Source organism: Paraburkholderia sp. BR10923 (assembly GCF_040948765.1).
In the GTDB taxonomy this organism is placed as follows: Bacteria; Pseudomonadota; Gammaproteobacteria; order Burkholderiales; family Burkholderiaceae; genus Paraburkholderia; species Paraburkholderia youngii.
The window spans coordinates 1-55,837 of record NZ_JBFPKO010000012.1 but is presented as its reverse complement, the minus strand read 5'-3'; the positions used below and the strand labels follow the sequence as shown (position 1 = coordinate 55,837).

The 55,837-nt window shown below is 59.5% G+C and carries 56 protein-coding genes and 3 pseudogenes (1 of these 59 cut by a window edge); 31 read left to right on the top strand and 28 right to left on the bottom strand.

Annotation, left to right across the window (positions count from 1 at the left end; all coding sequences use genetic code 11):
- The 3 genes from AB3X94_RS22430 to AB3X94_RS22420 form a co-directional block, all read left to right on the top strand.
- A protein-coding gene (locus AB3X94_RS22430) for an ABC transporter substrate-binding protein (RefSeq protein WP_176111648.1) crosses the window boundary here: on the top strand, positions 1-449 show its 3' portion. Its footprint begins 334 nt before the window's first position; only the last 449 of its 783 coding nucleotides appear in the window; its start codon lies off the left edge, out of view; the stop codon is at positions 447-449.
- Between the two features lie 163 nt (positions 450-612).
- Positions 613-939, top strand: coding sequence for a DUF190 domain-containing protein (locus AB3X94_RS22425; RefSeq protein ID WP_176111649.1), 327 nt, complete (start codon positions 613-615; stop codon positions 937-939).
- Between the two features lie 144 nt (positions 940-1,083).
- Entirely contained in the window at positions 1,084-1,368 is a 285-nt protein-coding gene (locus tag AB3X94_RS22420) for a hypothetical protein (protein WP_176111650.1), read from the top strand.
- A 29-nt stretch (positions 1,369-1,397) separates the two neighbouring features.
- On the opposite strand, the gene AB3X94_RS22415 is transcribed toward AB3X94_RS22420, so the two are convergent.
- The 8 genes from AB3X94_RS22415 to AB3X94_RS22380 form a co-directional block, all read right to left on the bottom strand.
- The gene (locus tag AB3X94_RS22415; protein ID WP_368612755.1) at positions 1,398-1,646 is read right to left on the bottom strand and encodes a hypothetical protein; all 249 of its coding nucleotides are present in this window, start codon (positions 1,644-1,646) and stop codon (positions 1,398-1,400) included.
- A gap of 157 nt (positions 1,647-1,803) precedes the next feature.
- Positions 1,804-2,232: a VOC family protein gene (locus AB3X94_RS22410; RefSeq protein ID WP_176111652.1), complete on the bottom strand. Its 429-nt coding sequence runs from the start codon at positions 2,230-2,232 to the stop codon at positions 1,804-1,806.
- Between the two features lie 118 nt (positions 2,233-2,350).
- Entirely contained in the window at positions 2,351-2,830 is a 480-nt protein-coding gene (locus tag AB3X94_RS22405) for an SRPBCC family protein (protein ID WP_152852848.1), read from the bottom strand.
- Positions 2,823-3,158: a helix-turn-helix transcriptional regulator gene (locus AB3X94_RS22400; protein WP_176111653.1), complete on the bottom strand. Its 336-nt coding sequence runs from the start codon at positions 3,156-3,158 to the stop codon at positions 2,823-2,825. Before AB3X94_RS22400 ends, AB3X94_RS22405 begins: the two co-directional genes overlap by 8 nt.
- 220 nt (positions 3,159-3,378) lie before the next feature.
- Positions 3,379-5,208 (bottom strand): reverse transcriptase domain-containing protein, encoded by a 1,830-nt coding sequence (locus tag AB3X94_RS22395; RefSeq protein ID WP_368612754.1) that lies wholly within the window; start codon positions 5,206-5,208, stop codon positions 3,379-3,381.
- Positions 5,209-5,511: 303 nt separating this feature from the next.
- Positions 5,512-7,506 (bottom strand): hypothetical protein, encoded by a 1,995-nt coding sequence (locus AB3X94_RS22390; protein ID WP_368612753.1) that lies wholly within the window; start codon positions 7,504-7,506, stop codon positions 5,512-5,514.
- On the bottom strand, positions 7,445-9,421 hold the full coding sequence (locus AB3X94_RS22385; RefSeq protein ID WP_368612752.1) for a hypothetical protein: 1,977 nt from the start codon (positions 9,419-9,421) through the stop codon (positions 7,445-7,447). The genes AB3X94_RS22390 and AB3X94_RS22385 overlap by 62 nt, the downstream gene beginning before the upstream one ends.
- Positions 9,411-10,022, bottom strand: a complete 612-nt coding sequence (locus AB3X94_RS22380; RefSeq protein WP_368612751.1) for a hypothetical protein — start codon at positions 10,020-10,022, stop codon at positions 9,411-9,413. The genes AB3X94_RS22385 and AB3X94_RS22380 overlap by 11 nt, the downstream gene beginning before the upstream one ends.
- Before the next feature lie 597 nt (positions 10,023-10,619).
- Here AB3X94_RS22380 and AB3X94_RS22375 point away from each other — a divergent pair.
- Positions 10,620-10,817 carry a hypothetical protein gene (locus AB3X94_RS22375; RefSeq protein WP_368612750.1) on the top strand — a complete coding sequence of 66 codons (198 nt, stop codon included), beginning with the start codon at positions 10,620-10,622 and terminating at the stop codon, positions 10,815-10,817.
- A 241-nt stretch (positions 10,818-11,058) separates the two neighbouring features.
- Here AB3X94_RS22375 and AB3X94_RS22370 read toward each other — a convergent pair whose 3' ends face one another.
- Positions 11,059-13,683 (bottom strand): AAA family ATPase, encoded by a 2,625-nt coding sequence (locus tag AB3X94_RS22370; protein WP_368612749.1) that lies wholly within the window; start codon positions 13,681-13,683, stop codon positions 11,059-11,061.
- Between the two features lie 255 nt (positions 13,684-13,938).
- On the opposite strand from AB3X94_RS22370, the pseudogene AB3X94_RS22365 reads away from it, so the two are divergent.
- From AB3X94_RS22365 to AB3X94_RS22355, 3 genes and pseudogenes are all read left to right on the top strand, one after another.
- Positions 13,939-14,177, top strand: a pseudogene (locus AB3X94_RS22365) (SDR family oxidoreductase); the annotation flags it as partial.
- 478 nt (positions 14,178-14,655) lie between these two features.
- The gene (locus AB3X94_RS22360; RefSeq protein WP_368612748.1) at positions 14,656-15,171 is read left to right on the top strand and encodes an antitoxin Xre/MbcA/ParS toxin-binding domain-containing protein; all 516 of its coding nucleotides are present in this window, start codon (positions 14,656-14,658) and stop codon (positions 15,169-15,171) included.
- Between the two features lie 557 nt (positions 15,172-15,728).
- Positions 15,729-16,181, top strand: a complete 453-nt coding sequence (locus AB3X94_RS22355; protein ID WP_176379888.1) for a MarR family winged helix-turn-helix transcriptional regulator — start codon at positions 15,729-15,731, stop codon at positions 16,179-16,181.
- Between the two features lie 269 nt (positions 16,182-16,450).
- On the opposite strand, the gene AB3X94_RS22350 is transcribed toward AB3X94_RS22355, so the two are convergent.
- From AB3X94_RS22350 to AB3X94_RS22325, 6 genes and pseudogenes are all read right to left on the bottom strand, one after another.
- Entirely contained in the window at positions 16,451-16,843 is a 393-nt protein-coding gene (locus AB3X94_RS22350; protein WP_368612747.1) for a VOC family protein, read from the bottom strand.
- 260 nt (positions 16,844-17,103) lie between these two features.
- Positions 17,104-17,457, bottom strand: a pseudogene (locus AB3X94_RS22345) (MarR family winged helix-turn-helix transcriptional regulator); the annotation flags it as partial.
- 393 nt (positions 17,458-17,850) lie between these two features.
- The gene (msrA, locus tag AB3X94_RS22340; protein ID WP_368612746.1) at positions 17,851-18,351 is read right to left on the bottom strand and encodes a peptide-methionine (S)-S-oxide reductase MsrA; all 501 of its coding nucleotides are present in this window, start codon (positions 18,349-18,351) and stop codon (positions 17,851-17,853) included.
- 113 nt (positions 18,352-18,464) lie between these two features.
- Complete coding sequence (locus tag AB3X94_RS22335; protein WP_368612820.1) at positions 18,465-18,848, bottom strand: BON domain-containing protein; 384 nt, start codon at positions 18,846-18,848, stop codon at positions 18,465-18,467.
- A 423-nt stretch (positions 18,849-19,271) separates the two neighbouring features.
- Positions 19,272-20,210 (bottom strand): annotated as a pseudogene (locus tag AB3X94_RS22330) (alkene reductase); the annotation flags it as partial.
- Positions 20,211-20,384: 174 nt separating this feature from the next.
- Positions 20,385-21,089, bottom strand: coding sequence for an SDR family oxidoreductase (locus AB3X94_RS22325; protein ID WP_368612745.1), 705 nt, complete (start codon positions 21,087-21,089; stop codon positions 20,385-20,387).
- A 681-nt stretch (positions 21,090-21,770) separates the two neighbouring features.
- On the opposite strand from AB3X94_RS22325, the gene AB3X94_RS22320 reads away from it, so the two are divergent.
- From AB3X94_RS22320 to AB3X94_RS22300, 5 genes are all read left to right on the top strand, one after another.
- Positions 21,771-22,217 carry an Ohr family peroxiredoxin gene (locus tag AB3X94_RS22320; protein ID WP_368612744.1) on the top strand — a complete coding sequence of 149 codons (447 nt, stop codon included), beginning with the start codon at positions 21,771-21,773 and terminating at the stop codon, positions 22,215-22,217.
- Positions 22,218-22,288: 71 nt separating this feature from the next.
- Complete coding sequence (locus AB3X94_RS22315; protein WP_176107860.1) at positions 22,289-22,735, top strand: Ohr family peroxiredoxin; 447 nt, start codon at positions 22,289-22,291, stop codon at positions 22,733-22,735.
- Between the two features lie 65 nt (positions 22,736-22,800).
- On the top strand, positions 22,801-23,073 hold the full coding sequence (locus tag AB3X94_RS22310) for a hypothetical protein (RefSeq protein ID WP_176107861.1): 273 nt from the start codon (positions 22,801-22,803) through the stop codon (positions 23,071-23,073).
- A gap of 104 nt (positions 23,074-23,177) precedes the next feature.
- Positions 23,178-23,570, top strand: coding sequence for a VOC family protein (locus AB3X94_RS22305; RefSeq protein WP_368612743.1), 393 nt, complete (start codon positions 23,178-23,180; stop codon positions 23,568-23,570).
- Between the two features lie 197 nt (positions 23,571-23,767).
- Entirely contained in the window at positions 23,768-24,226 is a 459-nt protein-coding gene (locus tag AB3X94_RS22300; RefSeq protein WP_368612742.1) for a MarR family winged helix-turn-helix transcriptional regulator, read from the top strand.
- Positions 24,227-24,603: 377 nt separating this feature from the next.
- Here the strand turns inward: AB3X94_RS22300 and AB3X94_RS22295 are convergent, their stop codons facing one another.
- From AB3X94_RS22295 to AB3X94_RS22280, 4 genes are all read right to left on the bottom strand, one after another.
- Positions 24,604-25,311 (bottom strand): hypothetical protein, encoded by a 708-nt coding sequence (locus tag AB3X94_RS22295; protein WP_368612741.1) that lies wholly within the window; start codon positions 25,309-25,311, stop codon positions 24,604-24,606.
- A gap of 392 nt (positions 25,312-25,703) precedes the next feature.
- Entirely contained in the window at positions 25,704-26,210 is a 507-nt protein-coding gene (locus AB3X94_RS22290) for a winged helix-turn-helix transcriptional regulator (protein ID WP_368612740.1), read from the bottom strand.
- Between the two features lie 145 nt (positions 26,211-26,355).
- Positions 26,356-27,933 (bottom strand): aldehyde dehydrogenase (NADP(+)), encoded by a 1,578-nt coding sequence (locus AB3X94_RS22285; RefSeq protein WP_368612739.1) that lies wholly within the window; start codon positions 27,931-27,933, stop codon positions 26,356-26,358.
- 15 nt (positions 27,934-27,948) lie between these two features.
- Positions 27,949-28,572: an isochorismatase family cysteine hydrolase gene (locus AB3X94_RS22280; protein WP_368612738.1), complete on the bottom strand. Its 624-nt coding sequence runs from the start codon at positions 28,570-28,572 to the stop codon at positions 27,949-27,951.
- A gap of 124 nt (positions 28,573-28,696) precedes the next feature.
- Between AB3X94_RS22280 and AB3X94_RS22275 the strand changes: the two genes are divergently transcribed.
- From AB3X94_RS22275 to AB3X94_RS22230, 10 genes are all read left to right on the top strand, one after another.
- Complete coding sequence (locus AB3X94_RS22275; RefSeq protein WP_368612737.1) at positions 28,697-29,029, top strand: hypothetical protein; 333 nt, start codon at positions 28,697-28,699, stop codon at positions 29,027-29,029.
- 35 nt (positions 29,030-29,064) lie between these two features.
- Positions 29,065-29,511, top strand: a complete 447-nt coding sequence (locus AB3X94_RS22270) for an Ohr family peroxiredoxin (protein WP_368612736.1) — start codon at positions 29,065-29,067, stop codon at positions 29,509-29,511.
- Between the two features lie 71 nt (positions 29,512-29,582).
- On the top strand, positions 29,583-30,029 hold the full coding sequence (locus AB3X94_RS22265; RefSeq protein ID WP_368612735.1) for an OsmC family protein: 447 nt from the start codon (positions 29,583-29,585) through the stop codon (positions 30,027-30,029).
- 487 nt (positions 30,030-30,516) lie between these two features.
- Positions 30,517-31,194: a VOC family protein gene (locus tag AB3X94_RS22260; protein WP_368586463.1), complete on the top strand. Its 678-nt coding sequence runs from the start codon at positions 30,517-30,519 to the stop codon at positions 31,192-31,194.
- A 119-nt stretch (positions 31,195-31,313) separates the two neighbouring features.
- Positions 31,314-32,693 (top strand): FAD-containing oxidoreductase, encoded by a 1,380-nt coding sequence (locus tag AB3X94_RS22255; RefSeq protein ID WP_368612734.1) that lies wholly within the window; start codon positions 31,314-31,316, stop codon positions 32,691-32,693.
- 103 nt (positions 32,694-32,796) lie between these two features.
- A complete protein-coding gene (locus tag AB3X94_RS22250; RefSeq protein WP_368612733.1) occupies positions 32,797-33,654 on the top strand; it encodes an enoyl-CoA hydratase/isomerase family protein in 858 nt (285 codons plus the stop codon).
- A gap of 112 nt (positions 33,655-33,766) precedes the next feature.
- Positions 33,767-34,528: an alpha/beta hydrolase family protein gene (locus tag AB3X94_RS22245; RefSeq protein WP_368612732.1), complete on the top strand. Its 762-nt coding sequence runs from the start codon at positions 33,767-33,769 to the stop codon at positions 34,526-34,528.
- A gap of 203 nt (positions 34,529-34,731) precedes the next feature.
- Positions 34,732-34,938, top strand: a complete 207-nt coding sequence (locus AB3X94_RS22240; protein ID WP_368612731.1) for a BON domain-containing protein — start codon at positions 34,732-34,734, stop codon at positions 34,936-34,938.
- Positions 34,939-34,947: 9 nt separating this feature from the next.
- The gene (locus tag AB3X94_RS22235; RefSeq protein WP_368586468.1) at positions 34,948-35,088 is read left to right on the top strand and encodes a hypothetical protein; all 141 of its coding nucleotides are present in this window, start codon (positions 34,948-34,950) and stop codon (positions 35,086-35,088) included.
- A 15-nt stretch (positions 35,089-35,103) separates the two neighbouring features.
- Positions 35,104-35,376: a hypothetical protein gene (locus tag AB3X94_RS22230; RefSeq protein ID WP_368586469.1), complete on the top strand. Its 273-nt coding sequence runs from the start codon at positions 35,104-35,106 to the stop codon at positions 35,374-35,376.
- 104 nt (positions 35,377-35,480) lie between these two features.
- On the opposite strand, the gene AB3X94_RS22225 is transcribed toward AB3X94_RS22230, so the two are convergent.
- On the bottom strand, positions 35,481-35,906 hold the full coding sequence (locus AB3X94_RS22225; protein ID WP_368612730.1) for a hypothetical protein: 426 nt from the start codon (positions 35,904-35,906) through the stop codon (positions 35,481-35,483).
- Positions 35,907-35,971: 65 nt separating this feature from the next.
- Here AB3X94_RS22225 and phoU point away from each other — a divergent pair, with 65 nt between their 5' ends.
- The 3 genes from phoU (at position 35,972) to AB3X94_RS22210 (ending at position 39,019) form a co-directional block, all read left to right on the top strand.
- Complete coding sequence (phoU, locus tag AB3X94_RS22220) at positions 35,972-36,679, top strand: phosphate signaling complex protein PhoU (protein WP_368612729.1); 708 nt, start codon at positions 35,972-35,974, stop codon at positions 36,677-36,679.
- A 647-nt stretch (positions 36,680-37,326) separates the two neighbouring features.
- Positions 37,327-37,776 carry an NUDIX hydrolase gene (locus tag AB3X94_RS22215; RefSeq protein WP_368612728.1) on the top strand — a complete coding sequence of 150 codons (450 nt, stop codon included), beginning with the start codon at positions 37,327-37,329 and terminating at the stop codon, positions 37,774-37,776.
- Positions 37,777-38,326: 550 nt separating this feature from the next.
- Positions 38,327-39,019 (top strand): alpha/beta family hydrolase, encoded by a 693-nt coding sequence (locus tag AB3X94_RS22210; RefSeq protein WP_368612727.1) that lies wholly within the window; start codon positions 38,327-38,329, stop codon positions 39,017-39,019.
- A 522-nt stretch (positions 39,020-39,541) separates the two neighbouring features.
- On the opposite strand, the gene AB3X94_RS22205 is transcribed toward AB3X94_RS22210, so the two are convergent.
- Positions 39,542-40,231: a TetR/AcrR family transcriptional regulator gene (locus tag AB3X94_RS22205; protein WP_368612726.1), complete on the bottom strand. Its 690-nt coding sequence runs from the start codon at positions 40,229-40,231 to the stop codon at positions 39,542-39,544.
- Positions 40,232-40,437: 206 nt separating this feature from the next.
- Between AB3X94_RS22205 and AB3X94_RS22200 the strand changes: the two genes are divergently transcribed.
- The 5 genes from AB3X94_RS22200 to AB3X94_RS22180 all read left to right on the top strand — a co-directional run bounded on the left by AB3X94_RS22200 (position 40,438) and on the right by AB3X94_RS22180 (position 45,860).
- Positions 40,438-41,766 (top strand): NAD(P)/FAD-dependent oxidoreductase, encoded by a 1,329-nt coding sequence (locus tag AB3X94_RS22200; protein WP_368612725.1) that lies wholly within the window; start codon positions 40,438-40,440, stop codon positions 41,764-41,766.
- Positions 41,767-41,830: 64 nt separating this feature from the next.
- Positions 41,831-42,160, top strand: coding sequence for a hypothetical protein (locus AB3X94_RS22195; RefSeq protein WP_368612724.1), 330 nt, complete (start codon positions 41,831-41,833; stop codon positions 42,158-42,160).
- Between the two features lie 22 nt (positions 42,161-42,182).
- Positions 42,183-43,616 carry an amino acid permease gene (locus AB3X94_RS22190; protein ID WP_368612723.1) on the top strand — a complete coding sequence of 478 codons (1,434 nt, stop codon included), beginning with the start codon at positions 42,183-42,185 and terminating at the stop codon, positions 43,614-43,616.
- Positions 43,609-44,688, top strand: coding sequence for a 4-hydroxyphenylpyruvate dioxygenase (gene hppD / locus AB3X94_RS22185; protein ID WP_368612722.1), 1,080 nt, complete (start codon positions 43,609-43,611; stop codon positions 44,686-44,688). The genes AB3X94_RS22190 and hppD overlap by 8 nt, the downstream gene beginning before the upstream one ends.
- 11 nt (positions 44,689-44,699) lie before the next feature.
- Entirely contained in the window at positions 44,700-45,860 is a 1,161-nt protein-coding gene (locus AB3X94_RS22180) for a branched-chain amino acid ABC transporter substrate-binding protein (protein ID WP_368612721.1), read from the top strand.
- Positions 45,861-46,466: 606 nt separating this feature from the next.
- On the opposite strand, the gene AB3X94_RS22175 is transcribed toward AB3X94_RS22180, so the two are convergent.
- The 4 genes from AB3X94_RS22175 to AB3X94_RS22160 form a co-directional block, all read right to left on the bottom strand.
- On the bottom strand, positions 46,467-46,808 hold the full coding sequence (locus AB3X94_RS22175; protein WP_368586476.1) for a hypothetical protein: 342 nt from the start codon (positions 46,806-46,808) through the stop codon (positions 46,467-46,469).
- Positions 46,809-46,861: 53 nt separating this feature from the next.
- Complete coding sequence (locus tag AB3X94_RS22170; protein ID WP_368612720.1) at positions 46,862-47,365, bottom strand: hypothetical protein; 504 nt, start codon at positions 47,363-47,365, stop codon at positions 46,862-46,864.
- Between the two features lie 445 nt (positions 47,366-47,810).
- A complete protein-coding gene (locus AB3X94_RS22165; RefSeq protein ID WP_368612719.1) occupies positions 47,811-48,212 on the bottom strand; it encodes a hypothetical protein in 402 nt (133 codons plus the stop codon).
- A gap of 142 nt (positions 48,213-48,354) precedes the next feature.
- Positions 48,355-49,140: an antitoxin Xre/MbcA/ParS toxin-binding domain-containing protein gene (locus AB3X94_RS22160; RefSeq protein ID WP_368612718.1), complete on the bottom strand. Its 786-nt coding sequence runs from the start codon at positions 49,138-49,140 to the stop codon at positions 48,355-48,357.
- A gap of 80 nt (positions 49,141-49,220) precedes the next feature.
- Here AB3X94_RS22160 and AB3X94_RS22155 point away from each other — a divergent pair, with 80 nt between their 5' ends.
- A complete protein-coding gene (locus AB3X94_RS22155) occupies positions 49,221-49,460 on the top strand; it encodes a helix-turn-helix domain-containing protein (RefSeq protein ID WP_368586480.1) in 240 nt (79 codons plus the stop codon).
- A 112-nt stretch (positions 49,461-49,572) separates the two neighbouring features.
- Here the strand turns inward: AB3X94_RS22155 and AB3X94_RS22150 are convergent, their stop codons facing one another.
- From AB3X94_RS22150 to AB3X94_RS22140, 3 genes are all read right to left on the bottom strand, one after another.
- A complete protein-coding gene (locus AB3X94_RS22150) occupies positions 49,573-51,327 on the bottom strand; it encodes a phage integrase family protein (RefSeq protein ID WP_368612717.1) in 1,755 nt (584 codons plus the stop codon).
- A gap of 632 nt (positions 51,328-51,959) precedes the next feature.
- Complete coding sequence (locus tag AB3X94_RS22145; RefSeq protein WP_368612716.1) at positions 51,960-53,255, bottom strand: McrC family protein; 1,296 nt, start codon at positions 53,253-53,255, stop codon at positions 51,960-51,962.
- Complete coding sequence (locus AB3X94_RS22140) at positions 53,252-55,321, bottom strand: AAA family ATPase (protein WP_368612715.1); 2,070 nt, start codon at positions 55,319-55,321, stop codon at positions 53,252-53,254. Before AB3X94_RS22140 ends, AB3X94_RS22145 begins: the two co-directional genes overlap by 4 nt.
- Positions 55,322-55,837 lie beyond the last annotated feature (516 nt).

The following is a 55,837-nucleotide window of genomic DNA, read 5'->3' as shown; positions in this document are numbered from 1 at the left end:
TTCCGACGCGTCTCGTCGCGAAGAAGGGCTCGCCGATCGAGCCGACGCCGCAAGCGCTGAAGGGCAAGCGCATCGGCGTCGAGCAGGGCTCGATTCAGGAAACCTACGCGAAGACGTATTGGGAGCCGGCCGGCGCGGTGATCGTGCCGTATCAGGATCAGGATCTGGTGTATTCGGATCTGCTTGCCGGCCGTATCGACGCGTCATTGCAGAACGCGGTGCAAGCCGATATCGGCTTTTTGCGCACCTCGCGCGGCAAGGACTTCGGATTTGCCGGCAATCCGCTCTACGACGCGAAAACGCTCGGCAGCGGCACGGCGATCGGTTTGCGTAAAGAAGATACCGATCTGCAGGAAAAGATCGACAAAGCCATTGCCGATATCCGCGCCGACGGCACTTACGACCGCATTGCGAAAAAGTATTTCGATTTCGACGTGTACGGTCAGTGAGCCGGGACCGCGCGGCACGTGGCCAGCTTCGACCTGGCACTCGCGCGGCCCGACATCTAAACTGTGGTCATGACCTTCCTGAGCCGTGATGTGGCGAGCCGGTATGCCGAATCGGCTGCAACCGGCGCTTCCCCGGCCCGACCCGCATTGGGGAGGCACTGACATGCAAGGCTTTCAGATCACGTTCTTCACCCAGCAGGGGCGCAGCCATCATGGCAAGCCGCTTGCCGACTGGCTCGTGCGTCTCGCGAGCGAACTCGGCCTGCGCGGCGCGACCGTGATTCCAGCTTGCGAAGGCATCGGCCATCATCACCGCATTCACTCCGCGCACTTCTTCGAGCTTGCCGATCAACCGTTGTCCGTCGTGATGGCGGTGACGAGCGACGAAGCCGATCGGCTGTTCGATCGTCTGAGCGCTGAGGGTTTACATCTGTTCTACGTGAAAACGACGGCCGAGTTCGGCGTCGTCGGAGAAGACGACGGGGCCTGAAGGCCCCGCTCTCGATGGCAAGTCCCAAACCTCGTTTTCTCGACCTGGTCCGTGTACGCGCGCGGGTATCCAGCCGCACAGGGCTGCGATGGGCATGTCGAATGCTTCGCTACTGGAGCCGAGTCATCCCAGGGAGAGCGAATCATGCGAGAAGTTGCGACAAACATGCTGATCGCGCTATCGGCCATTGCGTTGATGGCGGGCGCATCCGGCTGCAAGCGGTCGGCCGAGAACGGCCGCATCTCGACGGGCCAGATGAGCAGCGGCGTGATGAGCAATTCGGCGAGCCCGCGTGGCACACCCGGCGATAGCGACGCGGCGAAGCGTGCGAACGACGAGGCGGGCGCGGCAGCGAGCGCATCGCCCGCCGCGAGCCACGCCGCGGCGGTCCACAGCACGCCGGCGAGCGGGGCGTCCGCGACGCAGTAGGCGTCGCTCAGGCCCGGCGCATGGCAGAACTATTCGTCCAACGGATCGGGGGCGCCCAATGCGGAGTCGATCGCGCGTTGGGCATTGTCGACGGCCTCGCCGATCGCGGGCTTGCCGCGCAGCGCGGAGCGCGCATGCCGCGGAGCGGTCCAGGCTTCGAGGTCGCGAGCGTCGGTACCAGTGCGATCGATTCGCGTGGTGATCGACGAACCGCCGGCCGGGTCGTCCTCGACGAGCACGGTGATGGTGAAGCCGCGGTGGAGATGAACTTCCTGCATCGACGGTTCTCCTGGCTGGTTCGCTTTCGGGGTAGCATGCGCCGTTCCGCGCGCTCGGGGGCTCCTGCTCTTATCTATTTCGTCCCGGTTTCGCCCGAATGGAACGGGACGCGGAACCGCGCGCAGCAGGTGACTCAACGAAGGCCCGCTCCAAAGGCTATGCCGCGGGCTCCTCGTGCCGCACGTTGACCATCCACGGCACGCCGAAGCGGTCGATCAACGTACCGAAGCCGCTGGTCCAGAAGGTCTGCTGAAACGGCATCGTGACCTGTCCGCCATCCGCCAGCGCGTTGAAATATTTCTCGCCGGACGCCTGGTCGTCGGCGGTGACCGACAGGCTGAAGCCCGCATGCACGGTATCGCCGCCGCGGCAATCGCCATCCGACATCAGCACGTGCGTGTTACCGATGACGAGCGTCGCGTGCATGATCTTGTCGGCGTGTTCGGGCGCGACCGGGCGAGCGGGATCGGGCGGCGCGTCTTTCGCTCGCAGCTTCAGCAACTCCTGCGCGCCGAGCGCCGAACGATAGAACGCAATGGCTTCCTCACAACGGCCATTGAAGTACAGATAGGGTTGGATTTCCATGCTGGTTTCCTGAGACGGGCGAGGGTAGGCAGACGATTCTATCAGCGCGATTTCGCGGACGGACGGCTATCGAGCCTGCGATCAAGCGATGCCTGCCGCGCTTCAGCGTGCCCCCGCTTCATGCCTTCCCGGCATGACTGCCGCCATTGGCTGGATAAGCCTCCTGCAACGCGATCGAGCCGGTTTCCAGCAGCGATTTGAGGTTGGACATGATCTTCGGCCAGCCGCCCGACACCGCCTCGATGAACTTCGACTGATCGCGCTCGATCGTATGCGTGAGCGTCAGCTTGACCGCCGTTCCGCTCGGTTCGAGCTCCATCGTGCAGCGCGAATCGCCTTCGGCCTGCAGCTCGGGCCGTTTTTGATGCCGCCAGCGAATCACGAGGCGCCGCGGCGGCACAGCCTCGATGATCTCGCCCGCGTCGAAAGTCTCCCCCGCGCTCGACACGAGTTTCCACGACGAGCCCGCCGTCCATTCGCTATCGCAGTGCATGCCGAACCAGTACTGCTTGATGAACTCCGCGTCGGTGAGCGCCGACCACAACTGTTCGGGCGTGGTGCGGATATAGGTCACGTAGACGAATGTCGATCTAGTCATTGCCTTTCTCCAGGCGTCGTTTCAGGGAAGAGAGCGCCTTCAGGCGCGGTTTTTCGAACTTGGCAATCCAGCGCTCGTAGATCTGCTGAAGCGGCACTGGATTGAGGAAGTGCAATTTCTCGCGCCCGCTGCGCACCGTCACGACGAGGTTCGCCGCTTCCAGCAGGCCCAGATGCTGCGTCACGCCTTGCCGTGTCATGTCGAGGTGCTCGCACAGGTCGTTCAGGGTCTGGCCGTCGTGCGCATGCAGCACGTCCAGCAGCTTGCGCCGGCTCGGATCGGCGAGGGCTTTGAATAGCAGGTCCGTGTCGTCGGGGAGCTCGGCCATGAACGGCTATAGGCAAGTGATCTGTTGCATTTACTATAGGCAACAGATTGCTTGCATGTCAAGGAGAGTGAGGAAGCCTCGTAGGTCTCATATTGGGAAACATCAAAGTGTGCGGGAAGGCAAAAATTGCGTTTCCGAGACAACAAAGTGTGCGGGAACCGCGAAATTTGGCGTGCGGTGCACAATTTTTCCCTAGCAGGCGAACTCGCAAGTGCGCTTGCTATCGTCCTGGCGTATCTACCGCTGCGCGGTCAGCATCACGACCATCACCTCCGCTCTTAGCCACGTCATGGACTAACATTTGTGCCTCAATGACAGACTTCAAGCGTTCAAAGAACGGCCGAAAACCAGAAAGGTCGGGGTTAGCGAAAGGCTCGGTTTGCTCGCTGACATATAGCGCGAACTGCTTTTTAGAAAGGGCGATGCTTTCGCCTCTTTTCTCGCCAGATGTCACCACAACGTCGGTGTCCACAATTAGCGTGGTTTTGATATAGCGGTTTAGAAAGTCTTCGTTCTTGTGGAAACCATCGGGCTTGAATTCGTCTTTGGAAAACAGTCTGCGTCCCATCGTGTCCTCCTGGTAGAGGAATTCATCGGTGTAGAGATGTTCAATACACATTGGCGCTGTGCTAGCCCGGTGGGCCGGCACCGGCAGGCACATAGAAATTACCCCATTGCCTCGGAGTTTAGGTTCGCCGTTGTTTTCGGCCTTGTTAACCGTTTCCTGAACGTCTCGGTCAAAAACGTACACATTCAGACGGTCTTGCTTTACGCCAGTCGCGGTGTCTTCACACATCTGGAGCAGCCGCCTGTCGCCCGTTTGCTCGCGCTTTGAGTGGTCGTCCCACCCGACCAGCAAGTCCGTAAACTCGCCGTTGCTCTGGAATTTCTTGAGCGCGTTGTGCAAATGAAGGTAGTCAGTGGCGCCCTCAGTGTGAATGTACACACGCGGCTTGACCTGCATCTCTGGCACGCGGAAGTTAGGAACAAGTATCTTCAGCCGCGACGCTAGCGCCAGGAAGGCTCCGCTCGAGTAACCTTTGATGCGTCCGACGTACATCACCCGTCCTTTGATGATGTCGGCGAATTCAGGGGTTCGCTTTTCAGGAGGGACGTTCTTCGGGTAATGAGAGGCAAAGAAGCGTTCCGCGGCCGCTTCGACTCCGACCTTTGAGCAGGCGTACAGTACGGCGCGGAGGTCTTTCACGTACTTGCGGTCGAGATTGACCTTCTCGTTGACGGTCAGACCGGTGACTTGCTGCCGTTCTGTGCGTCCATAGAGGCGCGTCTTGGGCTCGTTGACAGCGAGACCCTCGTCGCGAATCTCCTTCAGGAGCGCCTCACCGGGACGAACGGCCGGAGCGTCAGAATCCGGGTTCTGCACATAGCAGATGCCCGAACTCATGCGGCGGATATTCGTCGAGAAGACGAGGTCATCTGCGTAACGGGTGAAGATGCAACGATGGTCGCGCGCCATCCGACGCAGGCGTGCATCGAGTCGCCACACGAGCATGTTCGAGATCACTGGCGACGTCGGCGCCCCCTGCGGAAGCTCGTCCGCGTCTACACACAGCTGCGCGAGGACGGTCGCAAGCGAGTCGGGGAAGAAGAAGGGCTTCGCGCGGAACATCCCTCTGACGCGACCGAAGTTGAACGAGCCGAAGAAGTTCTCCAGGTCGACACGCGCGACCCAGCGCTGTCCAACATGCTTTTCGGCTTTGTCTACGATATCCTTTTCTTTAACGTAACCGTAGACGTTTAACGGTGTTTTGTAGATATCGAGCAAATCCTTGGCAAGACGCTGCTGGATTTGTTTGAGCGGCTTTATCGGGCTCTTGATTGTCCGCGTGGAACTCGATTTTCGCTTTTTGAGCTGGAAAGTTCGATAGCGCTGCGCAGGCGACAAAACATAGAGGAGGAAGCTCAGGCGCTTCTTCGAAACACCCAGGTGCAGGCAGAGCCCTTCGACACTACGTAGCAAGAGGAAGGGGGAGACTAGAGTCGGCTGCTCAGGCGCCTGGTTCAGCGATTCAAGATTCAAGGTGCCCATCCGGTTCTTCCTATCTGCGCCGCAAGTGATACCGGCTGCTCGCTGCATACCGGCCATCGGAAAGACAAAGTAAAAAGGCCACTAACCATGACGATTACATCATGGAAAAACAACCGGATGGACGCTCAAATCTTATCAGATGTAAAGCTCATTAGCCACCGAGGCACTTATGCTGCACATCCTATGAATTGATTCAAGCGGAATTGGTGGCCTGTTTGAATAGAGTCGACGAGGGAGCGCAAAGGTTTGCTCAACGGGCGCCAGCACGATTCTTAGTGCAGACGCGTACGTGGCTGATTTTCCCTATTGCTCAGCAGGTGTTGTTCGCTGGGCCTGGACTCGCATCGTCACAATGTCATATTCGGTAGTTTGACCCTCGATGAGTTTTCGTTCCAGTGAGACCTGCTCGTTGAAATGTGGTTGAGTGCCTTTTCGGTCGTATCGGTCGAGGACAAGCAGAAAGCCGAAGGGCACAGAAGTTGTGAGGTATGACGCTGCCTGGCCGCCGAATTTTTTGAGGAGTTCGGCATGCGTGAAATTGCCGTCCGACTTTTTCACTTCGGTGACCGTGATGAGCTTCTTGTGTTCGAAGTGCACGTCGGCGCGTCCGCCGGCAACGTCGGGAATCTCAATCTTAGTAGAGCCACCGAGAGCAGTAGACGATAGATAGCGATGATAGTCCGAGTGCAGGTCACCCTCGACGGGGAGCTTCTGCGGTTTCCGCTTAAACAGGTAAGCTGCGGTCGCGTCATTCTTGCGAGTCATGTTATGGCGGAGCTGCATAAAGCTTAGCGAGTAGTGCAGAACCGCATCGAATAGGACTTGTGCCTTGCGGTCTTCCCGATAATACTCGTTCCGCGCTCTGAGGTCCGCCCGAATCTTCGCCTCAATTCGCTCGAAGATTGGATTCTCTTCGAGTTCTATCATCCAACGCAATTTCTCGATGTGCTCATAGACACCATCTCGAGACGCAGTTGGTACGCGACCGGTGTCTAATAGAGCGGCAATCTCCCGGTCATGGACGGCCGCGGTATCGGAGAAATGTAAGACATTTCCTTCGTATGCTGTTGAGACTGCAGCCCGCATTGCTTCTGCATCGGGAAGATTTTCTGAACCCTCGTTCTCTTCAATCCACTGCTCAATTTCTTCCAGATGCCGTCGATGGGTCACCAGTGCGGACGATATCTTGGGCCGCAGAATTTGCTCTATCGCGCCGTCATTGTTGCGCAGGAAGATAGATCTGCTACATCGATAGATAGCCAACAGTTCCTTCTCAAGGACTGCGCCGACATTGGTCCATAGCTTCTTATTGAAGCTCTCATCTAACACGCCTAAGCGGAAGCCGAGGAGTGTCCAGTGAGTTTGTTCGGTAGTAGACGAACCGAGCCACGATGGGTTCGAAGTATCCCGTTGTGCCGTGGCGAGGTATGTGGCGTATTCCGCCGCAGCATCCCCCAGCTCCGCGACCTGCGTCGCGAGAGAGCCATCAAATCCACGAGCATGCACCGTCAGCAGGAGTTCACAGCACTTGGCAAAAATCCGTGCATCGCTACGCTTTTCACTGGTCGCCAATGCACGAGAAAACCATGTGAGGGCGCTCTTAAACGACGAGGCGGCCGACTCGGGCGTTTGGGCCTCGAGTCCGCACCGCAAGGCGTCAAAGCCTAGCTCCATCGCCGCTTCTTCCTCGGCTTCGGGCACGCTCAGCAATTCTTTGAGCTTCTGGCGGAATTCATCGTCGGTATCGTGCGCCAAGACTGCGCCAACTACTTTGGCAACGTGCCGGAGGAACAAAGGGTCGTCGTCCGAGCCTACGTCCAGGAGAATGCCCTGAAAGCGACGAAGCAGCGCGGGCCGCTGTTGACTGAGCAGCAATGCAGCGTGGAGGGCTTGGCTTCTGACGCCATAGTGCGCTTCTCCGTCTTCAGCCCGCCCGGTGCAGGTTGCCCATATCGCACGCGCGGCCGCATCACCGAGATGCTGGTCCGTACCAAGCATCTCAACCAGATCCGCTAGGGCGATAGGGTCGCGAGTCCTGCCAACGAGCCGTGTAAGCGCTCGCAGGGCCACATCGGTGCCGCATTGAGGGAGTAGCCACGAGAGCAGGTCACTGGAGCACGGACCTTCTGCATGCGCATCGACGCAAGCAGAAAGAATATCCTCGTCGATGTTCTCGACATCGACGTCCTGGTTCTCGAGAATTGAGGCGAGCAACGACTCACAAGTTTGTGCAGTTTTAGAAGAGGTAGCCACCATTTTCTGCTCTTCGTCTATTCGACATGGGAATGACGCCTTCAAGCTCATTCCGATAGACGGTGCCAATGATTACCTGGACGCCGCCCATGTCCTTTGTCACGTTAGAGACGCTGAGAAGCATCTCCTGGAAATCTTCGCTTGCGACTTCTTCTTTGCCGGGGGAGTCGAGCATCAACAAACCAGGATGCCGGCCCAGCCCTCGATTGCGAGATACCTCCACGGCCGCAAGGGCTGCCGCAATCTTCACGCGCAGGCGCTCACCTTCGGTAAGGTCAGAGAAGTATATGTCGGCGTCACCTTGTATGATTTTCAGGCGTCCAGCCCCGTCCAAGGACATCTTGGCCAGATTCTGAACACCAAATTTAGCCGCGAGGTCCTTAATTGCAACGGACAAGTCATGGAGGATGCTAGTCTGAAGCTCCTCGAACATCGGTTTGGTGATTTTCACCGCAGCGTCGAGAATCTTCTTGTCGGGATGCACTGCGACTGCAGGTTCCTCGGGTGACTCACTCAGCAACCCGCGCAGCTCACGAGCGCTTGCTTCCAGCTCTAAGAGCTTTAGCGCCGGGTCACTCGCGGGGGCGTCCAGCTCTGGCACGAGGGCGGCAATCTGCGCTTCGATGCTGCTTTTCTTGCTTTCCGCATTCTCAAGGGCTTCTTTGGCGCGATTGGAGTTCTTTAGAGCCGACTTCAGAGCCTGCGCGGCGTCGTCGTGGTTCGATTGAGCGACGCGAACCCGTTCCCCGATGGGGTCTTGACTCACGGGAAGCTCAATCTTGCACAATGGGCATCCAGTTTCGTCTTCATTCTTCTGTTGCCGCGTGGTGACTGGCGTTTCGCACGACGGGCAGCAAACCGGACGAAGCTTGCGGAAGACGTAGCCTGCATCTTGCTCGTCTTTAAGCTGCTGGAGCAATTGCGCGGCATCTTGTGCTATCTCTGCGATCTCTGTCGCGCGGCGGGCCAGCACATCAGCCTCATTGCGATAGGAGACAATAGAACGATGAGCTTCCGCGAGACTTTGGTCGAGCGCGGCGATATCTTCTCTCACCTTCCTGCGTTGGTCGCCGGTATCGGCATCGGCGCGCACCTTCGCAATCTCGTCTTCCAGTTTTCTAAGACGAGCTCGAGCACCGGCGAAATGGTCCGGTGTCGATTCTTTGCGTTTCGTTTCAAGGTCGATGAGCTTGACGGCCGTCGCTGCCGCGGTCATCGTCGAAATCCACGGCAAGCCGATGAACAGCTGTAGAAGCCGAAGGGGGAGACCATCCATTAAAATCTCCCCGAAGAGGGCTTTGCCATTTGATGCGCTTGTTATGGAAAGGGCAGAGGCAATCGCTGCCCAGCTATGTGCAAACGTGGTCCCGTTTTGGTTTGCACCGTGAATCTTGGTGAAGCCGAGTTCTTCGAGGAAAAGGTTTTCGGTTTGAGCTTGCAAGTCAGCCCCAGCCGACCCTGCATAGAGGTCCACCCAGGTGTCGCCGTGCTTTCTCGACAAAAGCGCTTCGATTTTTGCGGTGTCCTCGACGCCAGCAGCCTTCTTAAGGAGTGTTCGATAGTCAGTGTTCTCGATGCGAAATTCCACTTGCAAGGTATCGAGCCACTTCCAGACATCTGCCTTAATTTTGCCGGGAAACTCTCCGCGCAAAGTGGCAGAAAGAATGTTCATGACTGACGACTTGCCTCGATGATTCCGGTCGGACATGACCGCCCAGAGTCCGGGACCGAGTTCGTTCCAGTCAAAGGTAAACGGCCCGTCGAAGTCGGTGCCTTTCCTTACACCAGAGAACGAGAGGGAGGAAAACGCCACCTTCTTCGCCCTGGGCGGAGTCGACTGGGCGCGGATTCCATGTTTCGCGAGCACCAATGCGACGTCCTCTGGCGTATTGTGAACAGCTTTGGCAATCGAGCCAATCCATTCGCTCTCGGAACCAACTACGACGACCTTATTCACCATGATTCAGTCCAGCAAGAATTGTATTCAGACGCTGTGAGACGGACTCCTTGATTGACGGTATGACCGTGCCATGTGCCGTTTCACTATATGCATTGTGTTGATATTGCCAATCCTTAAGCTTCGAGCCGCTCTGAGCGTTCGCCACGCGCATTGCGAGCGTCACGCGGTCGCGATACCAGGCCAATGCCGGCACTTGCTCAACGGACGCTTTGAGAAATTCGAAGGCGCTCGGGAAGACATAGAATTCGTATTGGCGTGCGCCACCCTCTGAGGTGAACGTCATCGGGCGAACGAACCCGATCGCACTTAGAAGCGAAAGTGATGTTTCGATGCTTTGATAAGCTCCGAAATTCCATCGGACCATCTTTACGAGGCGCAGCGATGGCTCATTATTGTCAAAAATCTGTCTCGCGGCCGATAAAAGGGATTCGTCGCCTTCAGCCTCGTATCGGTCAAGAAGGGCGTCAGCGAGGTAGTCTGGGTAGCGAATGAGGAAGTCAATTGCCATCACTCGCTTTTCGCTGCGGAACACATGTGTGGCGCCTCCAGCGCTGGCCGGCGGCGCATCGCTCGGCACGCCGCCGAGCGCGAGAATGAACATCAGCCGTAGGGCATCACGATGCCGATAGCCGTATTGGGCGGATGGTGCGGCCGTGGGCGGTCCGCCCGTTGGGCTCGCATCGTGAGACAGAGAACCGTTATGCACTTTTTCCCCGAACGTGCTAGGTTATGCTGCTATTTCGAATCATGTCTTCTCAGTCGCGCGGCGCCCCTGCACGGTGAGTCTTGCTGACTTATGCGCGCTAGCGAATGGCTTCGCGATGTTTTTCACGTTTATCTACATAGTTCAGCGGCGCGAATTGCGGCGAAGAGACTAACGTGGGCGATACCGGGCGTGACGGAGACCTTCAAGTCTATCAGATGTGTTCGCGGGAGCCATCGTTCGTTTGCATGCGCAACGGATGAAAATTCGTATGCGTTTTGCATACTTAATACCGGCAATTCAATGCTTCGCTCAATCACGACTTGTTCGCTGAACAATAGCCACCCAGCGATGCGGTGCTGGTTGCGGGGCAGTTCACTGCCGTGCGCACTTGCATTGTGTCAGGCGAATCGTTCTGTCCTGAGAAATCGCCCGATATTCGTTGAGCTTGAATGGAAGGACTCGGATGTCTTTGAACATTGGAACGGAATTATCTTGCTCAAGGGCGCGCATCGTAAAAAGCAGTGGGAGGCCGGTCTGATGGTCTGCGCTTTTGCTTCGCAAATATCGACGGTCCTGACCGAGATTCCCGAACGAGTTACGCCCGAAGAGTTGACTACCGATTCATCCGTGCCGGAAAGCGAAGTTGAAGACGTCCGATGCGAGTCGAGCGTCGTCGCTGTAGCGACGTGAGTGGCCTCTGATGGGCGGGCAAATGATGCCGGGTGGCCGATAACGATTGCCTCGAATGTCCAAGCTAGTTTAGTCGTCGGAGAGAGGCCACCGGCCCGGCACCTGAAGCTGCGCGGCGCGACTGATTGCGTGTCGCTGACGGGCAACAATTTATGTCGCCGTCGCGCGCATTAGTGTCCGAACATCAGCGCCGCACTGATTGCTCTCGGAGCTCTTCGCGCAATCGGTCCACAACCGTCGTTTAGCGGTTGCGGAGCACGGCGAGGGCCGCATCTAACGCAGTGACCGATTCCACAACTGTGCGTACGGTAGCGCGGTCGAACTCATGGTCACGCTGCGCGTCGTGTACGCCACTGTTGAGGTAGCCCCACTCGATGCTCCCGGGGGCGACGCCGAGCAATTGGGTTAGGGCCGCGGCAGCTTCCGGTGCACCAGCGTGCTGGGCGGCGATGCGTTCCACGGCCGACTTCAACTTGGCGCATTTGTTGTTGAGTTCCCAGGGGGCGCGAGGGCCGCCGAGTTTGATGTCGATGCGGCCGTCGCCACGGCGGCCCAGCCAGGTCCAGAGGCGGTCGGTCAGACTCTCCAGCGCTGGTCGAGCCTGGCGGAGCGCCTCCCGCTTCTCGTCGTTTGCCATTGCCTGCTGGGCCAGCAGAACGTAGTTTTTCACCGGCGGGTCACTGTCAACACGAAGCTCATGTTCGCCGTCGTGCGGCAGGAACTTGTAGCGCCTGATGTCCGCGGCGCGCCGTGCTCCCAGTTCCTGCTGGATGCGATGCAGAAATTCCTCGGCGTGGGAGGTTAGGATGACCTGCTTGCCGTCCAGGTTGCCATCTTCGAAGAAGGTGCGCCAGATGCCGTCGCGGTGCTCATCATCGATTGCATTGACGACGTCGTCGAAAATGACAACAGGGCAGCCCTGTGCGATGTTCTTTGCAAGCAGAATCGCCAAGCCCAAGCACTTGATGTGCCCTTCGCTGAAGACGATCAAGGCGTCGTAGCGCACATCAGGTTTGCCGGCAAACTCGACTTCGATTTTTCCGTTCTCCGCGACGGGCAGCCAAAGCCTATGCAGCAAGTCGCCGGGGGGATCGGCTCGATTGAATGCGTTGTAGAGAACACGGGCTTCTTCGCCCAATCCCTGGAGCAGTATCGCGGGCAGCGCGGCAAGATAGGCTTGTATCTCGGGAAGGAAGCCGTCATAGGCGGCTTTGACCCGCAAATTGTGCGCGACGACAGGTACTTCTGCCGCGACCGCGTCAATGAGTTCGCGGTTCACTACGTCGAATTGAGCTACGGTTTGGCGCGCAGTGGCCAGTTCCTGGTCTGCCGTCGCTCGCATCGTCCGTAGGCGTTCAACCTCGAGGTTATGCTGGTTCAGTCTATCGCGCTCCTGCGCCAACGCGCCGCGCTGCGTATGCACCGCTCGAGCCTGCGCATCGAGGCGCTCGATGATTCCGACTATCTGCAGCAGGACGTTCCACGGGCGCCTTTCACCGTCGACCCACACGCTTAGCCATTCGCCCTCATGGCCGACGGGAAGCTGTGGAAGGGCGGCGGCCTGTAGGTCTGCAGCGCACACGTTTGCAGTGACCGTGACTGTGCGACGCATTTCGTCCCACAGTGCTCGCATGGCGTCGCTCAAGTCTGTCCGAAGGGCTGCGTCGCGATGTTGAAGGGCAGCCAACTGCGCAAGCTGTTCCAGTTCCTCACGGGCTCTAGCAAACGGGTTCTGGGTAACAGCGGCCAGACTAGTACCGCACGCCGGACAGGCTGTTGCCCCGTTCGCAAGCGCAAGTACCGCCTCGTAGAGCTTGGCGTATGAGACTTCGTTTGCGCGCGCCGCGAGCTGTCTCGATGTCTCCTGCCAGAGGTGATGTATCCGATAGGCATTGGTCAGCAACGCTTCCAGGCGCGCTTTCGTCACACCGTGGATTGCTGGAGGCACGGCATCGAGTTGGCCTTGCACGTACGGCAGCCGACCCTGCTGTTGCGGCGTGCCAAGGAGCCAGTCCACACAAGCCTGATATGCCGCGTTTGGCAACATACGTTGAGCCTGCTCTCGCTCACGATTCTCCAGTGTTGCGATTTTTTGCGGGTACGCTGCAATCGTCTGCTCGGAGTTAGCTAGTTGCAGACGACGCTGTGCGAGCTGAGCCGCCTGCGCGCCAACGAGCATCAAATCCTGGTCAAGCGACTGGTTGAAGCCTCGCACGAAGTCGCTGAACTCATCCACGCCGAACAGCGTCGCGATGAGCTGTCGCTGGTCGCCTGGCGTTCGTGCCGCGATGCGAGCGAAGTCGTCGAGTCGGTTCTTTTCGATGAAGCAGAAGCGGTACTCGGATTCGTCTGGCTTCACGACGTGTAGTTGGTCGCCGGTCCTCGCGGAAAGAACTGGCGCGGTATGACGACGAAGGCGGGCGTTGTTGCAATAGACTCGCTGCTCCAGCCGCTTGACTTGTGCTTCACTGATGGAGCCGAGCATCGCCACTTCCAGTGCCTCGAAGAAGCTGCTCTTGCCGGTCCCGTTGGCGCCGTAGACGAGCGTGATGTCACGGCTTAGGTCGAACGTCTCCTGCCGCATGAAGCCGCGAAAGGGGCCTACCTCGAGCTGCTGCAGGCGCCCGAGTGCCGGCGCCGCTTCCTGCGCGCCCGCGTCTCCGTCGAACGCGGCCTCCGTTTGCGCCAGATGTGCGACAGCAAGTCGTGCCAGGCGGGTGGAACGGCCGCGGCGCGCAGCTCCGACTTCGGCAAGTGGCTCTAGGTGGGCTAAGACAAGATTCGAGAGTCGGCGTACGTCATCATGCACTTGTCGCTGAGTTAGGTACGCGAGAAAGCGGTGGTACTCCGAGTGAATACTGGCCATGTAGCCCCTCTATGAAGATATACACTTTCGGCCGCGACCGCGGCAGTAAGAGGCGGTGAGCTTGTATCTCGCCACAAGGTCGCTGCGAACTTCAATTGTCGTTTGGAACTTGAGAAGCGGGTAATAAAAAACATTGGTGGGCCGCCTGGCAGTCGCGCTCGCCGGCTAAATACTACGACTCTACGACCGAAACTAACAGGTCGGGCATCGGGAAAAGTATGCGCAGTGGGACATAGAATTGGAACGTGATGAACGAAGTGGGGCGTGCACAACATCACGGTAAATACTTTCGCGCCCGGATACTTCCCGAGCAAGATGACAAAGGCGTCGTTCGAGAGGCTGGGTATGGACGTCATTTACCAAACATGTCGCTGCGGCGCATCGGGGACGACGAGGTCGTCAAGCGCGCTACGATGTTGTTTGTGAGTGACGCGGGCAAGCATAATACTGGTCAGACGTTGGCCGTCGACGGCGGCATCAGCATCGTAGTGTAAAGACCGTCGAGATCCGGCGATACGTGGAAGTCCACGCGTCTCCCGTCGCACATGGTCTCCAATGTCGGAGGCGCGCGTCCAGCGTTCGGCTACAGAGTCTAACGAGCTTCATGCATAATTCAGTCATACGCGTCATGACAAACGCAAACAGCACCTCCTTCATATGGGCCATTCAATCATTGAGCGGATTGACGGCACCGTGCGGCAGTATAGGGCGCCGCCTGTTGCAGGAGTTGTAGAGAATCGGGCGCATCAAGTTGGAGCGCTGGCGACAAGAATTTTGCGAAAAAAATGTCGGGATCGATGAGGTCGTGGCCTTAGATATTAGGCGCATCATGCGGTCGCGCCGGGTCGATTTGTCTATCGGGTCGAGCGACGGCCCAGACCACGGCCGGAGCAGATGATGCCTCAAAGCGGGATCTGCGGGTGCGTGGCATCTGACGTATGGTTATTGACACGAGGCGAGTCGGAGCCTGAAATGAACCAACCCCGAGCGGCGAAGGAGCCACACAGCCCGTTCGCTGGCCTGCTTAGCGCTATCAAGTTGAGGATAGCGGCGCATGCCGACCTGCGGCCTGAAGAAGCGATCGATGACGCCATCTCCAAGCTCGCGGACATAACCTCAATGCGGACACACGACCTCGTGGTCCAGGGGCTTCCGGTCGCTCTGGCGCGCGACGCCACGGCCACTTATGAGATCGTCAGTCGGAACGAGGTGCTCCAGACCATCGGGGTGAGCGAGCGAACGCTGCAGCGTGGCAAGCGTTCTGACTTGGCGCTCGACAGTAACGCGAGTGACCGGCTCATCCGGCTCGTAGTCGTGACCGAGCAGGCAATCGACGTTTTTGGCTCGAAAGATGCAGCCGAGCGGTGGCTTGCCACGGCGGCGACCGGACTCGATGGCCGAAAGCCGCTAAACCTGCTTCAAACCTCCGAAGGCACCAAACTCGTCAAGTCGTTCCTGACGCGCATCGACCACGGAGTCTATTCTTGACGCCGTTGCCCATAGCGTTGATGGGCGATGCCCACAGCTGGCCGTCGAGCGCTTCGAGCGTACCGTATGGCGATGCCGACAAGCTCTAACACCCGGATCAGGCACTAGCGCTCCTCGCCCGAATGCGAGGCATCCCGGGGAGAACGGTGGATGGCGGATGCACCCGTTTCGGTCATCTATGGCACGGCACCTTGACGACCGTTCTTCGGGGTCCATCGGTCGTTCGCTTGCGCGTGCCCGGCAACATCCAAGCCGACGTTTCGCTTACCCGATCCGCTTTTCCGGGACCAGCCTGGGACGTCATTAAACCCATCCCATTCGATCATCGAGATCCGGTTCACAGCAGTGCTCATCGCACATTCGGCCTTCGTGGCCGCTCCTTCCTTCGCACACGTTAGGCAGCGATTCTATTTTCGCGCGGCTACTCTGGCTGCAGCGTAATGGTAGCCATGCGACTTCCGTGAGAGGCGAATCAAATCTTTAGGCCATGTTGCGATATAATCGCAAGCGATATATCGCAACAGCGAGTCATCGACCATCGTTCGAAGAGGATATAAATGAAACCTACTGAACTGCCAGAATCGGCGCCCGTGCCGCTTGCGGACTATCTTTGCTTTGCTGTGTACTCCACGAATCTGGCGTTCGGCAAGGCTTACAAGCCCGTCCTCGATGTACTTGGCCTCACGTATCCTCAGTTCATTGCAATCATAGCGCTCTGGGAGCAAGACAACCAGACAGTGAGCGGGTTGGGAGAGAAGTTGTTCCTGGAGTCGAACACGCTTACACCACTGCTGAAGAAGCTCGAAGTGATGGGCTACGTCGAGCGCAAGCGTGATCCCGCGGATGAGCGCCAGGTTCGCGTCAGCTTGACGAAAAGCGGCCGGCGGTTGCGCGAGAAGGGTCTGAAAATCGCAGACCTTACCGATGCAACTGGACTCAGCCCGGACGAATTCCAGAAATTGCAGAAGGCGATCGTGACGTTGCGAGGTAATTTGATCAGCTCACTCTGACGCGCTTTTCTCTGGAAGCAGTGTAGCCGACACGGATCATTTTTCCCTCAGAACGATATCACCTTTGGCGCGAGGGACAACATCAGTTCTCGCTCTTACTTGTCCATCAGTCGGGGTGCGCTCAGCTAACGGGCGAACTCGGCGTGTCATGTGTCGTCCAGCGCTGGTTGAGCGCAAACTTTCGACGACGCGCCGCCCGAAGTCTGCGTGGCCCTCGGAAGAGAGTTTGAGCTGATCCCGGCCCGTGGCGACTGGCTCAGGAAGCGGCGCTAACTTGGAATGCGGTACAACCCGCATATTTTGTTGCCATCCGGATCGCGTAGGTAAGCGAGATACAGCTGGCCACCAGGTGCTTCGCGCACACCCGGGGGCGCTTCAATCGACGTACCGTGGTTAGCAAGACCAGCCGCGTGCCAGAGATCCACCTGCGCGGCCGACGAGCACTCGAAGCCGACCGTTCCGCCGTTGGCGTACGTGGCCGGTCGCCGATCGAGCGGCTCGGTAATGATGAACATTCCCGTGTGGTTGCGATACACGTAGCGACGACGGTGGACGTTGTCGTCGTTGATACCTTCGTCATGGCCGAGTGCGCCCAGTACGGCATCGTAAAATCGCTTGGCCTTTTCGAGGTCGTTCGTACCTACCGCAATGTGACTGAACATTACTGGCAATCTCCTGTTCGAATGGTGACTAGATCTGAGTGTGCCTGCCGCGGACTGGCTTTTGCTGATATTGAGCAGTTGTCAGCCGCGCCGTGTTTAGTCTGACGCGACATATGTGGAAAGCGCGAAGAGATTCCGTCCCTCATGCCTGACGTCAGTTGTCGAGGGCGCTCAAGGTTGGTCCGCAGCTTCGAAATCACCTCCTGTATATGCAGAACCTCGCCAAGCCCCAGCCCCATCTTCCTGGCGGGATCGGCGCTCAGTGCTTTCTCGCGAAGCTGCCGACCGTTTTCTGTGAGGCTGATCAATACGCGACGTTTATTCTTTGGATCGCGCTGTCTATCCAGATAGCCCATGAGTTGCAGCCGTTCTAATATTGGCGTTAGCGCGTTGTTCTTTAAAATCAGCTTCGCTCCTAGCTCGCCGACGGCCTGAGGTGAACGCTCCCAGAGCGCAATGATTGTGACGTATTGCGGATAGGTGAGCCCCAGTTCGTCGAGGATCGGACGATAGGCTTTGACGAAGGCAAGGTTTGCTGAGTAGATCGCGAAACAGAGCGATTCAGAAAGCTTTACGGATGCCACGAACGGGTGGTCTTTAGAACTCGTCTGCATCATCTTGAAAAACGTAGGAATCCAATGAGACTCTCGTATGGTGACGTGGAAAACTCGGGATCACGAACGACTGCTACCTGCATGCGCCTCCAGGCTGCTGTGGAGCAGATAAAACACGACGTAGCGCCAGGCGACAGGACGGCTGGCTCTGTCGAGCTTGTTGAAGTGGAGCAATTCGGGACACTCTCGTTCCGCCGAACTCCGCGGAGTCTGATGGAGTTCATACGGCAACCGGGATCGTGGCACCATTGGGAATCAAAGCTAGTCGTTGTAGTCTCGAGTAATATCAGCAACGTCTTGGCGAGTTGGATGCCTTGTGGCGCGTGGATCTTGCAACCCGATACGTAAGCATTTGCAGCCATGTTGGCGGTCCGGCTCGGCTCACGGCTCGGCTCACCTATCTACCTTCCATTCCTGCCGAACGAAATGGCAGGTGTATCCGTCGGGATTGCGTTCCAGATATCCTTGATGCTCCGGCTCCGCTTCCCAGAATTCCCGCGCTGGCGCAATCTCGGTGACAACCCTACCAGGCCAGAGGTCGGACGCATCGATTTCGGCCACCGTGTCACCGGCTACCGCTTTTTGCTCTTCGCTGAGGTAGAAGATTGCTGACCGGTAACTAGGTCCGATATCATTGCCTTGTCGGTCAACAGTCGTCGAATCATGTATCTGGAAGAAGAACGCCAGGAGCTGGCGATAACTTATCGTTCGCTTGTCGAATACGACCTCAACGGCTTCTGCGTGTGTGCCATGATCGAGGTAGGTGGCGTTAGGCGTGGAGCCACCGGTGTAGCCTACGCGCGTTGAGATTACGCCGGGAAAGCGACGCAATAGCGCTTCCATTCCCCAGAAGCACCCACCAGCCAAAATGGCAGTTTCGGTTTCCGTCGTCATTTCATTCCTTTTTCATAGTCAATGGATGCCTGGCTGGCATCCAATCGAAGTTCTGCTTGACTCATGATCGTCAGGCGGAATGCAAACTGCCTGACATGACAGTGGCAAAGCAATTACCGAGGCGTTCTGATGCCAAGCCGGTTGTTCACAGAGCTCACGCCCTCTACTTTCCCGGCCGCATTGCCAGCAAGGGTGATCTGATCGTCGCTGATGCAACTGCCGGTTAACGTGACCATGCCGTCGACGGCGTTGACGTAGATATTCGCGGGACTCAATCCCTTGGTGCGCGAGAGCACATGACGAACCTTCTTCGCGAGCGCGCGGTTTGCGGCCTTTGCAGTTTTGGGTGACGTCGGCACCGCAGCATTTGTCTGAGCCGGTGGTGACGTTGCGTCTTGCGCATGTGCACCAAGGCCAAGCGTCAACGCGAAAGCAGTGACAGCGGATTTGACGGCGCGAGTGACTCGCAATTTGGTATTCGTTGTGTGGATGAGCATGACATTCACGACAAGATCTCCTCGGTACATGGCCCAGTCATTCCGGGCCGGGTTTATAGTTCGTATGCGATGTAGTCGCGTGCGTGTAAGGATGCGACAAAGAGTCGCCAATGTCAATACCATGCTATCTAATCGCATACGATTTGTGCGAAGCTGGTGAAAGCGTGGCCCTCTTGGAGAGGCCTCGAGGACGGCCCCGTTTCACATGCCGCGTGAACTTGTCAGTGGGTCAATTGGTCACGGGTCGAACCATATAATCTTAGCGAACCTAAGCACCAGCGGCCGCAAAAGCAGCGACCGTGATCGTCTATCTGTCGCCGTAGCAACGACCTCAAAGTGACGCGGTTTGGATAGGGCGACTTCTACCTCATGACGGAGCAGACGAGTAGCTCCGGTGTCAACGCCGAGCGATGAATTGGACATTTGCAGCGCCGGGTAGTCCGTGTAACGGGTTTCCGCTTCGGCGTAGTAAGTGTTTGGATTGGGCGGGTTCAACAAAGCGTCGAGATTGAAGCGACGCGGCGGGTGGGCTTAGCTATAAAGAGCTGCCCCACGCGATGGCATCCGCTTCGAGCGCCTGCTGAGCCGATGCCCGCATTAACTTCTCGTTCGCCATGTACGGTCCGCCGACTGCGGCTTTCAGTTTTGGACCAAGAGGGTTCTCGCCGAGCAATTCCCGGGCGGCGATGAACGCGATCCTGCGCTTGCCGAGCTCGTGACCGACCTTAGCCGAATGCAGCCGCTGGGTCGGAATCACCCATCATACCCACGTCGCCTCGCGGCGCGAGGTACACGCCAACACGGTTACCGCCCCATACGTCGATGCAGGCGTCGGTTACTTCGAGAAGGAGGCGGGCGCGATTTTCGATTGAACCGCCATACGCGTCCGTACGATGGGTTGTGCGTCCTGCAGGAACTGGTCGAGCAGACAGCCGTTCGCACTGTGCACTTCGATGCTATCAAACCCGCGGCCTTGGCATTCCTGGCGCCCGCACGTGGTGCGATTGCGCTTGGCGCAACCGCCAGATCACCGTTCAGGAAGATTGGATCCCGACAGACATGCCAAAGTTGCAGAAACATCCTGCCGCCAGCGGCGTGGACGGCTTCGGTAACGAGCTTCCACCGTGGGACCTCTTCCTGCGACCAGATGCCCGGCGTCCCGGCGTAGCCGACACCTTGCGGCGTGACGGACGTGGCTTCCATGATGATCAGTCCGGCAGACGCGCGCTCAGCGTAATACTTAGCCATCAGTGAGTTAAGCACGCATTCATCACCAGCGGGCTCGCGGGTTAGCCGGGCCATGATGATGCGATTAGGCAACGTGAGGTCGCCAACCTGGAGAGGATCAAAAAGAGTCGGCATGACAGTTTGCTTTTCCTGACCGACATATCGTCCGCGACGATGAAACCAGCGCGATGCGCGAGCTGAAAAAGGTCCGACTTTCCTGCCAGCATCTGTTCACGAAAGGTGTTGACGCGCATCGACGAAACCTAGACGTGAGGGTCCCGGGCGTCACGCCACGGGACCGTTTCGGCGTTAGCGTTGCGCCGCGTCTTTCAAGTAGATGCCCTCAGACAGCCCGGCCTTTATTTGCCGACTGACGGCGTCTGTCGACACTTCCTCCGCGCCGGCCTCGATAGCTTCGTACGCCTGGCGCACGACGTCGGCCGGGGTTGCTTTCGGAACTTCCAGTCCGCGCACCAGATCCGTATCGATAAAGCCAGCATGCAGCCCGACAACCTGCGTGCGCTGTTCCCGCAGCGATTGGCGCAGGCCGTTAGTCAACGCCCACGCGGCCGACTTCGACACGCCGTAGGCAGAAAGAATTGGCCGGTTCACCCAGCTCGCGACCGATAGCACGTTCAGAATTGCGCCACCGCCGTTGGCGGCAAGGTTCCCTGCAAACGCTCGCGACGTCGCGAGCATCCCGACCACATTGGTCTCGAAGTGATCGCGCAGCGCCTCGATTGCGCTGTCGTCGGTCAGGCTCCCGAGTCGCGCGATACCCGCGTTGTTGATGAGTAAAGTGACATCTCGCGCTGCGTCCGCGGCCGCGGCTACGGCTGCCGGATCGGTCACGTCGAGCTTGACGGGAATGACTCCCGGTAACGTCACGCTGCCCGGATCGCGTGCAGCTGCATATACCTTCCACGCGCCTCTTTCTAGCGCCTGTTTTGCGAACTCGAGGCCAAGCCCGCGGTTCGCGCCCGTTACAAAAACGACAGCATCTTCGATCTTCATAGTCATTCCTTTCGCATGTTGAATCGCATGCGCGTCGGCTCGCCGTGCGCGTGGGATCTGTTGTAAACAAGGCTGCATTCGCTTACCGAAACGTTGCGCCGTGACTTCCCGCGCAGCAGCTAATCACGGCGCGCAGCCGGCGCCGGCTTGCTTTCGTCGGACGATTTGTGACCTTTCACGCACCGCTGACGACGATGGCGAAGGATATAACTATGAAAATCATATCGTCAAGTGCGCCGTGAGTTTCCCGGACGATTTCCTGTGGAGCCGGCAAGTGCCGTGGCAATGCAGTTCACCTCATCGCGAACGTGCCCGATAGGCGGCGCAATCGTCCTGGCATCCCCGTAACAGTGGTTGCCTCGTTCGTAACGTGCTGCGCGCCGTCGGCGCCTGACAGGGGCACCGGTTAGACGGCTGCACACCTACTCTTGACAGGCGCCGCAATGCACATCATTCGCCGGCGCCCAGGTCGGCCAAGCGGTGGTTGTTTGCTTACACATTGAAACATTCGGCGCCACCCTACTGGCCAACAGGGGGATCGGTACTCAAGCTATCGAACAAGCGAATTCGATTAAAAAATTTGCGATTGACATCGGCCGCGTCTTTCTCCATTATTCGACGCAAGCGATTACATCGCATGCGATCTAAAAGCTTACCCCCTTACTTACACAGGAACCCATCATGACCAAGATCGATCAAGTCCTCTTCTCAGGCAACTCCAACGCCACGGTCAACCACGACCCCGATGTCCAGCGTGGTGAGCACGGCGTGCTCGACCTCAAGCTTTCGGCACTTAACGGCGAAGGCCGCGACTTCATCGCCACCGAACTGCACCCGCGCGCCGAACAGCTGTTCTCTGGTGCCTGGTCGGCTTGCTACATCAGCGCGTTCGAAATTGCTGCTTCGCTGAAGAAGGTCACGCTGCCGACCGACTATTCCGTGGACATCAAGGTCAGTATCGGAACGGTCGGTAACGGATTCTGTCTTGGCGCCGAGTTCACCATCCGTGCACCGGGTCTGGCAACCGAAGTTATCGAGGCAATCGCGAAGCGCGCCCATGAAATCTGCCCGTACTCGAAGGCCGTTCACGGCAACATCGAAGTCGGTCTGAACGTCGTCGCTGCGTGACCAATATATCGCAAACGATCAAATCGTACACGTCTAGAAAAGTCTTATTACCTTATACACAGGAATCCATCATGGAAAAGATCGAACAAGTCCTCGCTGCAGGCAACTCCCACGCCACGGTTAACCGTGACCCCAACACCCATCGCGGCGAGTTCGGCGCCTACGACCTGAAGCTGACCGCGCCTTTCATCGAAGACGTCGAGTACATCGGCACGGAGCCGCACCCGCGCGCCGAGCAGCTGTTTGCTGGTGCCTGGTCGGCCTGTTACACCACCGTGTTCGGAATGGCTGCCCAGTCGAAGAAGGTCACGCTGCCGGCTGACTATTCCGTGGACATCAAGGTGAACATCGGCCAGACCGGTGCCGCTTGGTTCCTCGGCGCCGAGTTCAACATCAGCGTGCCGGGTGTGGAAAAAGAAGTCGTCGAGAAGATCGCGCACCTGGCCCATCAGATCTGCCCGTACTCGAAGGCTGTGCGCGGCAACATCGAAGTCAGCACGAACATCGTCGCGGCGTAATCCGCCTGGGCACGCGCTTCTTTGGGACACGTGCCCTCCACTGAACACCTTTACGGAATCTCATCATGAAGACCAAGCTAATCGTTGCACTGCTCGTCGCAGTTTCCGCGTCCGTCACCGCACCCGCGTTCGCCAGCGGCTATGGACCGGCTCCTTTCTACAAGCCCTCAGTCGGCGCGCCGGCATCTCAAAGCGGTCAGAGCCTGCGAACCGTCGCCGCGGAACGCGAGGACGCAGCCAGCACCGAGAATTCGTACGGCGGCGTAGTTTCCGGTGTATCACAAGCGGGGAGCCAGGTCGCGGCAACGCCGCGCGATAACTTCCTGTCGCATCACTAAATCGTGCATTCCGATCGCTGAGCCGTCGCGCATCTTCGTTATTCCTGCGCGCCGGCCACAGCATCGGGCGGTCCATAACCTATTCACCGGAATTGAAGCAAGCAATGTTCAGTCATGTAACGGTCGGCACCAACGACCTGGAAAAAGCAAAGCGGTTTTACGATAGCGTGCTGAGTGTTCTCCACTATGGCGGCGGTCTTAACGACGACAACGAACTGCGTCGGCGTTATGTCTACCCCGCAGATACGGGTTTTTTCTTTATCACCCAGCCGCTCAATGGCCAACCGGCGACCAGCGCGAATGGTGGGACCGTGGGATTTAACTGCCAGTCGATCGAACAGGTCGACCGATGGCATGCCGCCGGTGTTGCCAACGATGGAGAATCAGTTGAGGCGCCGCCCGGCGTGCGTGAGTCCAGGGTCGGTCGCCTCTACCTCGCCTATATGCGCGATCCGGACGGCAACAAGCTCTGCGCCGTGTACCGGATGCCGGTATGAGGCGTGCTCGGGAAGCGGAGACAATCGCCGCAGGGCGGGACGGCGCCGCGCAACCTCCAGGATGTGCGACAGGCGGCCCAGCAAATAACGAGGAGTTGTACTCCCTACGGCAGGGATGCGGCGCATGGTATGTTGCGATACAATCGCATGCGATATATATTTTGTGATACGTCAGGCTCCTGCCAAGGAGGATACACATGAAATCCAGGGATCAACTGGCACCCGAAAACCTGATGCTTTCCGACTACCTGTGCTTTGCGGTCTACTCCGCGAACCTGGCTTTTGGCAAGGCGTACAAGCCCATCCTCGAGGAACTCGGACTTACCTACCCGCAATTCATAGCGATCATTGCGCTGTGGGAGGAAGACAACCAGACGGTCAGCGGTCTGGGCGCGAAGCTCTTTCTCGAATCCAACACGCTTACTCCGATGCTGAAGAAGCTCGAGGCGATGGGCTATCTGGAAAGGCAACGCGATCCCGGTGATGAACGCCAGGTGCGGATCAGTCTCACAAAGACTGGCCGGCGACTGCGCGAAAAAGCGCTGAAGATGGACCTTGTCGAGACGGGCCTCGCGCCAGATGAGTTCGCAAAAGTTCAAACGGCGGTCGTGACGTTGCGAAGCAACCTTATCAAGTCAGTCCAGGACGGCGAATAAACGCTTACCGGCGGTATTGCGGCGGCATCCTTCGACGGACATTCAACCGGCGCGTTGGCTCTGCATGCAAAGTGATCCGACCAGGCGAGCTACTTTCAGAGAAAAGCGTCCGAAGCTAATTGGACTTCTGCGAAGAGACACGTTGGGAGCAGCCGTGCGGGCGCGACGATGGGACGGCCGACATCTGGGCGCCATGGCGTAGTCGACCGTCGCGTGCCGAATACGCCATCGGTCCGTATATCGGGAGACGTACGTCTCATTTCATGTTTTGTATTGCCGCAGATTCCCGGTTGATGGGAATGGTGCGGTGACTCATGCGTGGCGCCAGCCGCTATACGACTTCGTCACGGTCGGCTTGCAATGCTGCATCGCCGGGCTCAGGCAGATGTCTGCACGAAAGTGCCGCCGGATCTAGAGGCCGACAATTCTGCGACGTTGGCGGCGAACGTTTGTAGAAACGTCTGCAGCGATGTACCGTTGTTTGTGCCAGATGAGCCAAACAGGGTGTTGAAATCCTGCTGCAGCTTCGATACAACGCCGTTCAATGACGTCGTCGAACCCGTCTCACTGTTTTCGCTGTCTTCTCCGGTCTGGCTCCTTTCCGCACCAACGGCCCGCGCAAGCGATTCAAGCCCTTCAGCGAGGGGATTCGAATAAGCCGTTGCAGACGCGCTGTTACCCTGATTACCAGAGTTGCCCTTTGACGCGGCGGCGGATGCGGTGCCGTATTGAAGGCCCGGGGCGACCTGAAGGATCTGGCCGATAAACTGCTCGAATATCGCATCAATACGTGCACCCGATAGCGACCCCGCATGCGACGCGGAGCCAATGCCTTGGGGCCCTCCGGATGCAGGCGTACCGGTTTGGCCAAATGGGAGAGTGAGTCCCAGTTGAGAAAACGCCTGAACGATCGCTTGCACCAGCGGATTCCCAGGGGGCGACGATGGAGTCTCCGTGTGCTGCGTGTACGGTTGTGCGAGCGACTCGCGCTGTACGCTGATCCGTGGTACTTGTCCCGAATCCAGCAATAGCTGAATACGGAGGTCTTTGTAGTCCTTGCTGTTGAGTTGATGTGCAATCATCAATGGTCCCTTTTCCTTGTTAGATCCGTTGTGGAACAACTTCAATGCTGCGTTCGCCCGTGAACAGCGTTAGTTCGTCACACCGCTGCTACGAGCGGAGAAACGCGTGGCAGACTAGGGGAATGCGACGGGCAGTGCGATGATCCGGTCTGTTTTCGTGGCGCAGACTCCTGGGAAAGTGTTCTGTCGCGTCGAACCCATCAATGTCGTTGTGTATCGTGTACGATCAAGTCGTATACGACACACAACGACAAAGAAATGTTCAGTTCCAAAGCGTGGTGAGCCTGTTTGGTCGACTTTCGGTGCCGCTGGAGGGCCCCGCTGCGCTACAGCTGCCACAGCTATGGCTTCGTCCGAGTCCTCTCTTATTGCGTCGACCTAGCGGTGCGTATGAATCACGCGGACTTAGTGGTCTTCACTGGGTCCTGTCGCGCCGCGCGCTCCTGCGCGTAGGAAGGGCTAAATTCAGCCTTTAGATCTTCCCGTCGCAATGGTTCACCACAGGCCTGGCAGACTGTGCCAATCCCGGCATCGTGGCCACAGGTTAGGTGCGTATAGAGGACTGCGACGTCCTCGTTCGGGGACTTGTGCCATGTCTCCCCCCATTCGCGGAGCGCAAGGATGACCGGATAGAACGCCCGACCCATCTCCGTGAGCGCGTATTCGTAGCGAGTGGGCTTTTTCATGTAACGCTTGCGCTCGATCATGCCGTTTGCTTCAAGTCGTTTGAGGCGGGACGAGAGCATCTGCGGTGTTGCCTGCGACTGCGCCAACAGGCCGTCGAACCTTCGGTTGCCCATGAACAGCTCGCGCAAGATCAAGACAGTCCAGCGGTCGCCGATGACATCCTGAGACCGCGCGACCGGGCACAGCGTATCGCTACTCTTGGACAACGCAGGCATGCAAGACCTCATAAATGAGTATAAGTATGATAATCATATCTATAATATCACGGGTTCGCCGCGCGTGCGTACGCCGCGAACTCGTGACTTCGCAGTCTGTGCGGATTACGCGCTGCTGCCACGCTACTTTCAAGCTGGCGGCCGTTCAGGCCCTGGAGAACTCGCCGTCAGTCAGACGCCAGATGCCGCAGGGGTTGCTATGCCGCAAAGCTTCCGGTAGCAGGTCATCCGGAAATCCCTGGTAGCAGACAGGCCGCAGGAAGCGCTCGATCGCAGTCATGCCGACAGAGGTAAAGCGGCTATCCGAAGTTGCCGGGAAGGGGCCACCGTGGATCGACGCATATGACACCTCTTGTGGATGCGCAAACGCATTGACGACGATCCGTCCCGTACGACGTTCGAGAAGGGGCAGCAGGCGGGCGGCGAGTGTGTGATCAGCGGGATCGATGTGCATCGTTGCCGAGAGCTGGCCCCGAAACTGCTTGGCGATGGCGGTCAGTTGCTCGAGGTCCCTCACCCGCACCAGTAGTGCAGCGGGTCCGAAAACCTCTTCCGACAAAGCCGGATTCTCCAGCATCCGGGCGCCGTCGATTTCGAAGAGAATCGATTGACCGTCCCACGCACCCTGTGGTTCTCCGCCCGCTGCGATTTGCCTCGCCCCGGCGTTGCCCTGGCGTTCGACGTTCTTCCGATAAGCCGTGAAAATGCCTGGTGTTAACATCGTGCGCGCCTGCATTGCTTCGACGCGGGAGATCGTCGCCGCCTTCAGTTCAAGGTAACCCGGACCGTCAATGGCGAGCAGGATGGCAGGCTTCAGGCATGCCTGACCGACGGTAACGAGCATGCGTTCGGCGAAACCATCGCCAATGACGCCACCCCGGGCAGCGAGCGCAGCTGGCATTACGAAAGTCGGATTCACACTCGTCATTTCGGTAAAGACCGGTATTGGGTCTGGACGCTGCTGGGCGCGCCGGAACAGTGCCATTCCACCGCCTTCCGACCCTGTGAAGGTAACTCCCTTGATGAGCGGATGGTCGACCAGCGCCTCGCCGATTTCGTTCCCGCCGCCGCGGATCAGAGAAAAGACGCCTTCATGGAAGCCCGAATCCTTCACGGCTTGCTGGATCACCCGACCCATCATTTCAGACGCGCCTGGGTGCCCGTTGTGGGCCTTCACGATGACAGTGCAGCCGGCAGCCAGCGCCGACGCAGTGTCCCCGCCCGCGACCGAATAGGAAATCGGGAAATTGCTCGCACCAAAAATCGCGACCGGGCCGAGTCCGATTTTTTGCATCCGATGGTCCATTCGTGCGCGCGGCTGACGTTCCGGTTGAGCACGGTCGATCGTCGCCTGGCGGAAGCGCCCCTGACGGACGACGGTCGAGAACTGACGAAACTGGAGTGCAGACTTCGCGGCCTCTCCTTCGAGTTGCGCGACCGGCAAGCCGGTTTCGAGCGACGCGCGTCGCGCGAGTTCCGGCGTGATGACGTCGAGGCCGTCGGCAATTCGCTCAAGGAATTCGGCGCGATCGATAAGGCTGGTGTGACTGTAGCTATCGAACGCCTCGTCGGCGAGTTGTGATGCGCAATCAACCTCTTCAATTCCGCCGAATGCGAAGGTCGGTTCAATCTCGACATTCAATGTCGGATTAAGTGCCTTCATGCTGCCGGACGTCCCCGCGACTTCCTGCGCACCAATTAGTAGATTACCGGTGAGTTTCATGAGAGTTCCTTTCGCTCAGGCGGGAAGTGCAGCAACCAGCTGTGCAGTCGTCAGGATTTCATGCGCAAATGTGGGGCCGTTCAGTTCGTGTGCGGCACGCATCATTTCCCTGGTGAAAGCGGCTGTAGCGTCTCGCACGAGCGTGACGTGATAACCCAGTTCCATAGCGAAGCGGCTTGTGGACTCGATGCACGTATTCGCCAGCAGTCCGACGACGATTACGTGCGTGATGCCTTGCTGTTTGAGCTGGAAGTCGAGGTCGGTGTTAGCGAAGCCGCTTTGGCCCCAATGTTCATGAACGATGATGTCGCCTTCCTGCGGCACAAAGTCGGGATGCCAATCTCCACCCCACGTGCCCCTGGCGAACGTTTGACGCTTCTGCACGAGGCGTTGAGTCGGGTTCGGATGATCCCAGTTGTTGTAGTCGCCGGGCTGCCAGCGGCGATGCGGGACATAGACGACCTGAACGCCTGCTTTTCGTGCGGTATTGACCGCGGCGCGGAGATTGTCGAGCAGACGGACTTCCGCGGCGATATCGCGAAGCATCGGAAAGAGCTTGCCGCCATCGGAGAGAAAATCGTTGTACGGATCGACCAGCAACAGTCCGGTGCGGTCCGCGTCGTATGCAGGGTTGGACATTTCAATACTCCATTAGGTCAGTGTGCGAACTTAGCATTCGCGTTGCACAGTCGGCGCCGGGTTGCTTTTGTTGGACGATTCACGGCGCCTAACGCATCGAAGACAGTGACCGAAGGATATAACTATGATAATCATATCGTCAAGAGAGACACGGCTTTTCGGACGATTCACCGGAAGCTGGCACTTCTTCGGTACGCTGTCCAGCGAACCGCAGAGCGTGCCGGGTGGGCGCGTCATTGACCCCGGCGACGCGCCAGAATTGACCTGCTCTCCGGTGGCGGACAAGATAGCGCGCGGCCCGTACGAAGCCGCACTAGACAGGCGGCATCGGGCTGGCCAGCAGCGGATCCACATTCATGCTATCGACGAGGCGTATGCGATTAAATCTTTTTCGATTGACATCGGGCTCGTCTTTCTCCATTATTCGACGCAAGCGATTACATCGCATGCGATCTAAGGTGCTTGACACCTTTAACCAAACAGGAACCCATCATGATCAAGATCGACCAAGTCCTCTTCTCAGGCAACTCCCACGCCACGGTCAATCACGACCCCGATGCCCAGCGCGGTGAGCACGGCGTGCTCGACCTCAAGCTGTCGGCGCCCAACGGCGAAAGCCGCGATTTCATCGCCACCGAACTGCATCCGCGAGCCGAGCAGATGTTTGCGGGCGCGTGGTCGGCCTGTTACATCAGCGCGTTCGAGATTGCGGCCTCGATGAGGAAGGTCGCGCTGCCGTCCGACTATTCCGTGGACATCCAGGTCAGTATCGGCACGGTCGGTAACGGGTTTAGTCTCGGCGCCCAGTTCACCATCCGCGCGCCGGGTCTGGCAGCGGAAGTCGTCGAGGCACTTGCGAACCGCGCCCATCAGATCTGCCCGTACTCGAAGGCCGTGCACGGTAACATCGAGGTTGGCCTGAACGTCGTCACGGCTTGATAAGTAAATCGCATACGATTACATCGGACAAGAGATAAACGGTTTTATTACCTTATACACAGGAATCCATCATGGAAAGGATCGAAAAAGTCCTCGCTGCAGGCAACTCCCACGCCACGGTCAATCGCGACCCCGATGCCCAGAGCGGCGAGTATGGCGTCTATGACCTCAAGCTGACAGCACCCGGCGTTGAGGATCTCGATTACATCGGCACCGAGCCGCACCCGCGAGCCGAGCAGCTGTTTGCTGGCGCCTGGTCGGCCTGTTACACCACCGTGTTCGGGATGGCGGCCCAGCTGAGGAAGGTCACGCTGCCGCCCGACTATTCCGTGGGCATCCGGGTGAACATCGGGCAGGCCGGTGCTGCGTGGTTCCTCGGCGCCCAGTTCGACATCCACGTGCCGGGTGTGGAAAAGGAAATCGTCGAGAAGATCGCGCACCTGGCCCATCAGATCTGCCCGTACTCGAAGGCTGTGCGCGGCAACATCGAGATCAGCACGAACATCGTCGCGGCGTGATCCGCATGGGCACGTGTCTCTTTGCGGGGGCGCGTGCCCTTCACTGAACACCTTTTGAGGCTGATTCTTCGAAAGCATGCTGCGATAGCAAACGTCTCATCTTCCGCGCGCTGCCATCGAGAGTCATGAGGCTTTTGACCGTAGCCTGTCGAGGAGCAAGATCTGACGGGTAGGGTCGTGCTGATAGGTTTTCGTAATTGTGCTGACCTACGATAGCACTCAGGCCTGCGACGGCGGGTGTTGCCAGCGCAGGGGGCTTTGCGTGTGCGTCGATGCTGGCGTCAACCGAATGCCAGGCCCGATCGTCGACGGCTAGATGCAGATGTCCAGGCCTGAGGGTCGAGCCGACCGCGCCGGCGCTGAACACCGATTTAAGCGATGATTCGCCGCAGTCGATCCTGCCCAAATTCCATCCAGCCCTCATCGTCGAGAGTTGCTGTCGTCAATCTCAAAGGCCGCGTTGCAGTCCTGGCAATCGGAGGTTCACATGAGCAGCGCTGCAGTCGAGACTCATAACGTGCGCGGTGTAGACATGAAGCTCGAGGTCATCGTCGTTCCTGTTTCGGACGTCGATCGCGCCAAGCAGTTTTATGACGGCTTGGGATGGAGGCTTGACGCCGACTACGCCTCCGACGATGGCAACTTCCGCGTGATCCAGTTCACGCCGCCCGGTTCCGGGTGCTCGGTCATCTTCGGCAAGAACGTCACCGCGGCAACGCCTGGCTCCGCCCAAGGACTGTACTTGATCGTCTCCGACGTCGAGGCGGCTTGCAAGGAACTGCTGGGTCGAGGGGTGGAGACGAGCGAAGTGTTCCACGACGCCGCTGGCGTGTACGCCGGCTCGGATGAGCCCTATCTGTTCGGTCGGATCCGGGTTAGCGGTCCAGACCCTGAGCGTCGGAGCTACCGCTCGTTCGCCTCGTTCAGCGATCCAGACGGCAATGGCTGGCTGCTTCAGGAACTCACTCACCGAGCGGCCGGTCGTGTGGACACAGACGCCATCACCTTCACCTCAACTGCGGATCTCGCGGCGGCGTTCCGACGGGCGGAGGCGGCGCATGGCGAGCACGAGAAGCGGACCGGAGGCCAACGCGATGAGAATTGGCCCGAGTGGTACGCGCAGTACATGGTTAGTGAGCAGGCAGGCAAGGAATTGCCTTTGTGAGCAGGCACCTGCGACGAACGCTTTCGTAACGCGGAGGGGCGAAACCTCGCGGCTGCGATTGCTTGAAAAGGTCCAGGACCTGTCACTACTGCGCATAGCTTCTCAACGGAAGGTCGCCAATGACGAGCGATTTCGACGCAATCATCATCGGGGCCGGGCAGGCCGGTCCATCCCTCGCGGGCCGGCTGACAGATGCCGGAATGACCGTCGCGCTCGTCGAGCGCAAGCTCTTCGGGGGAACCTGCGTGAACACCGGCTGCATGCCGACCAAGACACTCGTGGCCAGTGCCTATGCCGCGCACCTGGCGCGGCGCGGCGCTGAATATGGTGTCGTGCTCGATGGTCCCGTCCGGATCGACATGGCGCGGGTGAAGGCGCGTGCCGACGAAGTCTCGCGCAACGCGCGCACGGGCGTCGAGCGCTGGCTGCGCGGCATGAAGGGGTGTACGGTGCTACAGGGCTCCGCTCGCTTCGAGTCGCCGGACACGGTTGTGGTGGGTGACGAATACCTCCGCGCGCCGCGCATTTACGTCAATGTCGGCGGGCGCGCGATTGTCCCGAATCTTCCGGGCATCGATCAGGTAAGCACTCTGACCAATACGTCAATGCTGGCGCTCGACCGCGTGCCTGAGCATCTGGTCGTAATCGGCGGAAGTTATATCGGACTGGAGTTCGCTCAGATGTACCGCCGGTTCGGCGCAAGGGTGACTGTCGTGGAGCAATCGCCGCGCCCCGTTATGCGTGAAGACGAAGAGGTCTCGGTTGCGATCAGGGAGATTATCGAGTGCGAGGGCATCACCGTGCGGGCCGGTGCCCAATGCATTCGTTTCGCCCCGCACGCGGCAGGCGTTGCCGTCGGGGTCAACTGCACGGACGGCGAACCGGAGATCGTGGGCAGCCACGTCCTCCTGGCCGTGGGGCGTCGGCCCAACACGGACGACCTCGGGCTCGACAAGGCCGGAGTCGCGACCGACGCGCGCGGCTACATCCGCGTCGACGATCAGCTCGCGACCAGCGTGCCCGGTATCTGGGCACTCGGTGATTGCAACGGCCGGGGGGCCTTCACACATACGGCCTACAACGACTTCGAGATCGTTGCGGCGAACGAGCTTGATGGCGAGGCACGCCGGGTGAGCCAGCGGATCCCGGCCTACGCCCTGTTTATCGATCCGCCCCTGGGCCGCGTCGGCATGACCGAGACCCAGGCGCGGGCGAGCGGCCGACCGCTGCTGGTCGGGCACCGGCCTATGACCCGTGTCGGGCGCGCCGTGGAGAAGAGCGAGACAAAGGGTTTCATGAAAGTGGTCGTTGACGCACAGACCTCGAGAATCCTCCGTGCGGCCATCCTGGGTACTGGTGGCGACGAGGCCATCCACGGTCTCCTCGACGTGATAAACGCAGGCCTCCCGTATACGACCCTCCAGCACGCAGTCCCGATACACCCCACCGTATCTGAACTCATCCCGACCGTGCTCGCAGAGATGAGGGCGGTTTCTTGAGCCGGCTTTTCTGTGCAGTAGAGGTTCCCGACGTGTATGCCGCCGCGACCTGAGATTCCCTTGAGCGCAACGCTGGTCTACCCATCCCCGTAGGAGAAGCACCATGCCTGACGCCTCACAGTTCGACATCGACCTCAGCAGTCCGGGCCGGTGGACGATCACCTTCAGCAACCCGCCGATCAACATGTTTGTTCCTGCGACGATCGTCGAATTGGGAACAGTAATGGCCGACCTCGACTCGGACCCGTCCGTGAAGGTCGTTGTCTTCCAGTCGGCGAATCCAGATTTTTTCGTCGCCCATCTTGATGTAGCTAAGGCGGCCGAACGGCCAGATGTGTTGGGTCTTTGGCGCGACTTCGTCCTGCGACTCGCGTCATCGCCAGTGGTAAGCATTGCAAAGATTCGCGGCCGCACGCGCGGCATCGGGAACGAGTTTGTTCTGGCCTGCGATATGCGCTTTGCCAGCAGGCAGAGTGCCATATTTGGCAACCCCGAGGTCGGGGTTGGTCTGGTTCCGGGAGGCGGAGCACTGGAATGGCTCCCGCGCCTGGTCGGTCGGTCGCGGGCACTTGAGTTTGTTCTCAGCGCCGACGACTTCGACGCCGACATAGCCGAACGCTACGGCTGGGTAAACCGCACGTTGGAAGATGACGCTCTCGACGCCTTTGTCGATACGCTGGCCCATCGCCTGGCCTCTTTCGACCGTGAAACACTCGGCGCGGCGAAAGCTCAGATCAATCGTTGGGGAATGCCGGCGGCTAGCGAAATCCAGTCGAGCATTGACATGTTCTTTCCGGCGCTGGCCTCGCCAAGTGGGCAGGCCCGCCGCGCCAAGCTCCGGACCTTGGCCTACGGAGTTCCGAGCGATTTCGAATTGAACTTCGGCAGGTACCTGCCCGCGCTAGGGCAGGCGGGCGACGATGACACGGGCGCGCCGGTCGCCGGCGCGGCAAAGGGCTGAGCCTCCTCCTGCAATTCGCGCGGCGCCCGTCGACGCGGTGCGTCGCAGGTTTTTCCCTAGCCTCAGACTTCGTCTCGGACATCCGAGATGTCGCGACCAGGAGATCACGGCGATGATGAAGCAGAAGGTTTCTTTCGAGAACGATCGGGGTGAATTGCTGGCCGGACTCCTTGAGCTTCCTGACAAATCTGTCGCATATGCGCTGTTCGCGCATTGCTTTACTTGTGGTAAGGACTTGAAGTCCGCGTCGAAGATCGCACGGGCGCTGACTGAGCAGTCGATTGCCGTACTTCGCTTCGACTTTACAGGGCTTGGTAACAGCGACGGCGATTTCTCCAACAGTAACTTTTCCTCCAACATTAGCGACCTGCTGGCGGCAGCGGATTTCCTCAGGAGGGCACATCAGGCACCAACCTTACTGATCGGTCATAGTCTGGGTGGGGCTGCAGTTTTAGCCTCGGCTTCCGACATACCGGAATCAAAAGCGGTCGTTACGATCGGGGCTCCTGGCGACGTGCGGCATATCAAGCACTTGTTCAAGGACAGCATCGAATCAATCGAAAGGCTCGGCACCTTGACGGTACAGCTTGCCGGTAGGGACTTCACAATCAAGCGTCAATTCCTCAAGGACGTTAACGAACACCGGCTGGAAGAGAAAGTCGCGAGGCTGAAGAGGGCATTACTTGTCTTCCATTCTCCTCTGGACGATACCGTTAGCATTGAACAGGCGCAAAAGATTTTCCTTGCGGCGAAACATCCAAAAAGTTTCATATCGCTGGATCGGGCTGACCATCTACTCAGCGGCGGTAAAGATGCAGAGTATGTGGCACGTTGTATCGCCGCGTGGGTGTCGCCATATATCCCTTCACGATAGGCGGTAATAGCTTTAATCCAGCAGTGCAGCAGTTTGGGCGGTGACCAACCAGAATTGGAAACGCATTGCCTGCCCGCAGGCAGCCGTGGGAAGTTGTGTTGTGACTTAGGCTTCGCGAAATCGGTCCCACACCCCAATGTCTTTGGCATTGACGCACTGCGTAAAGGTAGTCACCGCAATCGTCGAAGCAGGCCAACTACGCATTGGCAAAGAAAGTGCGTGCCGCGCTGGATCACGCGAAGGACATCAGGCCGGAAAATATTGTGATTCGCGCTCGCGGTGGCGCGGTAACGCTGGAAGACACCGTTCCGGATTCCGCGCAGGTCGACAAGGCCATTCAGGTCGCTCAAGGCGTTGCCGGCGTGACCTCTGTCAAGAATGCATTGACCATCAAGGAAGTGGGTCAGTAAGGCTGGCCTTTGGCGAAGCAGTCGGAGGATGACGCCGATCTCGACGATGTGCAGATTGCCCTGTCGCGGGTGAACGCGGGCGAGTTCTCGACGATATGCACGCGCCTCGAAGCCATGTCGGGCGTGCGCGAATGTCGACGCGAGAAATAAGGCAGAGAGACGGTCATGACCCGAAGCTACGACTATGAAGGCTTCATGCTCGATATCTCTGTCGAGTCCGATTTCAGCATCGGACCGAACAGGCGCGAGCCAACGCGGCCAGGGTACGTTGCTATCGTCAGGATATTTCAGGCTGCGAGTCACGTAGCCGTGTTTTCATCGTTGCGCTTTGGCGAAGCGCGCGGCCGTCCCTTCGCAACCGAGGCGGACGCGCTCATGGGTGGATACAGCGCCGCGTGCAAACTCGTCGATGATCTGTTCTGCCATGACCGGCACTGATTTGACTCGTCAAGACCCGACCGTTACCTGTTCGATTCCTTCGCACGCAGGCGGACACAGGCGGGCCCGCACAGGGGCGCTACCTGTTAGGCCGCGAGCGCGGCTCACTTCGATTTCGGTGGCCGGCCGGTCTTGACCGGTTCGACCGCCTTGACGGCCGCAAGAAGACGTTTCGTCGGCTCAGATGCCAGCAGAAGTAGCCCTGCACGGACGAGCTCGCTCTTCTTCACGGCCAGGCCCGCATCGAGGCACCGCTGCTTGAGTACCGCGAGCTGCTCGTAGTCCTTCCTCGGCATCGTGAAGGTGTCGCGCACGACCTTTTCCTCTTTGACATGCTCCCTGCGGTCCCGGACAGCGGGCGCAGAAGGCGCTTCAACAGGCATCGCCTTCCGGGACTGTGGCTTGGCCGCAACACGTTGGGTTTGCGCAGTCTGGACTGACTTCCCGCCGGCCGCTGCCTCGTTGGCACTGTCGTCCGGCGATACATGCGCCCGCTTGCCGCTTCTGTTCCAGGTAGCCTTTGGCTTCATGATTTTTTCAGGTTTGACAAACCGTACAAACAGTTTATCGTCATTCTGGCAAGAGGAGGTTTTCTATGCCAGACAAACACATTTCCAGCCAGTTCGATGCCGACCTGGAACACCTATCGTCGAGATTTTTCGAAATGGGTGGGCTGGTTGAGTCCCAATTGGCCAATGCGATGGAGGCGCTCAGCCGCTTCGACATGGGTCTGGTCGAGAAGGTGGTTAGCGAGGAGCGTCGACTCAATGCGATGGAAGTCGAGATCGATGCCGAGTGCAGCAACATCATTGCCCGGCGCCAGCCCATCGCGTCTGATCTGCGTCGACTGTTGGCCTTCTCAAAGGGGATCAGCAATCTCGAGCGCGCAGGCGACGAAGCGCGCAAGATCGCAAAGCGGACGCGCAGAATCGCGGATGACGCTGCGGGCAGGAGCATGAATATCGCGGAAATCCGGTCGTCCGGTCAGATGGCGGGAACCATCTTTCACAACGCGCTCGCTGCATTCGCGCGGCTCGATTCGGTTGAGGCAGCCCGGATCATGAGTGAGGATGAGGCGATCGATGAGCAGTACCGCGCATTCGTGCGCAAGCTGCCAACATTCATGGCGGAGAATCCCCGCATCATCACTTCCGCACTCGACTACGTGTCCATCGCGTCGGCCATCGAGCGGATCGGTGACCATGCAAAGAACCTGGCAGAACTTGTCATCTATGTTGCCAAGGGTAAGGATGTCCGTCACATTTCGCGCGACCGACTTGAGCGCGAGGCCCTCGATGGTTGAGAAGCGCACAGCAGTGGCGCGAAGTCCCGACAGCCGCGTCCGCACGTGCGGCATCCCGTTGTGAGCTTCATGAAGTTCGCGCGGTGGACAGTCAGTGTGTCGGGGAGGTAGTGCTATGAAAATGTCTCACAGAATGAAGTCCGATTCGCCCGGGCCGGTTTGGGGGCTGATTACGGGGATTTTCCTGATGGTGGCTGGGATCGGCATCTGGATCTATGTGTAATCATCGAAACCCGGCAATTCCATTGATGAATCGCTCGCGATGGCTGCAATGCTTGTCGGCGCCTTTTCTGGCTGTCTACGCCGGCCTGGAAATCAGGCACAGACATCGATAGTTCCGCAGTCGGCAGCCGGGGCAGCACACGCCAGGGCTCATCGAGGTAAGCGCGTTAGCGGGTAGCCGGAACGGAAAGCGTGCTGGTCACGACAAGGATGCCGGGCGGTGCGCGATTTCAGGCGACGAGCGCGTTTCCATCTTTTTTCTCCTCGGTAGAACACGATGCCCGATATGCAGGTGTCCGGTCAGGGAGTATTGGGCGCGCCCGTTGCTGCTGCTTTGTGAAGGACGGTTGGTGGCTGGAGCCAGAGTCCTAAACGTCGTTCCAATTCGGCAGAAGAATACCGAAGCTGTACTGAGGCCTGGAAGCATGAAAGAGAGAGCAACCGTCGTGTGCTGGCAGCGAGAAAGAATTCTCCTCGTAGAGCGGGGGCGAACGAGGTGGTCGCTGCCCGGAGGTACGATCCGGCGCGGCGAGTCGCCGGTCGAAGCTGCTCAGCGCGAGCTCATTGAAGAAACGACGCTCGAGGGTCACGAGCTGGGGTACCTGTTCCAATTCGGCGGCCTGAACAAACGACACCACGTGTTTTTTCTGATCTTGCCTGAAGATGCCCGGCCGGAACCGAGCAATGAAATATTGCGGTGCCGCTGGTTTCGCCCCGGAAAAGTGTCCATGCTCATGACCAGCGTGCCGACACGCGAAATCGTCGATCTTCTGTTCAGTCACGAAGCAACCAACGCACTGCGCGATTCTGCGTCGTCGTCAGCTCAGCGGCGCGACCAGACCATCGTGGGCGACGCGGCAGTGCAGACTGTATAGCGGTCAATCGCGAGGACTCGTATCGGGAGGTTGCATAGCGCGATGTCCGGAGTACCGCTGATCCAGCCAGCTGTGCATGGATCCGACATAGGATCGACCGACGTCCGAAGCGATTGCAGTCCTCGCTCGACTGACTGATGCCGAGGGTAAAGGCAGCGTTCGAATGTCCATTCGACGTCTCGGGGGAGCGGCCGAATCCAGAACTTTCTGCAGCCGGACATGCTCTTCCAGAGAGCCAGATAAATGAACTGCGCTTCGAGAACTTCCGTTGACGCTGATTGCAGTGTCGTAACAGCTTGCTGACAATGATGCAGGCGTGCTGTTACGCAAATGTCTCAAAGCGCGGATCACGTTGCGGCCCACAGGTCGGGCTTGCGGTCGTCAACCGACACATCGCGACTGCGGCGCCGTTCACGATGGGCGCGGGCTCCATGGATCGGCCGGCAAACTCCGCCTGACCAATGCCTTGCCGGAGGCCGCCACAAACGCTCCCCGATGCCTCATTGATGCAGAATCGGCGCAAAGGCCACAACGACACGACCTGAATACGATGGACGACCCAGAATCACTTTCCCTGGCACTGCCCGACGGCACCAAGGTCTCTGCGCTCCTCCGAGCGCCGGAGGACGCGCGGGCCCTGTATGTCTTCGCGCACGGTGCCGGGGCGGGCATGCAGCACGCCGGCATGTCGTCATTGGCCGACGCGCTTGCGGCGGCCAATGTCGCCACATTGCGCTACCAGTTTCCGTACATGGAGCGGGGCTCCAGGCGGGTGGACTCGCCGGCCGTGGCACATGCTGCCGTGCAGGCAGCCGTCGCAGAGGCCCGCCGGCGACTGCCTGCCCTGCCGCTCTTCGCAGGCGGCAGGTCGTTCGGCGGCCGCATGACGTCCCAGGCCCAAGCCATCTCCCCGCTCGACGGCGTGCGTGGCCTCGCTTTCGTCGCGTTCCCGCTGCACCCGGCGGGCGCGCCCGGCGTGGAGCGGGCACGGCACCTGGCGGACATCACGGTGCCGATTCTCTTCCTGCAGGGCACGCGCGACAAGCTGGCCGAGCTTCACCTGCTGAGGTCGGTCGTCGAGACGCTGGGGCCACGCGCCACGCTGCATGTGGTGGACGACGCAGATCATTCGTTCCACGTGCGCGCGTCCTCCGGCCGGACCGACGCGGAGGTCGTGCTCGAACTGGTACGGACGATGGCGGCGTGGTTCTTCGCCGAAGGAGAGTTCGTGCCTGTTACCTGAGCAAGCGCAGGAATGCTTGTAGCAGAGTCGGGACGGCGAGCCGGCGAATTCGCCGTGCTGCACTCGCCCGCTCAATCCCTTCGCTATCCGCGGATGATCTGTCGGATAGCCACGATGAGCGACGCCTGTAGCGTCAGCGACGTTTTCCCAGTGCCGAGTGAGTGAATTGGTCAGATCCGCTTGCGGTGATCCGCCCCGGAAATCGCGGAGGGCATCTGCTTTGATTTGGCCGACACACCTCCGGTGTCGGCGCCGATCCGTGAGTGACCGATTAGGGACGCGGGCGGAACCAGACAGGCGGAGCGTCGAACGACGCGCATTGCCCGACACGGTCGCCGGAAACCGACCCGTTTCGGCCGTTCAGATCGGCGATATCGTAATGGCCGCTTTCCGACGTTCAGCGGCCTCCGGCCATATTGCTGACTCGCGGAATGCCCAAAATCGGGTAGATGTTACGTTGCAACTTTTCGCCGCCTCAGAAGACTGATTGCGCCTGACCGTCCACGGCAGCTCACACGAGCCCTACGCAGTGGATTTCCTTCGTTGGCGCCCTTGCGTCCGGGGGACCAGCGGTGCTCCGACTGCTGGCGTACACGCTCGCACGATGGTTTCCACGAGCGCCTGCAATTCCTCGTGTTTTTCCGTCGTCGAAACATCGAACAACTCGAACACGCCGACGCCGCGCAACGTCGAGAATACCGACGCGATAAATCCGTTCGGATACGGATGGTGCTGTTCGAGTTCGGGGAACGCTTCGAGGAAACGCGCGAAGAACTTCCTGTCTTCGTTTGCACGCTTCGCATCGATGCGGCTAAAAATCGACGGCGTCGCCTTGCAACCGAAGAACAGGCTCCAGGCCGTCAGATAACTCGTCGCCCCAAAAATGTCTGCCCATGCGCGCTCGACAAAAGTCTGCGCACGCTCGCGCAACGGCAGCGTCGCATCAGGCCAAACGGCACCATGGTCGCTCAACGGCGCCATCGCCTCGTCGACGAGGCGCTCCATCAGTGCATCGCGACTGTCAAAGTGGTGTTGCAGCGCGCCGAGCGAGACCTTGGCGCCGCGTGCGATGGCCTGCAGCGTTGCGCTTTTGAAGCCCTCTTCGCGAAGCAGCCGTTGGGCTGACTCGATGATCTTGCGTTGCGTCGCTTCGACGCGTTCGCTTTGCGGGGTGCGTGTGCGAGTGGGCGCCCGCGGGGAATGGGTTGGCATGGAGGTCGCGTGGTCGGTCATGGCAAAAACAATAATAAATACTTCTGAGTCGCTGACAACCCCCCCCCTTTTCGCGAGTTTTCCGCACGAACGTGCCATCGTTCGGTCTCGGTACAAACACTAACAATAATAAATTATTTTTGTTCTATAGTTGGAGTGCCTGCCGCGAATTCGACGGCGTTTCATCAGATTAATGCGGATTTCTCATGCCCTGTTTCATCGACCGTCTTCCCAAGGACGACAAGACCAACGGCTGGAGCGCGCTGCTGCCGAAGCGCTCGCCGCGGCCTGCGCTCGCCGGCGAGCGCGACTTCGACTGGGTGGTGATCGGCGCCGGCTATGCCGGGCTCGCCGCCGCACGGCGGCTGGCCGAATTGCGGCCGGACGACTCGATCGCGGTGCTGGAAGCCGGCGAAGTCGGAGAAAACGCGTCGGGGCGCAACTCCGGTTTTGCGATTGATTTGCCGCACACGCCGTCTACGTCCGCCGCTTCCGTCGAACAGGGCCGGTGTGCCATTCGTGTAGGCCGCTTCGCGATCGGTGAACTCGAACGGTTGATCGAGCGCCATGGAATTTCCTGTGATTGGGCACGGCGCGGCCGCTATCACGCCGCCGTCACCAGCCAGGTAGCGACTGACGTGCTCACCACCTATGCCGCCAACCTGCGCGCATGGGGCGAGGAGTTCGAACTGCTGTCGCGCGGCGAACTCGAGGCGCGGCTCGGCACGAGCTATTACCACTCGGCGATCTACACGCCGGGAACCAGCCTGATGAATCCCGCCGCTTTGGTGCGTGGCCTCGCCGACAGTCTGCCCGCTGGCATCGAGCTGTTCGAGAACTCGCCGGTGGTTGAAGCCGAGTTCGATGGGCCGTCGCCGTACATCCGTACGTCGTCCGGTGGTCTGATCCGCTTCGGCAAGCTCATTCTCGCGGTCAATGCGTTCTCGCAGTCATTCGGCGTGTTTCGCGACAGACAGGTTCCGGTGCTGCTGTTCGCAAGTCTGACGCGACCGTTGACCCCCGAACAGCAGGCGAAACTCGGCACGGACGACAACTGGGGCATCACGCCAGCGCATGGCGTCGCGGGATCGACGCTGCGTCTGACGACCGACAAGCGGCTCCTGATCCGCCAGGGTTTCGAATACTCGCCGTCGCTCGATACCAACGAGACGCGCCGCCAGGCGGCGCGCGCGCAGCATGCTGAATTGCTCGAACGCCGGTTCCCGCAGCTCGGCTCGTTGGACATCGAGCACTTCTGGATGGGCTGGCTGGCCGTCTCCCACAACCATGCGCCGGCATTCGGTCAGGTCAGCGACAACGTCTATGCGGCCGCGTGCTGTAACGGCGCGGGCATTGTGCGCCACACCGCTGCGGGCATGTTGATCGCGGAACTCGCGCTCGGCCGGCACGGCGAACTGACCGACGACTTTCTCGTGCAGGGCACCGCCAGCTACATCCCGCCGCGCCCGCTGCGCGACATCGGCGTGCAGTGGACGCTGATGCGCGAACGCGCATCGGGCCGCCACGAACGCTAGTCCCAAAGATTGCCGCGCGGACGCGCGCCACTATTCCTATCAATGCAGACAAGGAGACATCGACATGCAGTCCATCCGAATGATCAAAGGCGACTCGATCCGCACCGAGGATCGAGGAGGAGCCGCCGAGGGCATCGCCGAGATTTCATGGGCCATTTCGGATCATGAAGGCGCAAAGCTGCCTTGCGGATTTGGTCGCTGGCACGAAGCGCTGTGCGAACCGAAAACGTTGACGTACGACGAAGTGATCCTCGTGCTGGAAGGCGTGTTCGGCGTGGAGGCGAGCGACGGCACGCATGTCGAAGGCCGTGCAGGCGATGTGATCGAGCTTCGCAAGGGCGCGACGGTTCGGTATTTCGGCACGCACGCGAAGCTGTTTTTCGTGACCAACTGACATGTCCGCGGAGTCGCACATCATGCAAACCAGTTCTTCTTCGGGACACCTCGAGCGCAAGCTCAAGAATCGCCACATCCAGCTGATCGCGCTCGGCGGCACGATCGGCACCGGCCTTTTCCTCGGCTCCGCCGGCGTGCTGGAACTCGCCGGTCCTTCCATGCTGCTCGGTTACGCGATCGGCGGCCTCGTGGCCTTCCTGATCATGCGTTTTCTCGGCGAGATGCTGGTCGAGGAGCCCATCGCCGGTTCGTTCAGCTATTTCGCCAATCGCTACGGCTCGCGCTTCGCGGGGTTTCTGTCGGGCTGGAACTGCGTCGCGCTGTATGTGCTCGTCGGCATGCTGGAACTGACCGCGGTCGGCAATTTCATCCAGTTCTGGTGGCCCGGTATTCCGACGTGGGTCACGGCTCTTGTGTTCTTCGTGCTCATCAACAGCGTGAACTTCATCAACGTGAAGATCTACGGCGAAGTCGAGTTCTGGTTCGCGTTGATCAAGATCGTTGCCGTGCTGGCGATGATCGCGGTCGGGGCTTACCTGCTCACCAGCGCCGATCGTCCGGGCCAATCCATCAGCAACCTGTGGTCGCACGGCGGCTTCTTCCCGCACGGAGTCTCCGGGCTCGTGATGGCGATGGCCTTCATCATGTTCTCGTTCGGCGGCGTCGAAATGCTCGGCTTCACCGCTGCCGAAGCAGACCAGCCGCGTCAGGTCATTCCGAAAGCGATCAATCAGTTGATCTTCCGCGTTCTGCTGTTCTATATCGGCTCGATGGCCGTGCTGCTGTCGCTGTCGCCGTGGACGCAATTGCTGTCGCAGATGAAGTTGGGCGGCGGCACTTACAGCCATAGTCCGTTCGTGCTCGTGTTCTCGGGCCTCGGCGAAACCATGGCTGCGAACGTGCTGAACTTTGTGATCCTCACCGCGACGCTATCCGTCTATAACAGCATGGTGTACTGCAATAGCCGCCTGCTGTATGGCATGGCGAGCGAGGGCAACGCACCGAAATCGCTGATGCAGGTGAACAAACGCGGTGTGCCAGTGCGCGCCATCGTCTATCCGGGCATCTTCACGGGGCTCTGTATCGTGCTGAACTACGTGGCACCGGCGAGCGTGATCGAAATCCTGATGTCACTGATCGTGGCTGCGCTGGTGATCACGTGGGTCACGATCGTCGTCACGCACCTGCGCTTTCGCAAGTTGCGCAAGGCTCGTGATCTCAAGGCGCGCTTTCCCGCTCCGTTCGCGCCCGTCACGAACTATCTCGTTCTCGCGTTCCTTGCCGCCATCGTGACCGTGATGCTGCTCACTCCCGGCATCCGCGCGTCGGCGCTCGTCATCCCTGTCTGGATCGGGGTCGTCTACGTCGCCTATCGCTGTGTGGAACCGCGCCATGCCGCAGCGGCGATCGGTTCCTCCGATCCGACCTCGCAACCGGAGCATAGTCATGTCTGATCTGTTCGAAAATCCGATGGGCCTGATGGGCTTCGAGTTCGTCGAATTCGTTTCGCCCGCGCCCGGTGTACTGGAACCGCTGTTCGAGAAGCTCGGCTTTACCAGGGTGGCGCGTCATCGCAGCAAACAGGTGGAGTTGTATCGCCAGGGCGACATCAACTTCATCGTCAACAACGAACCGCATAGCATCGCGTCGTACTTCGGTGCGGAGCATGGCCCTTCCGCATGCGGGCTCGCGTTTCGCGTGAAGGATGCCCATCATGCGTACGCCCGCGCGCTCGAACTCGGCGCGCAGCCGGTCGATATCCCAACCGGTCCGATGGAGTTGCGTCTTCCCGCCATCAAAGGGATCGGCGGCGCGCCGCTTTACCTGATCGACCGATTCGAGGACGGCAAGAGCATCTACGACATCGACTTCGAGTTTCTGCCCGGCGTGGATCGCCGGCCGGTCGGTCACGGCTTCAAGGTCGTCGATCATCTGACGCACAACGTCTATCGCGGCCGCATGGCGTACTGGGCATCGTTCTATGAGAAGTTCTTCAACTTCCGCGAGATTCGCTACTTCGACATTCAGGGCGAGTACACCGGACTGACTTCAAAGGCGCTAACCGCTCCCGATGGCAAGATCCGCATCCCGCTGAACGAGGAAGCAAAACAGGGCGCCGGACATATCGAGGAATTCCTGATGCAGTTCAACGGGGAAGGAATCCAGCACGTGGCGTTGCTCACCGACGACATCTTCAAAAGCGTCGACGCGTTGCAGATGGCCGGCATCCCGTTGATGACCGGCCCCAACGACATCTACTACGAGATGCTGGGAGAACGCTTGTCGGGGCATGGCGAAAACGTGGGTGAACTGCAAGCTCGCGGTCTGCTCCTCGACGGCACCACGAAGGATGGTTCCAAACGACTGCTGGTGCAGATCTTCTCGCAACCGTTGCTTGGTCCAGTGTTTTTCGAGTTCATTGAACGCAAGGGCGACGACGGCTTCGGAGAAGGCAACTTCAAAGCCCTGTTTCAATCGATGGAACGCGATCAGATTCGACGCGGTGTTCTGCAAACAGGCGAATAAAGGTGATTAGCATGCAACTGATTCTCAAGGGCGTATGCCTCGTAGGATGCTCAGTCTTACTGAATGGTCTTGCGTACGCGGACCAGACTGTCACGATCGGCTTCGGCGGTCCATTGACGGGACAGGTCGCGCATGTGGGCAAGGATGCGGAGAACGGCGTCAGGCTCGCGATCGACGATGCCAATGCCGCAGGCATCAAGATCAAAGGTCAGCTCGTGCATTTCGCGCTGCTGTCCGAGGACGACGCAGCAGACCCCAAGACCGCGGTGGCCGTGGCGCAGAAGTTCGTCGATCAGAAGGTGAATGGCGTGGTGGGCCACATCACGTCGGGCGCGACGATTCCTGCGTCCAAGGTGTACGCGTCGGCTGGCATACCGCAAGTCTCGCCGTCGGCGACCAACCCTGAGCTGACCCGCCAGGGCTTTGCCACCGCGTACCGCGTGATCGGTGACGACAGCGAGGTTGGCCGCGTCATCGCTCAGTACATGGCCAGCAAGGGATACAAGCGTGTTGCGGTGGTGGACGATCGCACGTCTTACGGGCAGGGCCTTGCGGACGTCGTCGTCAAGGAGCTGAAGGCTGCGGGCGTGGATGTGGTGGACCGCGAGTTCGTCACCGACAAGGCGATCGATTTTCGCGGCATCCTCACTTCGATCAAGTCGAAGGACGCACAGGCGATCTTTTATGGCGGCGTCGATGCGCAAGCCGGGCCGCTGCGCAAGCAGATGACGGGACTGGCAATGAGGGTTCCGCTCGTCGGCTCGGCCATCGAAACGGAGAAGTTCGTTCAGCTCGCGGGGCCGGCCGCGGCGGACGGCACCGTGTCGGCTGAATCAGGACAGCCGCTCGAGAAGATGGCCAACGGCAAGGCGTTTGCCGACAAGTTTAAAAAGTACGGCGCGGTCGTGCTCTATGCGCCGTACGCTTATGACGCAACCTGGGCGCTGATCAACTCGATGAAACTGGCCGACTCCACCGCTCCGGCCGATTACCTGCCCGCGATGAAGAAGGTGGCGTTCGACGGCGTCACCGGCAAGATCGCCTTCGACGCCAAAGGTGATCTGCGCGCTGCCGCCGTTACGCTTTACGAGGTCAGGAACGGCAGGTTCGAGCCGACGAGCACGGTGACAGGCTCTACCAGCGCGGTTGCGCGAGCTTCAGGATCTATGTAAGGCTGAAACCGCCCCCGCGTGCATGCCGCCGGCCCTCTGCTGGCACTGGCCGACAAACGATTTACAAGGCAAGAAATGGCTGCTTCCGGTCCGGAAACAGCCATCTCCGTGCGGGGGAAATGAAGCAGGCCGATGTCTCTTTCTGGCCGACGTCTGCCCTAGGCGGCCCTTTCGGCATGACCCCGGCATGCAAGGTTCAGTGGTGGAGGGTTGCTGCACCCTGCACCATAAGCGGGGAAGCCAGAAAAAACAGGAATGTGCGCCTGCCGCCTTCGGACGACAGGTTATCCGGCAGCCCCCCGCGGCTGAGGCGAAAATGCGCACCGAATCTGATAACTCGGTCAGTGTGCAACTACGACTTCGGTTGTTAGGCTCTTAGCTGGCGTAACCGCCCGGCGCTGTCTGCGATGTCGGCTCATGAGCGCAGCCTCCGGGTCGCAAGTTAACGGTCAGTTCACCTTCAAACTGCGGACCCTTGCGTTTGACGATGTCTAGGCTGACGCCGCGTTCGGCTGTGCGGACAAGTGATACGCAGTTCCGCGGGAGATGCATCGGTAGCCATCACGGATGGGGCGAAAGACGAAAAAGGCGAACACCCGGGGACACTTACCAGTTCAACAACACTCTCATGCGAGAGATGAGCCACGTCAATTCTGCGTTCGACACCCAGCCTTTTCGAGCGACCGCGGCGCGCACGCGTTCAAGGGTGAGCTCATTACTGTGCTCCGGATGAGCAGCAGCGTCGCTTTCGGCTTTCGGTATGAGCTGGTGCGCGAGGTCTTCGCAAATGCTCCAGCGTTCTTTGCGATCAAGGTCGGTTTGTCCGGCGACGTATTTTCCCTCGGAAAGAACGACGCAAATCTTAGGTCGCGCGCCGGCGACTACACTAGGTGAGTCGTCGCTCGGAAAGTTGTTGGGAACGTGCTCGGTTTCAGTGTTTGTTGTCATGTTTGGCCTGCCGATGTGGGTGCCGCTTTCCTTTTCAATGAAAGTCCTCGAGATTAGCGGCGGAAATTCTTCGACATCCGCGGTCCCCGGTCTTGGCCCATCATCACTCGAACAACCGAGGGATTCGCGCTGGCGAGATGCTGGTGGTTCATGCTGTAGCCATACAGTTGATGCAGTGCAACGGCGACACCACATGAGCGTGAGTATCCGCCTTCGCAATGGACAACCACCGATGCTATTGCCTCAGGCAATGCTTCGACGAAGGCGCGGACTGCGTTGGCCTGCTCTTTGGTGAAGGCGTGGGCAAGCTTCTCCCGAGCTCTGGTGGACAGGTCTGGATTCAGAAAATCCACGTCGGCGAAGCTCAAGCGCAGCACATGAGCGAACTTACCGATGCTCGCCGACGGACGATAGGGCGCTGTGATTGAAATGACGGCTATAGAGGACAGTTGCGGCAGCTTTTCCGCATTGGTTCTTGACGACGCGAATACCTGACGCGTCCCATCAGTCGGAGGCCGATAAAGCTGCCCGAGAATATCCTGCAGTCGCTGCACCATTTCTTGCGTCTCAAAACTCTTACTATGCCGATTGATATTGGCCCAAAAGGGCCGCTCGGCCGTCTAACCTCGAAGAGGTCTTGCCAACCCGGCAGCTCGCTTTCTGGCACCTGAACATGCTTTTGGTGCTCATGGCGCTATTCCGACAAGCTGATGTCGTACACGAGCTTCGCTAGTTTCGCTAGGGCAGCGCGGATGTCGCAACGCGCTTCGCTAGCGGCAGATTTGTCGTTTTCCAGCTTTTATAGATCGGGGCGTACCCAGAGCGCGAGGCGGGGCCAGGTCAAGGCCTGCGGCGATCATCATTGCGAGCGTCCACGTCAGTCTGTTATCAAGACCCATTTCTCTCTTCGACATGTCGGTCTGAATGAGAGAGCCGGACCATCCACGCGCATTTTGGTTTGGTGCCGGCGCGCGTGGCAGTAACGGAAAGCAGCCGGAGGCCTCAGTCGTTTTCGTGTTCAGGACAGCGCGTTTTGATTCCCCCGTTTCGAATCGTCTTGCCTCGATTGCCGCACACCTCACAAAGCTGCTTGCTCATCGTTTCAGCTAGCTCGATCATGCCCGCCTGGTCGGCATCTGGTCCGTTCGCATAAAAGCAAAGTCCGCCGAGTTTTTCTTTCACTTGAATGGCGACGACCTGCGATGCTCCGCGCTTCGTCGCGTGCTGCAGGTTCAGGCACAGGGCGTTGAGCAGGTCATACCATCCATCGCCGCATTCGAAGCCCCAAGTCGCGAATGCGGACGGCACAGGAGGCCCGTCGAGATCGTAGGGATCGCCAACCGGGTCGACCGTAAAGATCGCGGGATAGTGGGCGCGCAGCTTGGCGTCCAGCTCAGGGCTCAATTGCTTTCTCCGTCGTTCACGTATTCGCGCAAGCCGGCCAGTCTCGTTGATCGCTTTGATCGCGACGTCGAGGCTCCTGCGTTCGCATCTCGACGACGTAACGCTTGAGACAGCCACGAAGCGGCCCGAGTGTGATGGCTACTCATGTCGGGATCCCATGCAGGATCCGCCCCAAGATAGCTTCTACCTGTGCGGCGCCGGCAGGGTCAGCTGCAGCCTCGTACGGTGTCGTGCCGCCGAGTTCGGGATGCGGGCAGCGCATCCAGGCGTCGGCGTCGGCCGCGTCATCCCAGACCAGCGTTGCGAAGCGCAGGAGCCGCGCCGCCAACAGCCCATCGGGAGCATCAAGGCCATTGCCGTCGTCGGTACAGATGGAAGAGTCAGCCTGCGAGGCTGCAATTGGCCCTGCACATTCATCGCAATAGACGTGATGCCAATGGCCTTCCCGATACTGCCCGGGCTTGCCACAGCTCTCGCAGATTTCGCGACTTTTCGCTTTCGCCTTTTCGATGGACCTGCGAATGCGCGTCCAGGAATCAAGTCCACACACAAGTCCGTCCATGACATCGACGATCATTTCGCCCGCGCACTGGCTAATGTTGGTGCACACCGGAACGAGAGGGGAATCGCAGCGACTCAGCAGAAGTGTCTGGTCCAGTAGGGCGAGGGTCAGCGGGAAATCGATTATGTCCTGCCACATTGCACGAAGTTCGCACTCGATCTCGTGCGCCAACTGTTCGACGATTGCGTACCAGCCGAAGCCACACTGAATCCCGAAGTGCGCCATGTTTGATGGATAGGCATCGGGGAGGCTTACGGCGCGAAAAAATAGTGGGTATCTCGACAGCAGTTGCGTCTGCTCGGCAGTTGCCAGCCAGGGGCGGCAATTGCTCTGTGGGTCGGTAACCGTTGGGGCAGGTCCTTTCATCTAACATCACTTGCAAATAGTCTATTTTGGACTATTCCAAAACAGGATGCAACCTTGCGGCTCGTCGCGTTGAGCCGCCAATGGAAAAATCTATCTACTCCCGCCGGTACGCTTTGTTTGTTCAGCTGCTTCGAGCGGCCCGAGAAGAGGCTGGCTTTACACAGGAAGAAGTCGCAGCTCGCCTTGAGACAACCCAGACCTTCATCAGCAAATGCGAGCGCGGGGAACGCCGACTGGACGTTGTCGAACTCTGTAACTGGTGTGAGGCTCTGGGTGTTCCGGCCGCGCAGTTCGTCGCCGAACTTGAGAAGACGCTGTGACTGACCGACCGGGCGCGCTGCCTCATCGGAAAGCCAACCGAACTTGCTCACGATCCGGAGGCCATTGCCGGACGCTGTTCAATGAAGCGGAGATCGTAGCGGCGAGGGGGCCTTACTGACGTGCGGCGGGTCGCCCGAATGCGGTCACGAACTGGCGCGCCCGACGCGCATCGTCGCCGTGCAGATACGTCGAGGTGGTCGAAATCGACGCGTGTCGCAGGTTATCGCGCACCGCGACGAGTTCCACGCCACGGGCCAGCGCATGCGACGCATGCGTATGACGCAGCCAGTGCGGGCTGGCCTTTTGCAGACGCGACGACAGGTCGGGGTTCTCAGCGAGAACGAGCGCAGCGGCCAGCTTAAAGAAAGCATCCATCACCTGGCGCAATCGTGTGCAGGTGATGGGATCCCTGCCGTGGGCTGCCGAGGCAAGCGATGCAACCACCGGCATGGACGGCTCCCATCGCTGGCGCGTCACCGGCAAGCCGCGCTGCCGCAGGTACCGGTCGAGCGCGTCGCGCACGAGGGGCGGCAGCGCCACCTGTCCAGGCTTCGCACCCTTGCCGGCGACGCTCAGCCACCATTCGTCCTTGCCATCGTCGTGAATGTCGTGGAGTTTCGCGCCGACCAGTTCATGGGCCCGCAGCCCCGTTCCGTACAGGAAGTCCAGCAGGAAGCGCAGGCGCTGCGCGGCCGGTGCCTGCCAGCCACACGACCCCTCGAGCCCGTCCGCGAGGCCGCGTACGATGTGCCACTCGCTGCCGGTCAGCGCACGCACCGTATCGAAGGGCGCAGCGTGCTGGCCGCCCCGCACGGTCAGTCCGGCGAACGGGTTGCCGAGCACGTAGCGCTGTTCGATCAGCCAGCGAAACAGCGCGTTCAGCACGGTGAGCGCATACCCCGCCGAGCGGGATGACAGGCCGCGTGCGAACGGCCGCCATTCGGCCGAGCTGCGCGGCTGTGGCGGACCGGTCCAGCGCGCACGCGGCGCCGGATGACGCAGGAAGGCGCGGTAGGCAATCGCATCGTCGGTGGTGAGCGAGGAGAGCGCCTGCTGCCGTTCAACGATGGCCCACAGCATCAGCCGTTCGGCTTCGCGACGGTACGCGCGCACCGTATGCGGCGCTTCGTGCAGCGCGAGCCACGCCAGCACGGCCTCGTAGTCGTTGCGGGCATTCAGCAGGCAGGCGCGGCGCGGGGCCCGGAAGCGGCCGTGTGAGCCGTCCAGTTCGGGCACCGGCCGCCAGCGCTCCCACGGCGCAATGCCGTCCTCCCGTGACGGCTGGGCCCGTTCGACGAGGGCCCGCGCCTGGCCGGTCAGCGCGGGGTGGCTGGCGAACAGCGCTTCGACCTGCTCCGCGCCGGTGCGCCCGAGCCCGGGAATGCCGCGCCACCACAGGTGCCGCCGCGGCACCCGCAGGGTCAGTTCCGCGAGCGTCGCCATGCGGGCTGTGCACAACACCTGCGCGATGCGCGGCGGCAGCCAGGCGCCGACGCTGTCGGTCAGCCGCGGCTGCGGCCCCGGGGTGCAGCGCAGGACGTCGATCGCGTGCACGACGGTCGCGGCGTACCGGGTGCGGCCAGCGGCCGGCAGCGTGAAGAGCGGGATCAGGTCGTCGCGCTGGCGGGCCGTGGCGCACGCGATGAGCTGCCGGCGGATACGGGCAATCACGCCGCGCGAGGACTGGCCATCGCCGCGGAGGTGGGCGAGATAGCGCGTGACGGCCTCGCGCGCCGTCAGGCCTTCGTACCAGGCGCGCAGCGCGGCGAGCGACGCAAGACCAGGTAATGCAGGGGCTAGGGGGGCGGGCGTTCCTTCGGAAAGTCCGCTTCCCAGCCCGCGAGGCGGGACAGGGGCGGTTTTCATGAAAGCAGTTTAGGTCGCGCGGAAGCCACTTGCGATAAGGGTATTTATCGCAATGGCATGGACGTTTCATCCGGCACTTGGGGAGGAGGCGAGCCGGCACGGGCTGCTGCTCGTGCTTCGAACCGGTGCGCTCCGTTCCACGTAACTGTCTTTGCGTCCGGCGGAATAACTTCTGATGGGCAACGCGGAACGCGCTTCGACTCATGCGTGCCGGGCGACTCAATGCAACTGGTTCCAGCAGTCGCAGCCTGGCACGGTCATTTGTGCGAGCCCTCGGACGGCAAGTCGTCGGCCAAAGCCGACTGTCGCGCGTTGACTCCGAAATGCCCGCTGACTGCTGCTCACCGGCCGCTCGCCGGCAATTCGAGGCGAATGACCGCTGCGAGTTCAACGAATGCGTACTAGCGACCCGGAGCCGTCCTTCACGTTAGCACACCAGGAATGGCTGTTGTCTAGCGCATAGCGGCCATCCAAGCCTACTTCGCTACTGCTACTAGCGTGTTCCGCCCTTAAGTGACGTTTTCCATACGGCGGACGACTCGGGGGCATTGGAACGCCAGAAGGTGACCGTCTGACTTCGCGTGTATCGAATCGCCGGTAAGCAGACCCCACAAGCGGTGAGGCTCGCAAGTCTAAAGAACTGGGGGAAATTCAGAGTCCGGCGCCAGCGAATCCAAGCCATGTAGTGTTGCAGTGTCTAGGTCAAACGGCAATACTTGCAAGCGCAACTCGGGTGTGAAATAGAACGGGTTGAGCGCCGCCTCGAACTGCCGCGTGCGCGGATAGATCAAAGTCAATTCGCCAACGCCACCGAGATACTTTTGGCCGTAGGCATAGAGTTGATAGAAATCGGCCTGTTTGAGCCCATAGTTGTTGGTACGGTCCGCTCCGTCAATCAGTTTCCACTTGGCGTCGAGGATCCTGGCAGCATCTGGGCCCTCGATCAAAAAATCCGGTTCGAGTTTGAAGATGCCAGTGCTGTCATGGTTGCAGAGCCAGTGCCGCGAACCTTGTTCCGTCAGTCGGTAGCGCACAGGCAAACGCATACGCAACGCGTGGCCCACGTAACGTTCGAAAAGCTTCTCCATGGGGAACAGCAGACTGATCCCTTGCGTCTCACCGGCTATCGCCAGCGGTATCTGGTCGCCCAACACGATCTGACACCAGGGCCTAGCCTGGACATAATGCGCCATCAGGCGGTCCGTGCGCCACGCCCGGAAATCCGCCGACGCGTTTCGACTGGCAGGGATCTCGTGAAGGATGTGCAGCAGTTCATTGGCGAGGCGCCAGTTGTCGGCATCCCGGGTGCTTTTGCTCACGCGTAGCAACCCGGACTTGAGTAGTCGGTTTTCGGCACGGTCTGGCGAAAACACGTCATGCCGGATGTTCAGCAGATCGGCGCGAGCAGGCGACGCGCGCATTTGCTTTGCGATATTCAGTTGGCCGCGCAAATAGCGCTGCTCTTCCTCGATACGAAGATAGTCGTGTCTCACGCCTCGTTTGATCACATGCTCGAGAGCCTGTAGAAACCGTCGCATCACCCACTCGTTGATGGGGTGATCAAAGCATTGAAGGGCAGCCTCGTCGCCTTCGCGCGGCTTAATTTCCATTGCCGCTTCAAGCATGCGGCGCAGTAATGATCGGGCTTGCTCGACAGTCCCGGCGTCGGCGCGGCTTACATGCTTGGGCAGGACCTCGAGACGCAGGCCGCCAGGCGATTCGAGTACGCCGACATAATTGTCCAGACGTAGCCACCGCCGGCTTTCGACATGCAGGACTTGTGCACCCGTTTGCCCGCGCATACGGGCCGAAATCTCGCATAGCCATTCGAAGTCGGCGTTCGTAACTTGCGCCTGGTCTAGCGACGTGGACACAGCGCCCGTCGTTAAGCGAGCGAATTCACGGACAGTCAGCGTGCGCGCGCTCATGCTTCGGTCGATAGGATGCCCGCATAGCTTTCAACGTTATCGAAGGCTTTTGTGTTTACTTCCCAACGTTTTTCGCGCAGCATGCCGACCTGCTCCGCACCAAAAAGTTGTGCGAGTGGCGCGCCGCGCTGTCGGATGAAGCGCAATTCGTCTGCCTTGCGATGATCGTTCAACACCCAGATGATTCGCTCCCAGTCCTCGAAGAAATATTCCTGAAGCAGCGGAAATACCTGATGCCTGAAGATTCGAGCCAGCGTCTCCAGTGTGTTGCGACCTTCGGCTGCCAGCGGCATGAAGTACGCGTGGCCCAGCATGTGGTCGCGATCAAGTAATAGCTCAATGCGCTCATTGATCACCGCAAGCATCCGGCCGATGTTGACGCCAGCAACGTCTACGTCATCCAGAAAATCTGGCCGGGGCGTCATTTCCCTGAAAGTGAAGCGTCGGCGCAAAGCGATATCCAGGCCCGTTAGGGAACGGTCAGCTGTGTTCATCGTGCCGAGCAGATGGACATTGTCCGGCACGGTGAATGGCGTCTGCGAATACGGCAAGGTAACCGTCAACGCTTCTGGATTGCCGGCCCGCTTGCTAGGCTCGATGAGCGTAATCAGTTCGCCAAAGATGCGCGAAACATTTCCCCGATTGATCTCGTCAATGATCAACACATAAGGCGTCGCGTCGGCTCCAGTCGGTGGCGGCGCCGGTGCCAGCAGGGCGTCGAGTTTCGTCATGTCGATTGAGCCGTCGCGCAGTTCATAGAGCGTCATCTGGCTGAAGCGATTGTTCATCAATTCGCCGAAGGCCAGGGACGGCTCATAGGACCGTAGCCAACGTACAGCACGGCTCTGCCTGTAATCGTCGCCTTCCTCGCGTTCGATATGTTGGTAAGGTCCTGTGATCTCGCCAAGTGCCCGGAACTTCAGATTCCCATCCGTCACGACGAGCAGGTCGCCGGTCTTCATTACGTTTATGAAGGTGTTGACCGCCGTTGCGGCGTAGTCGTTAACGTCGGGTTGATGCCCGTGTTCGCGCATCCGTGCAGAGACGTCCGCTCGTGAAGCACAGCCGGTGTAGTCGAGCGCGTAACCATAGCCCAGCAGCGCCATCCCTTGCCTGATGCAGTCATCGTAGACGTATGCGTCGTCGCCTTCAGCCGCGCCTAAAGACATCTTCCAGATGCGGCGTCCGGAGAGTTTAATGGGCGGCTCAGTCTCGACGGACGTGTTGGTTGCAGCGGACCCCCGTGCGCGATCGCACAGCGCCTTGAACACCCCGTCAACGACTTGATAGCTGATTTGTCCATTGCTGTGGCTAACCGCACGTATTCCCTCCACGAAGTCCTCGTAGCTGAAGCTTTGGTGGAAGGTGACGAAGCGCACGCGCCCGGCCTGAGCCAGTTCGTCGAACCTTGTCTTCAATGCAGAACGCCGATTCAGACTGTCGGCCGCAGCGTTGCCGACAGGCTCCGGATACTGCGCCAGCAACTCGGGATCCAGGATGCGCAATGTCTCGTCAATGGTGGCATACGTCTTGCCGGTTCCCGGGGGGCCGTACAGAATGGTGTTCATCAGGCGGGCATCGGGAGGTATGCCGCGCGGCGTCCGCTCGATTGGATCGGACTCGTCCGGGTCGACGTCAGGAGACGCTGAAGCGCCGTAGTCAGACGGCCGGTAGCCTTGCCCTATCAGGTCGCTCGCATAGGGGGCGACGCGCGGCGCCGACTCGTCGAGCCAACGATTCATGGCGGTCGAGTCAGGATGCGTCACGGGCGACATCCTTGGGCGGTCTGCCAAACCCTTGCAGAGCCATTTGGCAAGCTCACAAGCCGGTCGCCCCGCCCTCAGCCGAATTCGAAAACTGACGCGCCACGCTGAGTGGCCGAGCTTGCGTCGCCCGAATCGCAAGTCGGTGTACTTATAGTTTGGCCCACCTGTCGTCCACTGATCGGCATCGGGGTAACGTTCGCGTATGCACTCAATCACCTGCCAGGCCCACTCCCGATCCGCATCCGACTTGAATGAGGCGAAGAGGTCCTCACCGTCCTTGTTCAGGTAGTTTTTGAGCAATTCCAGTCTCCGGGCAGCGATGGTCGTAATCACGCCGCCAATCATACCGCTTGGCCCAGCGATCGCGCCGCGTCTGTTCGATGACGGCCTGGTTTGGTGGGCGTGGTTGCTTGGAGAACGACGTAAAATTCGCGGGTCTGGCACACCCCCTTAGCCAGATGACCTGTCAGATGCCCATCCTCCAACGAAGGGCCGCTATCAGTGGTGTCGCCGACGTTTAAACGCGCGCGCGATGGGATAGACGAACGTCTCTTCATGGCCGAGAACTCCAGTTCGCCGAATCCCGTAAAGCGGTCGTCGAAATCGTCGATGGCCGCTTCCGGCCGGCATCTGTGAATGAGTACAGTCGGCCATTTGGAGACGTTGCCGACCTTCGGGCCGTAGCCGCTCTAACGGCCGGTTCTCTTCCGGGAAGCGTCATTGACCGGGTGTTGCGCACCGCTGGGAGAGGCAGCGGTCTTCCTATGCTTGTCCTTGCATCACGAACGTTGCCGACGAACGACGTTTCCGTCTGGA

Coding starts and splice junctions, on each gene's coding strand:
- AB3X94_RS22400 (WP_176111653.1), bottom strand. CDS start 3,158: ATGGCCGAGCTCCCCGACGACACGGACCTGCTATTCAAAGCCCTCGCC.
- AB3X94_RS22420 (WP_176111650.1), top strand. CDS start 1,084: ATGCGAGAAGTTGCGACAAACATGCTGATCGCGCTATCGGCCATTGCG.
- AB3X94_RS22355 (WP_176379888.1), top strand. CDS start 15,729: ATGAAACCTACTGAACTGCCAGAATCGGCGCCCGTGCCGCTTGCGGAC.
- AB3X94_RS22230 (WP_368586469.1), top strand. CDS start 35,104: ATGACCCGAAGCTACGACTATGAAGGCTTCATGCTCGATATCTCTGTC.
- AB3X94_RS22215 (WP_368612728.1), top strand. CDS start 37,327: ATGAAAGAGAGAGCAACCGTCGTGTGCTGGCAGCGAGAAAGAATTCTC.
- AB3X94_RS22425 (WP_176111649.1), top strand. CDS start 613: ATGCAAGGCTTTCAGATCACGTTCTTCACCCAGCAGGGGCGCAGCCAT.
- AB3X94_RS22270 (WP_368612736.1), top strand. CDS start 29,065: ATGATCAAGATCGACCAAGTCCTCTTCTCAGGCAACTCCCACGCCACG.
- AB3X94_RS22205 (WP_368612726.1), bottom strand. CDS start 40,231: ATGCCAACCCATTCCCCGCGGGCGCCCACTCGCACACGCACCCCGCAA.
- AB3X94_RS22380 (WP_368612751.1), bottom strand. CDS start 10,022: ATGTTCATTCTCGCGCTCGGCGGCGTGCCGAGCGATGCGCCGCCGGCC.
- AB3X94_RS22415 (WP_368612755.1), bottom strand. CDS start 1,646: ATGCAGGAAGTTCATCTCCACCGCGGCTTCACCATCACCGTGCTCGTC.
- AB3X94_RS22405 (WP_152852848.1), bottom strand. CDS start 2,830: ATGACTAGATCGACATTCGTCTACGTGACCTATATCCGCACCACGCCC.
- AB3X94_RS22335 (WP_368612820.1), bottom strand. CDS start 18,848: ATGCTCATCCACACAACGAATACCAAATTGCGAGTCACTCGCGCCGTC.
- AB3X94_RS22210 (WP_368612727.1), top strand. CDS start 38,327: ATGGACGACCCAGAATCACTTTCCCTGGCACTGCCCGACGGCACCAAG.
- AB3X94_RS22285 (WP_368612739.1), bottom strand. CDS start 27,933: ATGAAACTCACCGGTAATCTACTAATTGGTGCGCAGGAAGTCGCGGGG.
- AB3X94_RS22190 (WP_368612723.1), top strand. CDS start 42,183: ATGCAAACCAGTTCTTCTTCGGGACACCTCGAGCGCAAGCTCAAGAAT.
- AB3X94_RS22265 (WP_368612735.1), top strand. CDS start 29,583: ATGGAAAGGATCGAAAAAGTCCTCGCTGCAGGCAACTCCCACGCCACG.
- AB3X94_RS22180 (WP_368612721.1), top strand. CDS start 44,700: ATGCAACTGATTCTCAAGGGCGTATGCCTCGTAGGATGCTCAGTCTTA.
- AB3X94_RS22145 (WP_368612716.1), bottom strand. CDS start 53,255: ATGAGCGCGCGCACGCTGACTGTCCGTGAATTCGCTCGCTTAACGACG.
- msrA (WP_368612746.1), bottom strand. CDS start 18,351: ATGACGACGGAAACCGAAACTGCCATTTTGGCTGGTGGGTGCTTCTGG.
- hppD (WP_368612722.1), top strand. CDS start 43,609: ATGTCTGATCTGTTCGAAAATCCGATGGGCCTGATGGGCTTCGAGTTC.
- AB3X94_RS22275 (WP_368612737.1), top strand. CDS start 28,697: ATGATAATCATATCGTCAAGAGAGACACGGCTTTTCGGACGATTCACC.
- AB3X94_RS22175 (WP_368586476.1), bottom strand. CDS start 46,808: ATGACAACAAACACTGAAACCGAGCACGTTCCCAACAACTTTCCGAGC.
- AB3X94_RS22195 (WP_368612724.1), top strand. CDS start 41,831: ATGCAGTCCATCCGAATGATCAAAGGCGACTCGATCCGCACCGAGGAT.
- AB3X94_RS22225 (WP_368612730.1), bottom strand. CDS start 35,906: ATGAAGCCAAAGGCTACCTGGAACAGAAGCGGCAAGCGGGCGCATGTA.
- AB3X94_RS22350 (WP_368612747.1), bottom strand. CDS start 16,843: ATGTTCAGTCACATTGCGGTAGGTACGAACGACCTCGAAAAGGCCAAG.
- AB3X94_RS22310 (WP_176107861.1), top strand. CDS start 22,801: ATGAAGACCAAGCTAATCGTTGCACTGCTCGTCGCAGTTTCCGCGTCC.
- AB3X94_RS22170 (WP_368612720.1), bottom strand. CDS start 47,365: ATGGTGCAGCGACTGCAGGATATTCTCGGGCAGCTTTATCGGCCTCCG.
- AB3X94_RS22200 (WP_368612725.1), top strand. CDS start 40,438: ATGCCCTGTTTCATCGACCGTCTTCCCAAGGACGACAAGACCAACGGC.
- AB3X94_RS22155 (WP_368586480.1), top strand. CDS start 49,221: ATGGAAAAATCTATCTACTCCCGCCGGTACGCTTTGTTTGTTCAGCTG.
- AB3X94_RS22280 (WP_368612738.1), bottom strand. CDS start 28,572: ATGTCCAACCCTGCATACGACGCGGACCGCACCGGACTGTTGCTGGTC.
- AB3X94_RS22255 (WP_368612734.1), top strand. CDS start 31,314: ATGACGAGCGATTTCGACGCAATCATCATCGGGGCCGGGCAGGCCGGT.
- AB3X94_RS22300 (WP_368612742.1), top strand. CDS start 23,768: ATGAAATCCAGGGATCAACTGGCACCCGAAAACCTGATGCTTTCCGAC.
- AB3X94_RS22360 (WP_368612748.1), top strand. CDS start 14,656: ATGAACCAACCCCGAGCGGCGAAGGAGCCACACAGCCCGTTCGCTGGC.
- AB3X94_RS22320 (WP_368612744.1), top strand. CDS start 21,771: ATGACCAAGATCGATCAAGTCCTCTTCTCAGGCAACTCCAACGCCACG.
- AB3X94_RS22410 (WP_176111652.1), bottom strand. CDS start 2,232: ATGGAAATCCAACCCTATCTGTACTTCAATGGCCGTTGTGAGGAAGCC.
- phoU (WP_368612729.1), top strand. CDS start 35,972: ATGCCAGACAAACACATTTCCAGCCAGTTCGATGCCGACCTGGAACAC.
- AB3X94_RS22245 (WP_368612732.1), top strand. CDS start 33,767: ATGATGAAGCAGAAGGTTTCTTTCGAGAACGATCGGGGTGAATTGCTG.
- AB3X94_RS22325 (WP_368612745.1), bottom strand. CDS start 21,089: ATGAAGATCGAAGATGCTGTCGTTTTTGTAACGGGCGCGAACCGCGGG.
- AB3X94_RS22315 (WP_176107860.1), top strand. CDS start 22,289: ATGGAAAAGATCGAACAAGTCCTCGCTGCAGGCAACTCCCACGCCACG.
- AB3X94_RS22150 (WP_368612717.1), bottom strand. CDS start 51,327: ATGAAAACCGCCCCTGTCCCGCCTCGCGGGCTGGGAAGCGGACTTTCC.
- AB3X94_RS22250 (WP_368612733.1), top strand. CDS start 32,797: ATGCCTGACGCCTCACAGTTCGACATCGACCTCAGCAGTCCGGGCCGG.
- AB3X94_RS22395 (WP_368612754.1), bottom strand. CDS start 5,208: ATGGGCACCTTGAATCTTGAATCGCTGAACCAGGCGCCTGAGCAGCCG.
- AB3X94_RS22305 (WP_368612743.1), top strand. CDS start 23,178: ATGTTCAGTCATGTAACGGTCGGCACCAACGACCTGGAAAAAGCAAAG.
- AB3X94_RS22370 (WP_368612749.1), bottom strand. CDS start 13,683: ATGGCCAGTATTCACTCGGAGTACCACCGCTTTCTCGCGTACCTAACT.
- AB3X94_RS22290 (WP_368612740.1), bottom strand. CDS start 26,210: ATGCCTGCGTTGTCCAAGAGTAGCGATACGCTGTGCCCGGTCGCGCGG.
- AB3X94_RS22160 (WP_368612718.1), bottom strand. CDS start 49,140: ATGAAAGGACCTGCCCCAACGGTTACCGACCCACAGAGCAATTGCCGC.
- AB3X94_RS22385 (WP_368612752.1), bottom strand. CDS start 9,421: ATGGTGAATAAGGTCGTCGTAGTTGGTTCCGAGAGCGAATGGATTGGC.
- AB3X94_RS22260 (WP_368586463.1), top strand. CDS start 30,517: ATGAGCAGCGCTGCAGTCGAGACTCATAACGTGCGCGGTGTAGACATG.